Origin of the sequence: Curtobacterium sp. PhB190, from assembly GCF_004365385.1 — a bacterium.
GTDB lineage: Bacteria > Actinomycetota > Actinomycetes > Actinomycetales > Microbacteriaceae > Curtobacterium.
The window spans coordinates 1-55,104 of the sequence record NZ_SODN01000004.1 but is presented as its reverse complement, the minus strand read 5'-3'; the positions used below and the strand labels follow the sequence as shown (position 1 = coordinate 55,104).

General features: G+C 69.6%; 58 protein-coding genes and 1 riboswitch (1 of these 59 only partly in view). Of the genes, 24 read left to right on the top strand and 34 right to left on the bottom strand.

All coding sequences use genetic code 11. The features are described 5' to 3' along the window. On the bottom strand, positions 1 to 836 hold the 5' portion of the coding sequence (gene gcvT / locus EDF47_RS07650; RefSeq protein WP_131878316.1) for a glycine cleavage system aminomethyltransferase GcvT. The gene continues 283 nt to the left of window position 1, outside the view; the window shows 836 of its 1,119 coding nt (coding positions 1–836); the start codon lies at positions 834 to 836; its stop codon lies off the left edge, out of view. A 49-nt stretch (positions 837 to 885) separates the two neighbouring features. Then, positions 886 to 991, bottom strand: a riboswitch (glycine riboswitch). A gap of 196 nt (positions 992 to 1,187) precedes the next feature. On the opposite strand from gcvT, the gene EDF47_RS07645 reads away from it, so the two are divergent. From EDF47_RS07645 to EDF47_RS07630, 4 genes are read left to right on the top strand one after another with little or no spacing between them, the layout of a single operon-like run. Further along, a complete protein-coding gene (locus tag EDF47_RS07645; protein WP_111084962.1) occupies positions 1,188 to 1,562 on the top strand; it encodes a BlaI/MecI/CopY family transcriptional regulator in 375 nt (124 codons plus the stop codon). A gap of 13 nt (positions 1,563 to 1,575) precedes the next feature. After that, positions 1,576 to 2,313 (top strand): M48 family metalloprotease, encoded by a 738-nt coding sequence (locus EDF47_RS07640; RefSeq protein ID WP_111084961.1) that lies wholly within the window; start codon positions 1,576 to 1,578, stop codon positions 2,311 to 2,313. Between the two features lie 40 nt (positions 2,314 to 2,353). Next, positions 2,354 to 2,836 carry an FBP domain-containing protein gene (locus tag EDF47_RS07635; protein WP_123673093.1) on the top strand — a complete coding sequence of 161 codons (483 nt, stop codon included), beginning with the start codon at positions 2,354 to 2,356 and terminating at the stop codon, positions 2,834 to 2,836. Continuing rightward, complete coding sequence (locus EDF47_RS07630) at positions 2,833 to 3,087, top strand: hypothetical protein (RefSeq protein ID WP_111084959.1); 255 nt, start codon at positions 2,833 to 2,835, stop codon at positions 3,085 to 3,087. Before EDF47_RS07635 ends, EDF47_RS07630 begins: the two co-directional genes overlap by 4 nt. Before the next feature lie 40 nt (positions 3,088 to 3,127). Here the strand turns inward: EDF47_RS07630 and EDF47_RS07625 are convergent, their stop codons facing one another. Further along, entirely contained in the window at positions 3,128 to 4,012 is an 885-nt protein-coding gene (locus tag EDF47_RS07625) for a LysR substrate-binding domain-containing protein (RefSeq protein WP_131878312.1), read from the bottom strand. Between the two features lie 68 nt (positions 4,013 to 4,080). Between EDF47_RS07625 and EDF47_RS07620 the strand changes: the two genes are divergently transcribed. Beyond that, on the top strand, positions 4,081 to 4,569 hold the full coding sequence (locus EDF47_RS07620; protein ID WP_131878310.1) for a GNAT family N-acetyltransferase: 489 nt from the start codon (positions 4,081 to 4,083) through the stop codon (positions 4,567 to 4,569). An 83-nt stretch (positions 4,570 to 4,652) separates the two neighbouring features. Continuing rightward, positions 4,653 to 4,838 (top strand): hypothetical protein, encoded by a 186-nt coding sequence (locus EDF47_RS07615; protein WP_131878308.1) that lies wholly within the window; start codon positions 4,653 to 4,655, stop codon positions 4,836 to 4,838. Positions 4,839 to 4,843: 5 nt separating this feature from the next. Here the strand turns inward: EDF47_RS07615 and EDF47_RS07610 are convergent, their stop codons facing one another. Beyond that, a complete protein-coding gene (locus tag EDF47_RS07610) occupies positions 4,844 to 5,224 on the bottom strand; it encodes a hypothetical protein (RefSeq protein ID WP_131878306.1) in 381 nt (126 codons plus the stop codon). A gap of 405 nt (positions 5,225 to 5,629) precedes the next feature. On the opposite strand from EDF47_RS07610, the gene EDF47_RS07600 reads away from it, so the two are divergent. Further along, positions 5,630 to 6,403: a methyltransferase domain-containing protein gene (locus EDF47_RS07600; RefSeq protein ID WP_131878304.1), complete on the top strand. Its 774-nt coding sequence runs from the start codon at positions 5,630 to 5,632 to the stop codon at positions 6,401 to 6,403. Between the two features lie 38 nt (positions 6,404 to 6,441). On the opposite strand, the gene EDF47_RS07595 is transcribed toward EDF47_RS07600, so the two are convergent. From EDF47_RS07595 to EDF47_RS07585, 3 genes are all read right to left on the bottom strand, one after another. Next, positions 6,442 to 7,629 (bottom strand): aminotransferase class I/II-fold pyridoxal phosphate-dependent enzyme, encoded by a 1,188-nt coding sequence (locus EDF47_RS07595; RefSeq protein WP_243648879.1) that lies wholly within the window; start codon positions 7,627 to 7,629, stop codon positions 6,442 to 6,444. 129 nt (positions 7,630 to 7,758) lie between these two features. After that, the gene (locus tag EDF47_RS07590) at positions 7,759 to 9,009 is read right to left on the bottom strand and encodes a DUF4041 domain-containing protein (protein ID WP_243692371.1); all 1,251 of its coding nucleotides are present in this window, start codon (positions 9,007 to 9,009) and stop codon (positions 7,759 to 7,761) included. 116 nt (positions 9,010 to 9,125) lie between these two features. Continuing rightward, entirely contained in the window at positions 9,126 to 10,298 is a 1,173-nt protein-coding gene (locus EDF47_RS07585) for a hypothetical protein (RefSeq protein WP_243834024.1), read from the bottom strand. Between the two features lie 257 nt (positions 10,299 to 10,555). Between EDF47_RS07585 and EDF47_RS07580 the strand changes: the two genes are divergently transcribed. Continuing rightward, the gene (locus EDF47_RS07580) at positions 10,556 to 11,332 is read left to right on the top strand and encodes an isocitrate lyase/phosphoenolpyruvate mutase family protein (RefSeq protein ID WP_132099580.1); all 777 of its coding nucleotides are present in this window, start codon (positions 10,556 to 10,558) and stop codon (positions 11,330 to 11,332) included. Between the two features lie 78 nt (positions 11,333 to 11,410). Here EDF47_RS07580 and EDF47_RS07575 read toward each other — a convergent pair whose 3' ends face one another. Both EDF47_RS07575 and EDF47_RS07570 read right to left on the bottom strand, forming a co-directional pair. After that, positions 11,411 to 13,255 carry an amidase family protein gene (locus tag EDF47_RS07575; protein WP_133936896.1) on the bottom strand — a complete coding sequence of 615 codons (1,845 nt, stop codon included), beginning with the start codon at positions 13,253 to 13,255 and terminating at the stop codon, positions 11,411 to 11,413. Continuing rightward, positions 13,252 to 14,079, bottom strand: coding sequence for a hypothetical protein (locus EDF47_RS07570; RefSeq protein WP_131878296.1), 828 nt, complete (start codon positions 14,077 to 14,079; stop codon positions 13,252 to 13,254). The genes EDF47_RS07575 and EDF47_RS07570 overlap by 4 nt, the downstream gene beginning before the upstream one ends. A 137-nt stretch (positions 14,080 to 14,216) precedes the next feature. Between EDF47_RS07570 and EDF47_RS07565 the strand changes: the two genes are divergently transcribed. After that, positions 14,217 to 14,828, top strand: coding sequence for an HD domain-containing protein (locus EDF47_RS07565; RefSeq protein ID WP_123294132.1), 612 nt, complete (start codon positions 14,217 to 14,219; stop codon positions 14,826 to 14,828). 271 nt (positions 14,829 to 15,099) lie between these two features. After that, complete coding sequence (locus EDF47_RS07560) at positions 15,100 to 15,387, top strand: hypothetical protein (protein WP_111084949.1); 288 nt, start codon at positions 15,100 to 15,102, stop codon at positions 15,385 to 15,387. Between the two features lie 170 nt (positions 15,388 to 15,557). Here the strand turns inward: EDF47_RS07560 and EDF47_RS07555 are convergent, their stop codons facing one another. Continuing rightward, the gene (locus EDF47_RS07555) at positions 15,558 to 16,022 is read right to left on the bottom strand and encodes a phage tail protein (RefSeq protein WP_132099576.1); all 465 of its coding nucleotides are present in this window, start codon (positions 16,020 to 16,022) and stop codon (positions 15,558 to 15,560) included. A 103-nt stretch (positions 16,023 to 16,125) separates the two neighbouring features. Here EDF47_RS07555 and EDF47_RS07550 point away from each other — a divergent pair, with 103 nt between their 5' ends. Then, positions 16,126 to 16,590 carry an XRE family transcriptional regulator gene (locus EDF47_RS07550; RefSeq protein WP_123938985.1) on the top strand — a complete coding sequence of 155 codons (465 nt, stop codon included), beginning with the start codon at positions 16,126 to 16,128 and terminating at the stop codon, positions 16,588 to 16,590. After that, a complete protein-coding gene (locus tag EDF47_RS07545; protein WP_132099575.1) occupies positions 16,587 to 16,970 on the top strand; it encodes a HepT-like ribonuclease domain-containing protein in 384 nt (127 codons plus the stop codon). Before EDF47_RS07550 ends, EDF47_RS07545 begins: the two co-directional genes overlap by 4 nt. A gap of 229 nt (positions 16,971 to 17,199) precedes the next feature. Here EDF47_RS07545 and EDF47_RS07540 read toward each other — a convergent pair whose 3' ends face one another. The 4 genes from EDF47_RS07540 to EDF47_RS07525 form a co-directional block, all read right to left on the bottom strand. Next, positions 17,200 to 18,450: a hypothetical protein gene (locus EDF47_RS07540; protein ID WP_207906637.1), complete on the bottom strand. Its 1,251-nt coding sequence runs from the start codon at positions 18,448 to 18,450 to the stop codon at positions 17,200 to 17,202. Positions 18,451 to 18,453: 3 nt separating this feature from the next. After that, positions 18,454 to 19,860: a hypothetical protein gene (locus EDF47_RS07535; RefSeq protein WP_165918730.1), complete on the bottom strand. Its 1,407-nt coding sequence runs from the start codon at positions 19,858 to 19,860 to the stop codon at positions 18,454 to 18,456. 63 nt (positions 19,861 to 19,923) lie between these two features. After that, positions 19,924 to 20,997: a redox-regulated ATPase YchF gene (ychF, locus tag EDF47_RS07530; protein WP_132099573.1), complete on the bottom strand. Its 1,074-nt coding sequence runs from the start codon at positions 20,995 to 20,997 to the stop codon at positions 19,924 to 19,926. Between the two features lie 74 nt (positions 20,998 to 21,071). Beyond that, positions 21,072 to 21,629 carry a hypothetical protein gene (locus EDF47_RS07525; protein WP_132099572.1) on the bottom strand — a complete coding sequence of 186 codons (558 nt, stop codon included), beginning with the start codon at positions 21,627 to 21,629 and terminating at the stop codon, positions 21,072 to 21,074. Between the two features lie 91 nt (positions 21,630 to 21,720). Between EDF47_RS07525 and EDF47_RS07520 the strand changes: the two genes are divergently transcribed. From EDF47_RS07520 to EDF47_RS07505, 4 genes are all read left to right on the top strand, one after another. Beyond that, entirely contained in the window at positions 21,721 to 22,185 is a 465-nt protein-coding gene (locus EDF47_RS07520; RefSeq protein WP_132099571.1) for a hypothetical protein, read from the top strand. 64 nt (positions 22,186 to 22,249) lie between these two features. Beyond that, the gene (locus EDF47_RS07515; RefSeq protein WP_123294211.1) at positions 22,250 to 22,888 is read left to right on the top strand and encodes an exonuclease domain-containing protein; all 639 of its coding nucleotides are present in this window, start codon (positions 22,250 to 22,252) and stop codon (positions 22,886 to 22,888) included. Positions 22,889 to 22,957: 69 nt separating this feature from the next. After that, positions 22,958 to 23,416, top strand: a complete 459-nt coding sequence (locus tag EDF47_RS07510; protein ID WP_133936898.1) for an SRPBCC family protein — start codon at positions 22,958 to 22,960, stop codon at positions 23,414 to 23,416. 95 nt (positions 23,417 to 23,511) lie between these two features. Beyond that, positions 23,512 to 24,270 carry a GntR family transcriptional regulator gene (locus tag EDF47_RS07505; RefSeq protein WP_123294141.1) on the top strand — a complete coding sequence of 253 codons (759 nt, stop codon included), beginning with the start codon at positions 23,512 to 23,514 and terminating at the stop codon, positions 24,268 to 24,270. 165 nt (positions 24,271 to 24,435) lie between these two features. On the opposite strand, the gene EDF47_RS07500 is transcribed toward EDF47_RS07505, so the two are convergent. The 11 genes from EDF47_RS07500 to iolC form a co-directional block, all read right to left on the bottom strand. After that, entirely contained in the window at positions 24,436 to 24,843 is a 408-nt protein-coding gene (locus EDF47_RS07500; RefSeq protein ID WP_133936900.1) for a tautomerase family protein, read from the bottom strand. A 122-nt stretch (positions 24,844 to 24,965) separates the two neighbouring features. Then, positions 24,966 to 26,159, bottom strand: coding sequence for a Gfo/Idh/MocA family oxidoreductase (locus tag EDF47_RS07495; protein ID WP_123938992.1), 1,194 nt, complete (start codon positions 26,157 to 26,159; stop codon positions 24,966 to 24,968). Positions 26,160 to 26,305: 146 nt separating this feature from the next. Beyond that, on the bottom strand, positions 26,306 to 27,418 hold the full coding sequence (locus EDF47_RS07490; protein ID WP_123340670.1) for a transaldolase family protein: 1,113 nt from the start codon (positions 27,416 to 27,418) through the stop codon (positions 26,306 to 26,308). Next, positions 27,415 to 28,284, bottom strand: a complete 870-nt coding sequence (locus tag EDF47_RS07485) for a sugar phosphate isomerase/epimerase family protein (protein WP_133936902.1) — start codon at positions 28,282 to 28,284, stop codon at positions 27,415 to 27,417. Before EDF47_RS07485 ends, EDF47_RS07490 begins: the two co-directional genes overlap by 4 nt. A 3-nt stretch (positions 28,285 to 28,287) precedes the next feature. Next, on the bottom strand, positions 28,288 to 29,319 hold the full coding sequence (locus tag EDF47_RS07480) for a Gfo/Idh/MocA family oxidoreductase (protein ID WP_133936904.1): 1,032 nt from the start codon (positions 29,317 to 29,319) through the stop codon (positions 28,288 to 28,290). A gap of 50 nt (positions 29,320 to 29,369) precedes the next feature. Beyond that, positions 29,370 to 30,296, bottom strand: a complete 927-nt coding sequence (locus EDF47_RS07475; protein WP_133936906.1) for a sugar phosphate isomerase/epimerase — start codon at positions 30,294 to 30,296, stop codon at positions 29,370 to 29,372. A gap of 50 nt (positions 30,297 to 30,346) precedes the next feature. Next, positions 30,347 to 32,254: a 3D-(3,5/4)-trihydroxycyclohexane-1,2-dione acylhydrolase (decyclizing) gene (gene iolD, locus EDF47_RS07470; RefSeq protein ID WP_208320943.1), complete on the bottom strand. Its 1,908-nt coding sequence runs from the start codon at positions 32,252 to 32,254 to the stop codon at positions 30,347 to 30,349. 17 nt (positions 32,255 to 32,271) lie between these two features. Next, on the bottom strand, positions 32,272 to 33,204 hold the full coding sequence (iolB, locus tag EDF47_RS07465; RefSeq protein ID WP_133936910.1) for a 5-deoxy-glucuronate isomerase: 933 nt from the start codon (positions 33,202 to 33,204) through the stop codon (positions 32,272 to 32,274). A gap of 8 nt (positions 33,205 to 33,212) precedes the next feature. Next, on the bottom strand, positions 33,213 to 34,724 hold the full coding sequence (locus EDF47_RS07460) for a CoA-acylating methylmalonate-semialdehyde dehydrogenase (RefSeq protein ID WP_200849151.1): 1,512 nt from the start codon (positions 34,722 to 34,724) through the stop codon (positions 33,213 to 33,215). Further along, positions 34,721 to 35,677, bottom strand: coding sequence for a deoxyribose-phosphate aldolase (locus EDF47_RS07455; RefSeq protein ID WP_200849152.1), 957 nt, complete (start codon positions 35,675 to 35,677; stop codon positions 34,721 to 34,723). The genes EDF47_RS07460 and EDF47_RS07455 overlap by 4 nt, the downstream gene beginning before the upstream one ends. Further along, complete coding sequence (gene iolC, locus EDF47_RS07450) at positions 35,670 to 36,701, bottom strand: 5-dehydro-2-deoxygluconokinase (RefSeq protein WP_133936912.1); 1,032 nt, start codon at positions 36,699 to 36,701, stop codon at positions 35,670 to 35,672. Before iolC ends, EDF47_RS07455 begins: the two co-directional genes overlap by 8 nt. 189 nt (positions 36,702 to 36,890) lie before the next feature. Here iolC and rmuC point away from each other — a divergent pair, with 189 nt between their 5' ends. Continuing rightward, positions 36,891 to 38,153, top strand: coding sequence for a DNA recombination protein RmuC (rmuC, locus tag EDF47_RS07445; RefSeq protein ID WP_123938997.1), 1,263 nt, complete (start codon positions 36,891 to 36,893; stop codon positions 38,151 to 38,153). 15 nt (positions 38,154 to 38,168) lie between these two features. Here the strand turns inward: rmuC and EDF47_RS07440 are convergent, their stop codons facing one another. The 6 genes from EDF47_RS07440 to glpX all read right to left on the bottom strand — a co-directional run bounded on the left by EDF47_RS07440 (position 38,169) and on the right by glpX (position 43,245). Continuing rightward, the gene (locus tag EDF47_RS07440) at positions 38,169 to 38,717 is read right to left on the bottom strand and encodes an RNA 2'-phosphotransferase (protein ID WP_133936914.1); all 549 of its coding nucleotides are present in this window, start codon (positions 38,715 to 38,717) and stop codon (positions 38,169 to 38,171) included. A 3-nt stretch (positions 38,718 to 38,720) separates the two neighbouring features. Next, on the bottom strand, positions 38,721 to 39,086 hold the full coding sequence (locus EDF47_RS07435; protein WP_123938999.1) for an SMI1/KNR4 family protein: 366 nt from the start codon (positions 39,084 to 39,086) through the stop codon (positions 38,721 to 38,723). 161 nt (positions 39,087 to 39,247) lie between these two features. Next, positions 39,248 to 39,796: a suppressor of fused domain protein gene (locus EDF47_RS07430; RefSeq protein WP_123939000.1), complete on the bottom strand. Its 549-nt coding sequence runs from the start codon at positions 39,794 to 39,796 to the stop codon at positions 39,248 to 39,250. Then, entirely contained in the window at positions 39,793 to 40,563 is a 771-nt protein-coding gene (locus EDF47_RS07425; RefSeq protein ID WP_133936916.1) for an ankyrin repeat domain-containing protein, read from the bottom strand. Before EDF47_RS07425 ends, EDF47_RS07430 begins: the two co-directional genes overlap by 4 nt. A gap of 9 nt (positions 40,564 to 40,572) precedes the next feature. Then, entirely contained in the window at positions 40,573 to 42,051 is a 1,479-nt protein-coding gene (locus EDF47_RS07420) for a GH-E family nuclease (RefSeq protein WP_347876470.1), read from the bottom strand. Positions 42,052 to 42,255: 204 nt separating this feature from the next. After that, a complete protein-coding gene (glpX, locus tag EDF47_RS07415) occupies positions 42,256 to 43,245 on the bottom strand; it encodes a class II fructose-bisphosphatase (RefSeq protein ID WP_111084799.1) in 990 nt (329 codons plus the stop codon). Between the two features lie 159 nt (positions 43,246 to 43,404). On the opposite strand from glpX, the gene fbaA reads away from it, so the two are divergent. Beyond that, the gene (gene fbaA / locus EDF47_RS07410; protein ID WP_133936920.1) at positions 43,405 to 44,433 is read left to right on the top strand and encodes a class II fructose-bisphosphate aldolase; all 1,029 of its coding nucleotides are present in this window, start codon (positions 43,405 to 43,407) and stop codon (positions 44,431 to 44,433) included. Between the two features lie 93 nt (positions 44,434 to 44,526). Beyond that, complete coding sequence (locus EDF47_RS07405) at positions 44,527 to 45,786, top strand: M18 family aminopeptidase (protein ID WP_133936922.1); 1,260 nt, start codon at positions 44,527 to 44,529, stop codon at positions 45,784 to 45,786. Between the two features lie 224 nt (positions 45,787 to 46,010). Here the strand turns inward: EDF47_RS07405 and EDF47_RS07400 are convergent, their stop codons facing one another. Further along, positions 46,011 to 46,775: a DUF6264 family protein gene (locus tag EDF47_RS07400; RefSeq protein WP_133936924.1), complete on the bottom strand. Its 765-nt coding sequence runs from the start codon at positions 46,773 to 46,775 to the stop codon at positions 46,011 to 46,013. Beyond that, positions 46,772 to 47,830 (bottom strand): 4-hydroxy-3-methylbut-2-enyl diphosphate reductase, encoded by a 1,059-nt coding sequence (locus tag EDF47_RS07395; RefSeq protein ID WP_131845537.1) that lies wholly within the window; start codon positions 47,828 to 47,830, stop codon positions 46,772 to 46,774. Before EDF47_RS07395 ends, EDF47_RS07400 begins: the two co-directional genes overlap by 4 nt. A 131-nt stretch (positions 47,831 to 47,961) precedes the next feature. On the opposite strand from EDF47_RS07395, the gene xseA reads away from it, so the two are divergent. After that, a complete protein-coding gene (xseA, locus tag EDF47_RS07390; protein WP_131878239.1) occupies positions 47,962 to 49,239 on the top strand; it encodes an exodeoxyribonuclease VII large subunit in 1,278 nt (425 codons plus the stop codon). 25 nt (positions 49,240 to 49,264) lie between these two features. Here xseA and EDF47_RS07385 read toward each other — a convergent pair whose 3' ends face one another. Further along, the gene (locus tag EDF47_RS07385) at positions 49,265 to 50,020 is read right to left on the bottom strand and encodes an alpha/beta hydrolase (protein WP_133936926.1); all 756 of its coding nucleotides are present in this window, start codon (positions 50,018 to 50,020) and stop codon (positions 49,265 to 49,267) included. An 81-nt stretch (positions 50,021 to 50,101) separates the two neighbouring features. Here EDF47_RS07385 and EDF47_RS07380 point away from each other — a divergent pair, with 81 nt between their 5' ends. The 4 genes from EDF47_RS07380 to EDF47_RS07365 all read left to right on the top strand — a co-directional run bounded on the left by EDF47_RS07380 (position 50,102) and on the right by EDF47_RS07365 (position 53,235). Then, positions 50,102 to 50,347, top strand: coding sequence for an exodeoxyribonuclease VII small subunit (locus EDF47_RS07380; protein ID WP_111084805.1), 246 nt, complete (start codon positions 50,102 to 50,104; stop codon positions 50,345 to 50,347). Beyond that, complete coding sequence (locus tag EDF47_RS07375; RefSeq protein WP_123340653.1) at positions 50,344 to 50,979, top strand: DUF4245 domain-containing protein; 636 nt, start codon at positions 50,344 to 50,346, stop codon at positions 50,977 to 50,979. The genes EDF47_RS07380 and EDF47_RS07375 overlap by 4 nt, the downstream gene beginning before the upstream one ends. A 76-nt stretch (positions 50,980 to 51,055) precedes the next feature. Further along, positions 51,056 to 51,670, top strand: a complete 615-nt coding sequence (locus EDF47_RS07370; RefSeq protein WP_111084807.1) for a carbonic anhydrase — start codon at positions 51,056 to 51,058, stop codon at positions 51,668 to 51,670. A gap of 161 nt (positions 51,671 to 51,831) precedes the next feature. Further along, the gene (locus tag EDF47_RS07365) at positions 51,832 to 53,235 is read left to right on the top strand and encodes a class II fumarate hydratase (RefSeq protein WP_133936928.1); all 1,404 of its coding nucleotides are present in this window, start codon (positions 51,832 to 51,834) and stop codon (positions 53,233 to 53,235) included. Between the two features lie 107 nt (positions 53,236 to 53,342). Here the strand turns inward: EDF47_RS07365 and EDF47_RS07360 are convergent, their stop codons facing one another. Then, a complete protein-coding gene (locus tag EDF47_RS07360) occupies positions 53,343 to 54,704 on the bottom strand; it encodes a PhoH family protein (protein ID WP_208320942.1) in 1,362 nt (453 codons plus the stop codon). Between the last annotated feature and the right edge of the window lie 400 nt (positions 54,705 to 55,104).

The following is a 55,104-nucleotide window of genomic DNA, read 5'->3' as shown; positions in this document are numbered from 1 at the left end:
GCGCCGACGAAGTCACCGCTCTTCGCGACCACGCGGCCGAGGCCTGCCTGGGCGGGGCGCACGTCGGTGCCGAGCTCGTGCCCGTACAGGGGCATGCCGGCCTCGAGCCGCAGGGTGTCGCGTGCCGCGAGCCCTGCGGGGACGACACCGCGGTCGGCGCCGGCCTCGAGCAGCGCGTCCCAGATCGCCGGGGCGACCTCGGGTGCGCTGTAGAGCTCGAAGCCGTCCTCGCCGGTGTACCCGGTGCGGGCGACGAGCACCTCGGAGCCGTCGAACACGGCGTGCAGGGCGCGGTAGTAGCCGAGGTCGTCGAGGGGGCTCTCCGGCTGCAGGCGGTCGGCGACGACGAGGGCGTCGAGCGTGCCGGCGGCCGCGGGGCCCTGGATCGCGACGAGTGCGGTGCTGTCCGAGTCGTCCGACACCGCGACGTCGAAGCCGTCGGTGCGCGCGGACAGTGCGGCGACGGCGACCTCGCGGTTCGAGGCATTCGCGACGACGAGGAACACGTCGTCGTCGGTGCGGTACACGACGAGGTCGTCGAGGATCCCGCCGTCCTCGGCGAGCAGCAGCGAGTACTTCGCGCGGCCGAGCGGCATCGCGCCGAAGGAGCCGGCGAGCGCGTGGTCGAGGAACACGACGGCGTCCGGACCGGTGACGCCGATCTCGGCCATGTGCGACAGGTCGAAGACCCCGGCCGACTGACGCACGGCGTGGTGCTCGGCGAGGTCGGACGAGTAGCGCACGGGCATGCGGTACCCGGCGAAGTCGGTGAAGGTCGCACCGGCGGCTTCGTGCGCGGGTTCGAGCGGGGACGAACGCAGTGGCGTCGGACTCATGGCGGAGTTCTCCTGGCATCAGCAGGGCCCGGCGACGATCGCCGGGTGGAACTCCCCCTCTGTCATGGGCCTGAGAGTTTCACCGCGGCCCGTGAGGTCCGGCGGCTTTCACCGTGGGCGAGACGACTGAGCGTCTGCTTTTCAGAGTGGCCTGTCCGCTGCGGTGTGGGACCTGAGAGATTGACGGGGGGATTGCTCCTTCGGTGCCGTGCGTGCGCCCGAGGGCACGTGCAGGGCGTCTCCCGCGACGGATGAGCGGCCGGTGTGTTCAGTTGTCCGCGCCGAGCATACCGAGACCGCGTTACGAACGTGTGTCGCGTACCGGCCTTCGACATCTCGTAGAATGCGGGGATGGCCGGACAGCGATCACGCCCCAGGGGGCAGCTCGAGCAAGCGGTGCTCGACGCGCTCCGCTCCGTGACCGACGGCCTCACCGCACGACAGGTGCTCGATGCCTTCCCGGAGCCCCGGCCGGCGCTGACCACCGTGCTCACCGTCCTCGACCGGCTCGGCCGCAAGGGCCAGGTGGAGCGGCAGGAGCACGACGACGCCCCGCTGAGCTTCCGTGCCGTGCACAGTCGCGACGAACAGACCGCGTCCCTCATGTCGAGTGCGCTCGCCGCCTCGGCCGACCGCGAAGCAGCGTTGCTGCAGTTCACCGGCTCGCTCGCCTCCGACGACCTCGAGGCCCTGCGCCGCGCCCTCGACGCCCGCGCACGTTCCTGACCGGGGTCGCTCCGTGGTCGTCGCCGGCATCGCGCTCATCGTCCTCGCCCTGCTGGTGGTCGTGTTCGCACCGAGGGTGCTGACCCGATCCGCGTGGACCATCGACCGCCCGCGCACCGCCCTGGTCTGCTGGTCGCTCGCGGTGCTGCTCGGCGTCGTCGGGTTCGTCGCCGGCATCGCCCTCGTCGTGCTCGCCGACCGCCCGCTCACCGAGCTCCTCGGCGGTGACGGCTCCCCCACGCACGGCTTCAACGTCGGCGTTGCACTGCTCGCGGTCATCGCGTTCGTCGTCGCCGTCCGCGTCCGGCCCGGGCCCGAGCACGAGGCCGTCCGCCAGGCCATGCGCTCCGGCGTCGCGCCGCACCGCGAGATCGACGGCACCCCGGTGGCCGTCGTCGACGCGGACCACGCCCTGGCCTGCGCCGTGCCCGGGCGGAGCGGCGGTGTGCTGGTCAGCACCGGCTTGGCAGACCGGTTGCGGACGGACGAACTGGAGGCGGTGGTCGCCCACGAGCGCGCCCACCTGACCCAGCACCACGCGGCTGCGGTCGCGGTCGCCGAATCGATCGAACGTGCGGTCCCGTGGGTGCCCGGTGCGCGCGCTATGGCGCGCTCGACGCGCGTCCTCGTGGAGTTCGCCGCCGACGACGCCGCAGCCCGACGTGTCGGACGCGACGCCCTGCGCCGGGCCGTCCTGGTGGCGGACGAGAGCAGCGCGCTCGGGGCAATCCGGGCCTCCCGTCTGTCCTGAGCGAGCACGTGTCGGAGGCGAGGCATATGGTGATCGGACCGTGAAGCCACTGACCGAAGCCGACATCCGATCCTCGTTCGTCAACGCCACCCCCGACGAGCTCGAGCAGCTGCCGATCCCCGGCCTGCACGAGATGCTCTGGGACGAGCGCGAGTTCCTGGGCTGGCGCGACCCGCAGGCCGCCCGCCGCGGGTACATCGTGTCCTGGATCGACGACCGCCCCGTGGGCATCATCGTCCGGTCCGCGGGCGGGTCCCTGCGCGCCGGCATCGCCGCGATGTGCTCGTTCTGCCACTCCCCCCAGCCGGCGACGCAGGTGCGGCTGTTCTCGGCACCCCGTGCGGGCGAGGCCGGGCGCAACGGCAACACGATCGGCACCTACATCTGCGAGGACCTCGGGTGCTCCATGCTCATCCGCACCGCTCCTCCGCACCTCAACCCGCCGGCGACGATCGCGATGCGCGGTGCCTCGCTGCTGCAGCGCGTGCAGAACTTCACCGCGGACATCATGAAGTCGGCGTGAGCCGCTTCGGCACCGCCCGCTGGGCCGTGGTCGAGGAACTCGGCGACGGCCGCTGGCGCCTCACCCTCCGCGACGAGGCCGATGACGAACTCGGTGCGTTCGGCCTCGGGGTCGAAGGGCCGTGGGACCCGGACGTCGAACCCCACGTCGGGTTCGTGCTCGTGCAGCTCGGGCTGACCCTGCGGGGTGCACGGCCGTGGCACGTCGACGAGCTCGGCGACCACCGGGCGCCCGTGCTCGCGCTCGGCTGAGCGAAGCGCTTCCAGCCGGGCGTCGCTCAGTCGGCGTCGCTCAGTCGGCTTCGACGAAGTTCCGCAGGATCTCGCGGTCGTCGTCGGCGCGCATCGCCCACGACAGCTCGCTGCGGTGATCGCTGTCGGTGAGCGGCAGCAGCACGACGGTGTCCGGTGCGGCGAGTGCGGCACTCTCCGGAGCGACGGTCACGCCGAGTCCCGCGCCCACCAGGTGCAGGACGGTGGCCCAGGTCGTGGCCTCCTGCACGACCACGGGCCGTCTGCCACCGGCGGTGACCGGGGCGAGGTTCCGCTCGGTCGCGAGCGAACCGGCCACGGCGGGGAAGAACACGAACGGCTCGTCCACGAGTTCGGTGCCTCGGATCGCCGTCCGGTCGGCGAGCCGGTGTCCGCGTGGGACCGCCGCGACGAACGCCTCGGTCCGGAACGGCAGCAGCCGCACGGCGGGGTCCGGGTCCGGGTCGCGCACGACGGCCAGGTCCAGCTCGCCCCGCACGATCCGGGCGAGGAGCGTCGACGAGTAACCCTCGGTCAGGTCCACACGGACCAGCGGGTACCGCGCACGGAACGCCTGCACGCGCTCGATCGGCCCGAGGGGCAGCGCGGAGACGACGAACCCGACGTCGAGCCGGCCGGCCTCGCCCCGCCCGACCCGCACCGTCTCGTCGAGATCGCGGCGCACCTGCCCGAGCAACGACCGCGCGCGCCCCTGCAGCACCTGGCCGGCGGCGGTGAGGGCGACGCTGCGGCTCGTCCGGACGAACAGGTCGACGCTGAGTTCGCGCTCGGTGCGGCGGATCTGCTGGGACAGCGCGGGCTGCGCGATGCGGAGGCGCTCGGCAGCGCGTCCGAAGTGCAGTTCGTCGGCCACGGCGAGGAACGCGCGGAGCTGACGGAGGTCGACGTCCGGATCCCGATCCATGCACGCAGCCTATCGATCGAAGCGAACGAGTATTGGACGTGACCTCATCCGGGTCGGAGGATGGACACATGCCCGAAGCGACCTCCACCGTCACCATCGCCGACCTCGCCACCCCCGCTGACGCCGAGGCGTTCCGTGTCCTCAACGAGGCCTGGATCACGCAGTTCTTCGCGCTCGAGGACGAGGACCGCAAGTTCCTCGGCGACCCCGTCGGTCACGTCGTCGAGCCCGGCGGCGCCGTCTTCGTCGCGCGACTCGACGACCAGGTGATCGGGTGCATCGGCATCGCGCCGACGACCCCAGGGGTGTTCGAGCTCGTGAAGATGGCCGTCGCGCCCGGTCATCAGGGGCACGGCACCGGTCGGAAGCTCATCGCCGCTGCACTCGACCGCGCCCGGGAGCTCGGCGCGCAGCGGATCGACCTCGAGAGCAACGCACAGCTGGCCAGCGCCGTGCACCTGTACGAGGCGTTCGGCTTCCGGCACCTGCGCGAGGACGAGCTCGTCCCGAGCCCCTACGTCCGCGCCGACGTGCACATGACGCTCGAGCTGCGCTGACGTTCGAGCTGCGCTGACGTTCGATCGGCACTGACGTTCGAGCGGCACTGACGGCGGACCGGAGGCTTCGGTACGCTCGCGGCATGGCGACGTACGAAGTGCAGGCGGTCCGTGAGCGCGGCGTGTGGCAGGTGTTCATCGACGGCTTCATGGTCACCGAGGTCGACCGCTGGCCAGCCGTCGGCTTCGTCGCCCGCGAGATCCTGGCGATGGACCGCACCGACGACCTGCAGATCCGCGTCGTCGGGCGCGATCAGTACATCGACTGACCCTGTCAGCGAGCGGCGGCGACCAACTGCTGTGCTCGCTGGTGCGACACGTGGAGCAGCGGTCCGATCTCACGCACCGTGAGTCCGGACTCGTGCAGGATCAGCGCCGCCGCGGCCGTCTCCTTCGCTGCCTCGATGCGCGCTCGCTCGGATTCTTCGCGGAGCGCCACCGCGCGGTCCAGGTGCGCCTGTGCCGCTTCGGGCATCGCCACCTCGACGACGAGCTCGAAGGACTCCGGATCGCGGTCGTCGTTCATCAACGAGAGCCAGTCGCGGGCCATGAGCTCGATCTCACGCTCGCGCTTCGCCTGGGTCCGGATGACCCCGTCGATCCAGATCACCCAGTACTTCTTGCCGCGCTCAGCTCGCACCGTGTGTCGGCTCATCGTCGCCCATCTCCTTCTCGGTCGCAGTCACGGAGGATGCCGCGCGCCGTCATCTCCTCCACCTCTCGGTGCCTCGGGACGACGATCGTGTTCCGACCGAAGCGGAACAGGTCGTGACTCCCGCCGTGACGGTGGAACACGAACGCGACATCGTTCTCGTCAGCCTTCCGCGCGAGCCGGCGAAGCAACTCCGTGCGCTTCACCGTAGTTCGCCAACCAGGACTAGGCAAGTCTGCCTATCGCGGCTGGACAAGGACGGCTCGTATGTCTGCATCCACCGACCGTGGCGGCCCGCGGAGTGCGATCCGGGAGCGCCGTGGTGATCTGTGGACGGGCTGCAGCCGGGGCATGCTGTGGAGGAACAGCGGTTGGCACTCGCACCGGCGAGACGCCACCATGGACGGCATGCGCACCACGTTCGACGACCTGATCGCGATCGGCGAAGCCGCCGACGTCACCGGCTGGGACTTCTCGTGGCTCGACGGCCGCGCCATCGAGGAACGCCCGCCGTGGGGCTACGCGAAGATGCTCGGCGAGCGACTCGGTCACCTCGCCGGGGTCTCCGGCACCGCGAGTCTCGACGTACAGACCGGCGGTGGTGAGGTCCTCGCCGAGGCGCCGGCGTTCCCGGCCGCCGCGGTCGCGACGGAGTCCTGGGCGCCGAACGTCGCCACCGCCACGCGACTCCTGCACCCACGCGGCGTGGTCGTCGTCGCCGATCCGGACGAGCCGCCGTTGCCCTTCGCCAACGGCGCCTTCGACCTCGTGACGAGCCGGCACCCCGCTGCGATCCACTGGGACGAGATCGCCCGGGTCCTTGCTCCCGGTGGCACGTACTTCGCCCAGCACGTCGGCCCGGCGAGCGTCTTCGAGCTGATCGAGTTCTTCCTCGGCCCGAAGCCCGTCGAGCGGCGCGGCCGGCACCACGACGACGAAGCCGACGCGGCACGTGCCGCCGGACTCGAGGTCGTCGAGCTGCGGACCGCGCGGACCCGGATCGAGATCCACGACGTCGCCGCGGTCGTCTACCTGCTCCGGAAGGTGATCTGGTGGGTGCCCGACTTCACCGTCGAGCGGTACCGCGACCGCCTGCTGGACCTGCACGAGCTGATCCAGCGGGACGGACCGTTCGTGGCGCACTCGACGCGCCACCTCATCGAGGCGCGCCGACCTGCCTGAGCCGAACCGGGCCTCCTGGCCGCATCACCGTCACGCGCTCACGCGACGTGCCAGACCAGCCCCTCCTGCGCACTCGACGGGTACGCCGAGGCGATGCGGAACACGGCTTCGCGCAGCGTCTCCGGTGAGCACGCCAGGTTGAGGCGGACGAACCCACGCCCCTCGCTCCCGAACCCGAGCCCGGAGTTCAGCGCGACGTAGGCGTTCTCACGCAGCGGCACGGCCGGGTCGTCGCCGAGCCCGATCCCGCGGAAGTCGAGCCAGGCCAGGTACCCGGCTCGGGGCCGCGTGTAGACGACACCGGGCAGGTGCTCGGCGAGGAGCTTCGCGAGCAGCCGGTCGTTGGCCACGATCCGGGACACCACGTCGTCGAGCCAGGTGGTCCCGACGGTGAACGCGGCGAGGTTCGCGTGCAGCCCGAGGATGCTCGTGCGGCAGGCGACCTCTTCCCACAGGGTGTCGAGGAGTGCGGCGGTCCGGTCGTCACCGGCGACGATGATCGAGCACTTCACGCCCGCGAGGTTCCAGCCCTTGCTCGCCGAGGTCACGCAGACGCTGCGGGCTCCGACGGGCTCGGCGACGGCCGCGAACGGGGTGAACTGCACGCCGGGGTGGGTCAGGGGTGCGTGGATCTCGTCGCTGATGACGAGGACGTCGTACTTCGCCGCGAGTTCGGCGATCGCGAGCAGGTCGGCGCGGTCGTGCACGAGCCCGACGGGGTTGTGCGGGTTGCAGAGCAGGAAGACGCCGACCCCGCTCGCGAACGCCCGCTCGAGTCCCTCGAGGTCGAGTCGGTACTGCCCCCACTGCTCGAGCAGCGGGACCTCTTCCACCTGACATCGGGCCTCGTCGACGAGCTCGAAGAACGGCGGGTACACCGGCGGCGTGATCGCGACGCGACCGCCGTCGGGCAGCGCGAGCCGCAGCGACTCGACGATGCCGACGCTGACGTCGGTGGCCAGGTGGATGCGGGACGGGTCGATCTCCCAGCCCCAGCGGTCGAGCGCGAACTGCGCGAACGCGGGCGCGAGTGGCCCGGGTCCGTCGAGGTAGCCGAGGTCGGACTGCGACACGCGCTCGATCAGGGCCTGCCGGATCTCCGGCGCGACGTCGTGGTCCATCTCGGCGACGAACAGGGGCAGCACGTCGGGCGCGTACCGCGTCCACTTGATGCTCGTACGGACCCCGCGGAGCGTGCCGACCGGGTCCTGCTCGTCGCTCGCCATGCGTCCCAGCATGCACCGACCGGGAGGCCCGGCGCGACTCCCGACGTCATCCCACGTCGTCTTCGGGTGGGCTCGCGGCCGGGAGCCGCCCCGCCTCGGGCCCCAGCGCCTAATGCGAGCCGGCTGGGTTCAGGGGCGAGACGGCCAAGCGCCTACTGACTGCAAGTACTCCGTGGCATCGGCATCCTCCCGGAATTCCAAGAGCGCCCCGACCTTCTGCAAGAGGACCTCGCGCACCTCTGCTGGAGTAGCGAAGAAGAACTCCTTGCGGGAATTGGCCTGATTCAGTGCCCGGGCCGCGAAGTGCCGGTGGAGCTGTGTCTCCAGGGTGACGGCGTCCTCGGAGAAGTAGATCGTGTGCACGTCGAATCGGAACGGCACTGAGGCTCCGCTCAGTTCGCTCACACGATCCAGAGGCTCAAGTCGTCGAGTCAAACCGATCTTGACGACGTCCGGACCGAATGCGCCCCTGTTCGAGATCACGTAGACGTAACCCGCCCGGATGTTGGCAGCACGGAAGTCGTTCTGAGCGATGGCGTCATCGATGGCGAGCAGGCGATGTTCGAGGTCCGCGTCACTCTGCCCACTGCGGTGTAGCTGCGCGAGAGTCTGTTGAATGAGCGCGCGTTCTTTGTCGAGTCGCTCACGCTCGGCGTCGAGCTCCTGCTGAACGCGCCGCTCCTCACGGAGCTGCGCTCGCTCGTCGCGCTCCCGTTCACGCTCTTCCTGCTTCTTCATCAGCCAGTCAGCCGTGAGTTCGATTTCTTCTTCGCGAAGTAAGTGGAACGCGGGAGCGATCCGCATCTCCATCATCGAACCGAGCTTCGCAATGGCATCGCGTGACTTCTCGAGTCGACGCTTCGCTGTCTCCGCATTTCCCGCACGAAGTGATCGGATTGAGTTGTCAGCTTCGGCGTTGTACGCGCGGAGCATCAGCTTTGACAGATCATCGGTCATCTTCCGTCCCTTCGCGAGGGAGTTGTCGAAGGTGAACATGTTCGAGCGTTCGATCGCCCGACCGGAGCGGACGAGACCGGCGATCCGTGCCTCGATGTCCTTCAACCGTTCTTTGTAGGCGGCCGCATCTTCGAGGGGATGATGGTAACGGTAGATACCGACCTCTTGGAGGACCCGCTCATCATCAAGCGGCACAACTTGTTCGTCGGGGCCCGAGTTGAGGGCAGCACGGAGGTCCCGAATCGTGGCTTCGAGCGAATGGATCTTCTCGTCGCGGGAGTCCCCGTCGGCTTTCAGGCGTGCCGAGCGGCGCTCGCGGACAACAGCCGTGCTCGCAGGTTCTGCAGGACTCGGAAGCGAGGGTTGACCGGACGGTGCATGAGCATCTGGCGACGGAGCCGGATCACCTTCTCCGAGCCACAATTCCCACCCCTCAGGAGGGGTGGGCCAGTCGGCGGGAGGGGTCCAAGACGGGGGCGGCGTCCATCCCACCGGCACCGCAGGCCAGCCCGGAGGCGGGTTGAACCGACGTCCAACGTTCACGAGCGGCGCACCCCGCCGGGGTCAACGACGACGAGTCCAGCAGGATTCTTCGAGGTAGCTGCTCCGAGGAGTTCCAGTGTCGCCGACGGCACAACCCCCGTGAGGTCAAACGCCGTGAACTGGTCCCGTGAGGCGCTCACGGCGACGAGCGGAAAGAAGCGATCCAGGCCGGTCGCAGGGTCTTTCGTCGCCGGTCCGACCTGCAGTGCCACCGTCTGGATGATGCCGCGGCGATCTGCTTCGAACACCTCGTGCAGCGTCCGCAGTGCGACCTGCGCCAACGCGTCGCCGTACCGCTCGTTGATGTCTTTCTTCGTTGCGGGGCTGCCGACGATCTCGTCGTTGGCCTTCACCCAGCGATAACTCTTGACGGCCGGGACCGCGTCCGGCGCCGGAGTCACCGCCCGGATGAGCGCCTCGGACGTACTTCCATCGAACTCAGCCTGGTGCGTCACTTCGAAGGCGTCCGGGTACACGGAGTTGGCCAGCACGATGTCGACGTACTCTTCGACAGCCTCGGTAACGCCGTAGCCGAGTCCGGCGATCAGCGCGTCGATCTCACCGTTGTGCTCCGCAACCTCAGCCTCGCCAAGTCGGCATTCAGCGTTGTAGCGCTCTCGCTCAGCGCCGAGGAGTTCCACCCGACGCTGTTCGATCTCGTTGTGCTGCCGGTCCGCTTGAGCCTGCCGTTCAGGCAAGGAGGCACGGAGTGCCTCCCACTCAGCAGACGCGGCCTGGAAACCGGCCCACCACTCTTGCTTCAGCTGATCGTGCTTCTTCTTCTTTCCGAACATCCCCTTCGGGGCCGGCGGTTCCTGCCACACCGGCTGCGGCGGCAGAACAAGGGGAAGCGGACGGGGGCGCGGAATCTCGAGATCTGGGTGCGGGAACGGCGGGTGGTTTGCCGTGCGCTTGAGCTCTTCGAGATCGACGTGGTCGTCAACGTCGAGCGTTGCAGCGAGGAGGCTCGCAATGGCTTCGTTGATCGCTTGGACCTCTGCGTTCAGCTCATCGGCCTCTGCCTTGCGCGCCTCACCGTAGGCAGCCTGCGCCTCGCGTTCGAGGCGCTTTCTTTCCGCGTCAGTGGCGCGAGCGGCAGCAGCATTCGCACGCTCCGCCTGCGCACGAGCGCGCTCCACCGCAGCGACGGCCGCCGCTTGCTGGCGCACTACCGCCGCTTGCTGTCGCTGCGCTCGAGCAGCGTTTGCTTCCGCGACCCGCTGTTGGTGTTGGATCTCCGCGAAGAATCCGCGCTTCCGTGCCACTGGTGGACCTCCCAAGGTGCTGACAACGGAAGCCTATCCATGACTGAAACTTCATCTACGGCATGACGCGAGCTCCTCTCGGTCTCCGCGTTGTCCGGCTGATCGGTCCAGCTTCGCTGACCGCTCGGCGCTGCCCGCCCCGTCGGCCTACTGTCGGTCCCATGAGCACGAGCACCGCCGACAAGGCCACCACCCTCAAACAGCTGCACGAAGCCCCGGAGATCCTCCGCGTCGTGAACGTGTGGGACGCGATCACCGCGAAGGTCGTCACGGACCTGCCGGGCACGAAGGCGATCGCCACCGCCGGGCACTCGATCGCTGCGTCGTACGGGTACGAGGACGGCGGGATGCCCCTCGACCTCGCGCTGTCGGGCGCCGCGGTCGTGGCCGCCGCGACCGACCTGCCGGTCACCGCGGACCTCGACGACGGCTACGAGGACCCCGCCGACACCATCCGCCGCGCGATCGGCTCGGGCATCGTCGGCGCCAACGTCGAGGACCGTCTGCGCCCCTTCGACGAGGCCGTCGCCCGGGTCGCCGCGATCACGGCCGCTGCCCAGGCCGAGGGCGTCGACTTCCAGTTGAACGCCCGCACCGACGCGATCGCCCGCGGCGGCGACCGCTCGATCGACGAGAGCATCGCGGACGCCATCGCACGTGGCAAGGCGTTCCTCGACAACGGCGCCGCGCTCGTCTTCGTGCCCGGCGCGATCCAGCGCGACGTCGTGGAGCAGCTCGTCGCAGGCCTCGGCCGCGGCAAGCTGTCGGTCATCGGCCTGCCGGGTGCCCTGCCCGCCGCCGAGTACGAGGCGCTCGGCGTCGCCCGCATCTCCTACGGTCCGCTCACGCAGCGCGTCGCGCTGCGCGCGCTCCGCGACCTGGCGACCGACCTGTACGCCGACGGCGTCGTGCCGGAGGACACCCCGACCCTGAACTGACGGAGCGGACGGGAGGCCCGGTGTCAGCTGGCACCGGGCCTCCCGTCTGCATGTGGTCGCGATCGCGACCCGCTCAGCTCAGCCGAGCGCCGGGTACAGCGCGGGCGTGGTGCGCGCCTTCGTCTCCTGCTCGAAGGCGTAGCCGAGGCCGATCAGCGTGCTCTCGTCGAACGAGCGGCCGAGGAACTCGAGGTTCACGCCGGCGCCGGTGATCGTGCCGTCGGCCGCGGTCGCCTGCCCCATCGGGACGGTGATCGCCGGCATGCCGGTGTTCGGGCTCAGACGCATGTTCGTCGACTGCGTGCCGTAGGGCGTGCCCGACGGGTAGATGAGCGAGTCGAGGTCCTGGTCGTCGAGCATCTGCGTGACGAGCTGCTTGCCGGTGGCGAGCTGCGTCGTGTGCGACCCCGTCGGCCCGGCCCACGCCTGGTACTGCGCGTCGGTGATCAGGTCGCGGGACTCGTAGGTCGACTTGCGGCTCGGCACGTACTCGCCCGAGGCCAGGATGCCCTGCAGGGACCGGGCGGTCACGTCGGGGTCGAGGTGCTTCGCGACGTACTCGTCCAGGTCGTGCTTGAACTCGTTCGTGCTGCCGCTGCCCTCGGACAGGACCCGGTTGAAGGCCGTCGTCGCGGTGATCGGGACGACGGTCGCGCCAGCGGCCTCGAGCTTCGCGACGGACGCGTCGAACAGTCGCTTGGCCGTGGCGTTCGTGCCGACCATGCTCGTGACGTAGCCGATGCGGGCGCCGTCGAGCGAGTCCGCGTCGAGCGAGGACGTGTACGAGGTCGGCACCTTGCCGGACTGCGCGCTCGTGACGGGGTCGGCCGCGTCCACGCCGGTGACGGCGTCGAGCGCGACGGCCGCGTCGGTCACCGAGCGGGCGATGGGCCCGCCGGTGTCCTGCGACAGTGCGAGCGGGATGATGCCGTCGCGGCTGGCCAGGCCGACCGTCGGGCGGATGCCGACGAGCTGGTTGTACGTCGACGGGATGCGGATCGAGCCCCCAGTGTCGGTGCCGAACCCGATGCCGGCGAGGTTCGCCGCGATCGCCGCACCGGTCCCACCGCTGGAGCCACCGGCGGTCTGCGCCGTGTTGTACGGGCTGGCGACCAGCAGGGACGAGCCGGCGGGCTGGTTCGACGAGAACTCCGAGACGAAGCCGTAGGCGAACTCGTCGAGGCTGGCCTTGGCGAGGATCACCGCACCGGCACCGCGCAGTCCGGCGACCATGGTGGCGTCGGTGTCGGTCTGGTTGTCGTCCCAGCAGCCGCAGCCGCCCGTGGTCGGCATGTCCTTGGTGTCGTAGTTGTCCTTCACCGCGATCGGCACGCCCAGCAGCATGCTCGTCATGCCGTGCTCGGCACGCTCGGTGTCCGCCGTCTTCGCCGCGGCGAGGGCCTCGGCGTTCGTCGTGACGATCGAGTTGAGCGCGCGGCCGGTCGACGCGGAGTCGACCGTGGTGCGGTCGTACGCGGCGATGCGGTCGAGGTAGTCCTGCGTGATGGCGACCGAGGTGGTCACCCCGGCGTTCATCGCGGCCTGCATGTCGATGGTGGACGCCTCGACGAGCGTGAACGGGCCGTCATCGTAGATCATCCGCTGGGACAGCGCCGCGAGGTCCGCGACGGTGATCGTGCCGTCGGCGTCGGTGTCCGCGGCGCTGACCGTCGCCCAGTCACCGCTGGCGCTCGTGGCCCCGAGGTGCTCGGTGAGCACCGCGAGGTCGGCCTTCGTGACCTGGTCGTCGCCGGTCAGGTCGAGGTCCGTGTAGTACGGCGCGAGCATCGCAGCGGGGCTGGCGTCCACGGCTGCCGGTGCTGCTGCGGCCGTGATCGCGGGGGTCGCGGCGAGGACGGTGCCGACGAGGGCGATGAGCGAGGCGCCGGCGACGGCCGAGCGCTTCCGGCTGGTGGCGGTCATTCGGCTGCTCCGGTGCGCTCGCGGCGGGCGCGGCGCGCACGCAGGGTGATCAGGGTTCCGCCGGCGGCGAGGAGGGCCAGCGACGCGGCGATCCACGGGGCGACGTCGGCGCCGGTCCAGGCGAGTTCGCCGCCGGTCGGACGGTCACCACCCGCTGCGGCCACGGCGGTGGCGCCGCTGGTCGGGTCGGAGGGGTCGGTCGGGCCAGCGGTGGTCGTCGGGTCGGGGTCGCCCGTGCCAGCGCCCGGGTCGGCCGTGGCGGTGGCGCCCGGGGTGGGTGTGGCCGTCGGGGTGGGCGTCGGGGTGGCCGTCGCCGCTGCAGCGATCGAGATCGAGGTGCTCGCCGGGTCGGTGAGCGTCGTCGAGGTGCCGTCGGAGCCGACGAGCGTGATGCTCGTGACCGCCAAGTCGACGCTGCCCGGTGCGGTCGGCGTCAGGCCGATCGAGGCAGCGAGATCGCCGTCGAACGCCGGGGACGTCCCGAGGCGGGTGTGCACGATCGTCAGGGCGTCGCCGTCCTGCTCGACGCTGTCGAAGCCGCCGTCGGGACCGGTGACGCTGTCCTCCACGTACGACACGGAGTCCGCGTCGGCGTCGAGGGTGATCTCGTAGGCGTAGACGTCGGTCGTCGCCGGGATCGTCAGGTCGACGTCGAAGGCGGTGCCGACGGTCGCGGTGGTGGGGGCGTCGATGGTCGCGGTCGTCGCGGTCGGTGCTGCCTGGGCCGGCGAGGCGGTCAGGGCGGCGAGGCCGATCGCCCCGGCGGCGACGAGTGTCGAGGACACGATCGTCGCGCGGGGGCGCAGCCGGAGGCGGTGCTGCATGGGTGCAGGTCCTTCGGGAGGAGGTCGGGTGCTGAGCGGGTACTCAGTGATCCGAAAGCTAACGGTGCGCTGTTTCCGGCTCGGGCCCGGCACGTTTCCGCGTCGTTACGGCTCCGTCGCACCGCTACTGTCGTGCCATGTCGCTCGACGTCGAAGCTCTGCTCACCCCGCCCTCCCCCGTCGCCGCACGGGCGTTGGACGTCGTCCGCACCTGGTCCTCCCCCGCCCTGGTGAACCACTGCCTGCGCTCGTGGGCGTGGGCGGTCCTGCTCGCCCCGACCGTCGACCTCGAGCCCGACCCCGAGCTGCTGTTCGTCGCGACGATGCTGCACGACCTCGGCGTCACACCGTCGTTCGATGCCCACGACGTGCCGTTCGAAGACGCTGGTGGTGCCGTGGGCTCCGTCTTCGCCCTCGGCGCCGGGTGGGACGCAGCGCGCGCTCGACGCGTCGGCGAGGTCATCGAGCGGCACATGTGGACCTCCGTCGACCCCGCGGTCGACGTGGAGGGGCACCTGCTCGAGGTCGCCACCTCGCTCGACGTCTCCGGGGCCGGGTTCTCGCGGTGGTCCACCGACGACCTGCACGCCGTCGCCACCGCACTGCCCCGCCTCGGGTTCTCCGGCACGTTCGACGAACTCATCCACGCGCAGGCTTCGCGCAAGCCGTCCTCGGCCGCCGCTCGGCTCGACGGCTCCGGCAACGTGGCTGCGGGTGGCTCGCGATGGGACGCGTTCCTGGCCTCCTGAGTCGATCTGCCGGTCCGCTGGACTTCTCGGCATCGGGCCCGTATAGTGTTACTTTGGTGCACTGCAGCGAACCCATCTGACTCGCGCACACCAACGTCTCGACACCGACTCACCCGAGTCGCATTCCAACCGAGACCACCGCTTGATCCGAACGGATCAGCAGCACGTTGAAACTCGACGTGCGCGCCCCGCACTCGATGCGTCGCGCCGGACTGAGACGTCCGCCGACACCGAGTCGCCCTGGCGCCGAATGACCAGGAAGTACAGCACCATGACCAGCAACGAACGAATCACCGTGTTCGGGACCGCACTCGCGGCCCCGACGATCACCCCCGACCGCATCGCCGAGTTCCCCGTGCGTGACGACCGCTCGCAGCGCGAGTACCTCGTCCGCATCGCGGCCGACGACCTGCAGACCTTCGTCACCCGCGGCACCCGTCTGGATGCCGTCGGCGAGGCCGGCTGGACCGTCCCGGGCCGCTCCTGGGCCGGCGAGGCCAGCCGGACCCTGCTGCAGGCACAGTCCGTGCACGCAGGCGACATGGCCCTCGCGGCCTAGGCTCCACCAGGACGAACGCGAAGCGCCGCCGGGCTCCCCGGCGGCGCTTCGTCGTACGTGCCGCGTGCCGCGTGCCGCGTGCCGCGCTTCGGTGCGAGGTTCCGTGCATGGTGCGGGGCCGTGACCGTCGCACCATGCACGGAACCTCGCACCGTTCGCGCGGACCGACGTCAGTACTCGCCCTTCACGACGAAGAACGAGCCGCGGATCGTGCCGGCGAGCTTCGACTTCTGCCGCGCGAACTTGAACTTGTCGGCGAGCTCCTCGGGCACCTCCATGCCGTCGGAGAGCTTGAAGCCAACTGCACGCTTGCCACCCGGCTCGAGCGTGTAGAGCACGTTGATCGCGAGACCGGATTCGTAGAACACGTACGTCCATCGCACACCGTCGACGAGCGCTTCCGTGGCTTCGAGCGGTGGTGACGCGATGACCAGCCCGCGCTCCTCCTCGAGCACCCGCCGCACGTACTCGACGAGGTCCGGCACGTCAGCTGCGGCGTGCGTGGTGAACACGTGGTCGTACTTGTTCGCGAAGTACCGCGCCTCGTTGGCCCGGAGCCCGGCGAGTGCATCGGCAACCGGCGAGGACTCCAGACCCACCGTGGACACGTTCACGAAGTCGACGACGTACGACATGGGGGCCTCCTCAGGCGCTCGGACGAGCCGAATCTAGTCCACCGCACACCTTCCCGAGCGAGCTCGACACATATATAGTCGAGAGCTATAGATGGAGGTGCCCATGCGAGTCGAACGTGCAGCAGAACTCATCCGCGCTGCCCGCGAAGACCTGGGCCTCTCACAGACCAGCCTCGCCGCCGCCGCCGGGATGCAGCAGCCGACCATCTCCGCGTACGAGAGCGGACGCAAGCAGCCGCGGCTCGAGTCGCTCCAGCGGATCCTCACTGCTGCGCACACGCGCCCGAGCATCCCTCTTGCCGTCTACGCCGACGCGATCCTCGACGAGGCGAAGCGGTTCCACCTCGAGAACGTTCGCGTCTTCGGTTCAACGCTCCGCGGGCAGGACACCGAGCACAGCGACATCGACCTGCTCGTACACCTGACCCCAGCCGCATCACTGTTCGACCTCGGCGGCTTCGCCCACGAGGTCGAGACCATCACCGGCTTCGACGTCGACGTCCTCACCGACGACCTCGAGGACGACGAGCACTTCGCGCACGTGCTCGACGAAGCAGTGCCGCTGTGACCCCACCGCCCCGGTTCACCCCACGGCAACGCGTCGATCGCGATTCAGCCGACTCAGCAGACCGCTGGCCGTCGCTGCAGGCGAGCTTCCTCGACTTGCTCGCCGAATGTTCGCAGATCGTCGAACACGGCCGCGTCGAGTTCGACGCAACTCGGAGCCTGACGTATCGAGCGGCTGAGGCCGTCATCATCCACTTCGACGACCTGCTTGGACGTCTTCCCGCCGACAGGGAGGCCCGGCTTCCGTCCGACCTGTCGCTCGTCTCTGTCAGGAAGACGCGAAACATCCTCTCGCACGACTACCGGCAGGCGCGGAAGGAGATCATCTGGGAGGCGATCGAGCACCGCGTCCCAGCGGTGATCCTCGCGCTGGTGGACTGAGTGCGCCGAAGGCGGTTGCCGTCCCATCGGTCGCGCTCGCCCTCGGCGAGGCTCTCGCTGATCCTTGCGACGCCCAGCAGCAGACTCAGGCCGACAACGGCCGGATCTCCGGGATTGACGAGCATCGTCGGATCACGGGACGTCCGCTCCGGAAAAGTATCCCTGCAGTGCAAATGGCCGTCCATCTAAGCTGAGTCCATTCCAGGCTCGAGAGGACGGACCCGCTAGCTCACTTTTCGCCGAGGTCAGCAGCGTCTGACAGGTAATGGGGCGGCTGGGTAGGGAGCCCTCGACTCGTTGGACGTTCTCGCCACGCGCCGACGGAACTGGCAGCGGCTTCAAGTTCGGGACCGTATTCGGCCCACAGGTACGGCTGGATGCGCTTGATCCGATCAAAGCCGACTCGAACGTCTTCGTCGTCGATTCCCCACCCGCGGGTGTCTGCGGCGCGTGACGCGGAGCGGATCGCATCGGCGAGGTTCTGCGTCATGCGCATGGCGAGGTGATCGTCAGTGTCACTCAGCCAACCAACAGCCCTGATCAGCCAGGCGACGGTGGCTGTGACGGGTTCTGTCGACCCGCTGAGCGACCAGCGATCAAAGGACCGCAAATTATCTCGATGAATCATGGTAGCGAGTGCAACAGGCAGTGAACTACGTAGCTCCGCCACGGCACGGTCGCGGGGGACGGATCGAGGCCCAAGTCGCCCTAGGTCCGCGTCCTTCACCGCTAACAGCGTCCCCGTGAGGACGTTCAGTCGCAGGCCACCCGCGCTGCGAGAGTCGATGCCCTCCACTGCCCTGAGCAATCCACTCGCACTCTCAGGGAACACTCCGACCAACGCGCGGAAGAAGCTGTGCCCAGGACGCTGATGCTCAGAAGCCTGACCAGTCACGAGCGATGTGATCCTAGATGCATCAACTCGGGTTCCTTGTTCCCTCGCCGCCACGAGAAAGTCGAGGAGTCCCGGAAAGGATCGATACCCGCTGGCGTCCTCCGAGTAGCGACGTTCGAGCCCGTTGACGTACTGCTCCACGATCACGTCGTCGAGGCGGGCCTCCACCCGAACGCCGAACGACGTACCGGGAAGAGCGAGCCAAGGATTGGTTCGGAATACCGAGAGGAGGAGTTCGCGGTCTCCATCGTCGTACTCACCGACCTCTCGCCACAGGAGCGAGATGTGCGCTGCGTCCGACGAGCGGCCGACGATCTCGAGGAGCGAGTCTCGTCGCTGTCGCCGAAGGATGCCCTCTTGTCGTTCGAGAGTGGCAGCCTGGGACTTGTTCAGGAGAGCGTCGCGCTCCGCCTGCCGCGACCCGAGCCGCCACAAGAAAATCGGAATGAGTGCGGTGACAGCAATCGTGACGAGGCCCAGGAGCAGGGTCGGATCATCCCAGGACCACTTCGCAGCGAGATGCGCCCACCAGCTCGACAGCTCGGTACTCGCGCTCGGAGCGAAGACGCTGCGGCCGAACGACATCGGTCAGGCAATCGAAGGACTGAGCAGGGCGCGTCCGTCCTTGATGACTCGCAGGTCCACCTCGGAGTTGGACGACAACAGGTCCGAGATGATCCGCTCTGACGCTTGCCTGTTGAGGTTCGTGGCGACGTAGAGCACCTCGCCGTCCTCAAGATCGACCGCCTTGGCACGGGTCCACTTGGGCAGGTCGTCTCGAAGGCTGACGATGTCAGGCATGACCGCCGCCCCGGGACCCGCGACCCGGCTCACGGCTACGACCACGGCCCGGACCGCTGCTGCCCCAGGGAGGAGTTTCGAGAGCAGCTCGGGAGGGCAATCCGAGCCCTCGAGCGAGTACCGGGAGTAGCCCGTCTTCCCGCGCAGCCGATCGAAGCGCCATTCGAGCTGTTTCGCCCGAGAGCGGACGTTGCCAAGGTCTGCGGTGAGCCGGATGTACTTCTCTCCGTGCAGCGACAGGAGGTCGTCGTCGAGCCGACGCACCCTGGTGACCGGCACCTCGTAGTCCATCAGGGAGCGCACCTGATCACTGTCGATCGAGAGCAGATCATCCTCGAGAGCTTGGACGCTCGTGTACCCCACCGCGGATAGCAACTCGCAGGCGAAACGCATGCCGCTCTCGGAAGCCTCCTTGTCGCCCGGGAATTGGCGATGAAGAAGATCAGCAACCTCGGCGTCGGAGACACCATCCGGTCCAGGTGGCGCGTTCTCGGATTCTGCACGGCCCTCGTCGAGGTTCACCTCTTCGTCGAGCTCCGGTTGGGGAGCCGAGGACGTTGGATGCGCCAGAATCCTGTCGATGGCAACAAAGGTTTCGTCGAGGGCGCGCCGAGCATCGGAGGCCGCGCCGAACAGTTGATCGATGGTCTCTCGATCCTGTTCCGTCACGGCATCGTAGGAACGTCCCTTGTAGCGGCGAGCGTGCTCGAACTCCGCCCAGGCGTGGGCAGCCACCGTTCGCAGCTGCACTTCCAGACCGCCGAACGTGTTGAAGTACCGACTCAGATCGCCCCGCTCGATCAGCCAGCCAGACTCTGGCTGCTTCTCCCCCGTGATGACGATGTGCCAGCAGTCGTAGCCGCGACGACGCTCGCTCTTCTCGAGACCCGGGTTGCGGTCTTCGCCCGGCTTCACGACGAAGCGGTCTTTGATGATCTCCGCAATCCGATCTCGATCGGTGATCGAGAACGTGATGACCCGTACTGCGACGGTGTCCGTGATCTCGCCGACAGGATCCTCGTACGGCTTCGCAGCTTTCCGCTGGAACGAGGCGATCGACTTTGCCCGTGCCGACACATCGTGCGGTTTTATCGTCTGCTCAGCAAGCAGGCGAACGAGGTACGCCTGGAACTCCGAAGCCGCACGGGGAAGCCAATCCCAGTTCGTGTAATCGATCTCTACGCTCGCGGTCACGTATCTTCCCCCCAAGGAACGTTGATCGAAATTTAGCATACCGACCGCTAGTCAAGCTTGAGGTCAGTTGTTGAAGCGGAACTCCACCACGTCGCCGTCCTGCATGACGTAGTCCTTGCCCTCGATCCGGGCCTTGCCGGCAGCGCGGGCCTCGGCGATGGAGCCGGTCTCGACCAGGTCACCGAACGAGATGACCTCGGCCTTGATGAAGCCCTTCTCGAAGTCGGTGTGGATGACGCCGGCAGCCTGGGGTGCCTTCCACCCCTTGCCGATCGTCCACGCTCGGGCTTCCTTCGGACCGGCCGTCAGGTAGGTCTGCAGCCCGAGTGTGTCGAAGCCGATCCGTGCGAGCTGGTCGAGTCCGGATTCGGTCTGGCCGGTCGACTCGAGCAGTTCGGCAGCGTCGGCCGGGTCGAGGTCGATGAGCTCTGACTCGACCTGGGCGTCGAGGAACACGGCCTGGGCCGGGGCGACGAGCGCGGCCAGCTCGGCCTTGCGGGCGTCGTCGGTCAGGATCGCCTCGTCGACGTTGAACACGAAGATGAAGGGCTTGGCCGACAGCAGTCCGAGCTCGGCGATCGGTGCGAGGTCGATCTTGGTGGCCGAAAGCAGGGTGCCCTGCTCGAGCGCGGCACGGGCCTCGCGAGCGGTCTCGAGCACGATCGGCTCGGCCTGCTTCAGCTTCACGGTCTTCTCGTACCGCGGGAGCGCCCTGTCGATCGTCTCCATGTCGGCGAGGATCAGCTCGGTGTTGATGACCTCGAGGTCGTCCTTCGGGGAGACCTTGTTGGCGACGTGCACGACGTCGTCGTCGGTGAAGCCGCGGACGACCTGCGCGATGGCGTCGGCCTCGCGGATGTTGGCGAGGAACTTGTTGCCGAGCCCTTCACCCTCGCTTGCACCCTTGACGATGCCGGCGATGTCGACGAAGGACACCGGCGCGGGCACGGTCTTCTCCGAGTGGAAGAGTTCGGCGAGCTGGTCGAGCCGCGAGTCGGGCAGGTTCACCACCCCGACGTTCGGCTCGATCGTCGCGAACGGGTAGTTCGCGGCGAGGACCTGGTTCTTGGTCAGGGCGTTGAACAGGGTCGACTTGCCGACGTTCGGGAGACCGACGATTCCGATGGTGAGAGCCACGGAAGAAGAGCCTACCGGCGGCGGCCCGCCGGAGCCGACCCGGGCCTCCAGTCCGTCCTTGAGAACGGCGGAGGCTATCCGCCCGTCTGGTGTGCGGCCAGGGCCGCGACGCGGCGCTCGACGACGTCGAAGACGTCGGCCTGCAGCCGCTGCGAGCGCCGCCAGTCGCCGGCGACCTGCAGCGAGTGGTCGGCACGGTCGACGGTCTGGAGGCGCGCAGTAGTCCCCGAGACCCGCTCGGGCCGCCACATGGTGTCGTCTCCACCCCCGATCGCGTCGTGCGCGTCGGTGGCGGCGGCGAGCGCCGTGGCCACGTCGTCGTGTGTGAGGACCGGCGTGAGCCAGACCCCGGGCACGTCGTTCCGGATCGCCCACGGCAGGGCGAAGCACCCGAACGACTTCGCGATGACCAGGTCGGGTAGGCGATCGCCCAGCGCAGCCCCGATCGCGGCCTCGACGAACGCCACCGGGTCGGCTCCGGCGTCGTCGTCGATGGTCCAGGCTGGAGCCACGACCTCGCACCCGGCCGCCGACGCGATGGCCTGTGACCACCACAGCAGCGGCGCCTGTTGTCCGTAGCCCGCCCCGGCGAGCACCAGCACGAGCGGCCGACCGTCTCCGTCGTTCCCCATCCGGGCACGCTACCGCCCGGAACGCGCCGCGACGGCTTCTGGCAGCGTGGTCCCCGTCGTCCGGACCGGGCGACGGAACAGGAGGACGTCGATGTGGTTCGAACGCGACGAGCGCGGTGTGCACTCGGTGGGCATGGGAGCGCCGGGGCTGCGCCAGCGCTTCGCTCCGGAGACCCTCGCCGCCCTCGAGCAGGCCTCCCGCGCTGAGCTCGAGCAGCTGCACGACGCGATGGCCGAGCTCGAGGCGGACGTCCTGGTCGTCTACGACCCCGAGGACGACACGATCGACTACGCCGAGGAGGACCGCTTCCGCGGGATCCCGCTCCCCCGTGACTCCGGCTTCCCGGTCATCACCGGCGACCTGACCGCCGGACTCACCGAACACGTCGAGAGCCTGCCGCTGCGCTGGCGACTGGACGGCGTCGCGGTGGCGTTCGAGATGGTGGGCACCCTGCTCGCGCCGTACTGGAAGCGCGAACGAGCCCGTCGGACGGCGACGTGGCGCGCGACGGCACGACGCCGGCGCAGCGGTTCCCGCTCGGCACGACGCCGCTGAGCGTCCGGCCGCAACGCCGAGGCGGCTTCCGGCGATGTCGGCGCCCCGTGCGACGATCGGAACCGTGCCGTTGAACTTCACCGCGATCGACTTCGAGACCGCGAACAGCTCGCCCGCCAGTGCGTGCTCCGTCGGACTGGTCAAGGTCCGCGCGGGCCGGGTCGTCGACCGGGCGTCGTGGTTCATCCGCCCGCCGTTCGGACACGACGCGTTCCTCGAGTGGAACACCCGGATCCACGGGATCGTCGCCGAGGACGTCGTCCGCGCGAAGACGTGGGAGCAGCAGTACCCCGACCTCGTGGCCTTCGCCGAGGGTGACGTCCTGGTCGCGCACAACGCTCGGTTCGACATGGGCGTCATCGCCGGCGGCTGCTCGGCCACCGGCATCGACCTCGCCGAGCACCACTCGATGTGCTCGCTCGCGGTGGCCCGCAAGACCTACACGCTCGACTCCTACCGACTGCCCGTGGCTGCCATGGCCGCCGGGTTCGAGGGCTTCCAGCACCACGATGCCGCCGCCGATGCCGAGGCGTGCGCCGCGATCGTCATCCACGCCGCCGGCCACCACGGCACCGACACGGTCGAGGCCCTGGGGGCAGCGACCCGCGTGACGATCGCCCCGGTCCGGGCCCGTGCCGAGAAGCCCAAGGCCTCGACGCCGCAGCCACGGCTGTCGAACCGCCCGATGGTCTTCGCCGACTGAGCTGACCGAGCCGGCCGGCCGGGCCGAAGGGACCTGTCGCGGCCTCGACAGCAGCACTACGCTCAGCGCATGGCTGCGCTCACCACGATCGAACGCGAGACCGTCATCACGGCTCGCGCCGCGGACATCACCCCGTACCTGGCAGACCTGCACCGCTGGGTCGAGTGGTCGCCGTGGGAGGGGCAGGATCCCGCGCTGCAGCGGACGTACACCGGTGAACCGGGGACGGTCGGCTCGACGTACGCCTGGAAGGGCAACCGCAAGGCCGGCGCCGGGTCCATGGCGATCACCCGGGCCGATGCCACCGAGGTTGACGTCGACCTGCAGTTCACCGCACCGTTCAAGTCGTCGAGCGCGGTGGCGTTCCGGTTGCACGAAGCGACCGACGGCACGCTGGTCGTTTGGTCGATGACGAGCCCGCAGAACCTGATGTCGCGCGTGATGGGGGTGTTCGTCAACATGGACAAGTTCCTCGGCGGCGACTTCGAGAAGGGCCTCACCAAGCTGAAGGCTGCGGTCGAGCGCTGACGGGAGTGGCACACCGGGGAGCAGGGCACCCGGTGGTATTGTCACGACAATCCCTCGGCATCGATGCCGAACCCGCAATTCCCCGAAGGACCGCGATGACCAACGAAGGCCAGCTGCCGTCCGACCTGTTCATGGACCTGGACCGGTCGGGTCCCATGCCCCTCTACTTCCAGGTGGCCTCGCGCATCGAGGAGTCGATCCGCTCCGGTGTGATGCCTCCCGGCGCCCGTCTCGAGAACGAGATCGCGCTCGGTGAACGCCTCGGGCTGTCCCGCCCGACGATCCGCCGGGCGATCCAGGACCTCGTCGACAAGGGCCTGCTCGTCCGCCGCCGCGGCATCGGCACACAGGTCGTGCACGGCCCGGTGACCCGCAAGGTCGAGCTCACGAGCCTGTACGACGACCTGGCCCAGGGGTCACAGGCACCGGCGACGAAACTCCTCGAGCGCAACGACGTCCCTGCCTCGGACGAGGTCGCCGCAGCCCTCAGCATCGAGCCCGGCACGATCGTCGCGCACATCCGCCGCGTGCGGTTCGCCGAGGACGTCCCGATGGCGATCCTCGAGAACTACCTGCCGCCGGAGTTCCTCGAGATCACCGACCAGGACCTGCAGGACCACGGGCTCTACCAGCTGCTCCGCGGTCGCGGCGTGACGATGCGGGTGGCGAAGCAGCGGATCGGTGCCCGCGCGGTCACCGACGAAGAGGCCGGTCTGCTCGAGATCGAGGACGGCGACCCCGTGCTCACCATGAGCCGCACCGCGTACGACGCCTCGGGCCGCGCGGTCGAGTACGGCGTGCACTGCTACCGCCCCGACCGCTACTCGTTCGAGGTCACCCTCGTCGACAAGTAGGCAGTTCGCGCTGACCGCGTGACGTCCAGGTTCCACGAACTGCCGTACGCGTGACGCCGAGGTTCCACGGATGGCCGCTGGACGCCTCGAGATGCCGAGATTTCGGAACCTCGGGACCGGCAGACGGAGCGAGCGGGCGCGCAGGACAGACAGACGGACCCGCGCTCAGGCTGGCGCGGGCACGCCGAGCTCGCCGGTCACGTACTGCGCGCGGCCGAAGCCGAACGACCAGTCCTGCGGCCCGTTCTCGACATAGCCGATGAAGACGTCCTCGGACGCGACACCGATCGCCGCCAGGGCGTCGTGGATGGCCGCGTACAGCGTCGTCTTCGCGTCGTCGGTGCGCCCGCGCTGCGTGAAGACCTGGACCATGACGACGCCCTCGGTGCGCTCGAACCCCAGGCCGGCGTCCTCGGCGATGATCTGCTGCGCCGGGTGCTCGGTGATCACCTGGAACCGGTCGCGCACGGGGATCGCGTACACGTCGACGATCGCCTGGTGGATCGCGTCGGCGATGGCGCGCACCGCCTGCGGCGTGCGGCCGGTGGCGAGGTCGATACGGACGAGCGGCATGGTGCCTCCTGCAGTTCGGGACTTTGTCCTGACAAAGTAACATGGATCCAGACGCAGCAACAGACGGACTGGAGGCGCATTGCCAGCTGGCACCGCGCCTCCCGTCCGTCGTCCGCGACCGTCTAGAGCACGGGGGTCGCCGCCGCGTAGGTGAGCGGTCCGTCGACGCGCGCGACGTCGTGCCACGCGCCGTCGGCGAGGGACGCTTCCGCCGCCTCGACGATGGACGCGGCAGCCAGCCCGTCGGCGACCGACGGGGCGAGCTGCTCCCCGCGGCGGACGCTCGCGATGAACTGGGCGGCCTCGATCGTCTTCAGGTCGTCGTAGCCCATGGCCGTGCCGGCGCCGGGCTGGAAGCGCGCGAACTCGCCGTCACCCGAGGCGACGTAGTGCGTGGCGTAGCCGTCGACCTCCTGGCCGTCGAGGTACACCTCGAGCTCGTTGAGACGCTGGAAGTCCCACCGCACCGAACCCCTGGTGCCGTAGATCTCGAGCGTGTACTCGGCGTGCGGCCCCCGCATGACGCGGCTCGAGTCCATGGTGCCGACGGCGCCGTCCTCGAAGCGGAAGAGCAGGGCTGCGTAGTCCTCGTTCTCGACGCGGCCGAGGTCGCCGGTGGCGGCGGCGCTCCGGTCGACGATGCCCGCGGCTGGCTTCGGGCGCTCCTGGATGAAGGTCTCGGCGAGCGCGCTCACACTGGCGATCCGACCGACGACGTACTGCGCCAGGTCGAGGCCGTGCGACAGCAGGTCGCCGAGCACGCCCGAACCGGCACGCTCACGCTCGAAGCGCCAGGTCAGCGGCGCCGCCGGGTCGGACGAGTAGTCGGCGAGCAGCGAGCCGCGCACGTTCGTGATGCGACCGAGGCGGCCGCTGCGGACGAGTTCGCGGGCCCGCTCGATCGCTGGGGCGTGCCGGTAGTTGAACCCGACGCTCGTGATGACGCCCGCGCGCTGGACGGCCTCGTGGATCTGCCGGGAGTCGCTGGCGTAGCGGCCCATCGGCTTCTCGATCCAGAACGGCTTGCCGGCCTCGGCAGCGGCCACCGCCATCTCGCGGTGCAGGAAGTTCGGCGAGCAGATCGACACGACGTCGACGGCCGGGTCGGCGAGGACCTCGTGGTAGTCGGCGACCGCCCGCTCGTAGCCCAGGCGGGTGACGGCCTGGTCACGTGCGGCCTCGATCGGGTCCGCGGCGACGACGAGCCGGGGCTGCACGCCGAGCTCCGGGAAGTGGTCCGGCAGGGCGCGGTAGGCGCGGGAGTGCAGCCGCCCCATCCAGCCGACCGAGATGAGGCCGACACCGATGCTGTCCATGGGAACTCCTTCGTTCGTGGGCGCCGATTGGAGCGCGCCAACCATCGTACGGGATCGCTCGTGGTTTGTCAGTACAAAGACCGTGAGCAGAAGACGTCGGGTCACCTGGGGCGACCCGACGTCTTCTGCTCACGAAGTGGCTCGGCTCAGTTCGGCGGGAAGATGATGTCCCGCACCAGGGCGTCGAGCTGCGCGTCGGCGTCGAGGAACTGGCGCAGCGTCGTCACCGTGGCGCCGAACCGGTCGAACTCGTCGATCGTCATGCCGTCGACGTCGTACCCGCGCGCGAACTCGGGCGTCGCAGCGCGCAGAGCCGCGATGACGTCGGCCGGCACCTCGTCGTGGATGGCGTCCGGACGGAACGGGAACGCGTTCGCGTTGATGTCCTTCGTCCACTGGAACGGCGGCGAGACGACGAGGTCCCCGCCCTGGAACTCCGACCACTGCAAGGCGTTCCGGAAGGCGGCGACGAGCACGCGCGACCGAAAGCCACGCTCTTGGAACACCCGGTAGGCGTTCTTCACCGCGGCGACGCCGGCCCACTCGAGGATGCCGGGGTCGACCATGACGTGGTCCCGCTTGACGACGGTCTTCAGCCAGTCGTCGAACCGGCCGGCCATCAGCGTGACGACGTGGCCGAACTCCTGGTCGGGCAGCCCGTCGGCGGCACGACGGTCGAGCGCACGCTCGATGGCCTCACCGACGGCGACGACCTGCGGCACCGTGAACGACACCGTCGCGTTGATCGAGACCCCGCGGTACGCGGCCTCCTCGATCGCGGCGATGCCGACCTTGGTGGCGGGGATCTTCACGATGATGTTCGGGGCGAGCTGCGAGAACCGCACGGCCTGCTCGACCAGGGCGTCGGCGTCGCGGTGGAAGCGCGGGTCGGTCTGCATCGACAGGCGACCGTTGCGGCCGCCGGACGCCTCGAACGCGGGCAGCAGCTGCTCGGCCGCCGCGATGGAGAGCTCCTCGACGGCCTTCCAACCGATCCAGGACTCCCCCGCGGTCGGGTGCTCCGCGGCGATCTCGCGGATGCGTGGCACCCAGGTCTCCGGGTCCTGCTTGATGCAGGTGTACGCGATCACCGGGTTGCAGGTCGCCCCGACGGCGCCGTACTCGTGGATCGCGGTGGACAGTTCGCGCGGGTCGGCGGAGTCGTTCCACAGGGCGGTCACGGTCTGCGACGCGGCCTGCAGTGTGACGGGTCGGACGTCGGCGTCGGTGGTCGCCGGTGACGAGAGGGTGTCGGTCATCGTGTGAGTCCCTTCTTGATCGTGTCGAGCTGGAAGCGCGAGACCTCGTCGGCGTCCTCGTCCTCGGCGAAGACGCTCGACACCGCGACGGTGTCCTCGCGCGCCGTGAAGCCGACCCGGTCGAGGGCGGCCCAGAAGGCGTCGAAGTCGACGTCCGCCTGGCCGACCGGCAGGTGCTGGTGCACGCGGACCGGGTTGCCGGGCGGGTTGGTGATGTAGCGCAGGCCGTGCGACCGGTGCTGGTCGTACGCGTCGGCGACGTGCACGAGCTGCAGCGAGTCGCCCGCGGCGTCGATGATCTCGTCCATGTTGCCGCCGTAGTGGAACGTGTGGCAGGCGACGTAGACGAAGCCGATGCTCTTCGAGTTCAGCCCGCGGATCACCCGGAGCGCCTCGAGCCCGTCCTCGACGAAGTCGTCGGGGTGCGGGTCGATGAGGACCCGGATGCCGGAGTCCTCGATGATCGGCAGGAGCTCCTCCATCGCCCAGTGGAACTGGTCCTCGGACTCCTCAGCGCGTTCGGGGCGGCCGGAGAACTCCGTGTTGATCGTGTCCACGCCCAGGCGCTTCGTGATCTCGATGACCCGCTTCCACTTCTTGACGGCGGCCTCACGGGCCTCCTTGTCCGGGCCGGCCCAGCGCAGGACGGGCAGGACCGACGCGACCTGGACCCCGGCCGTCGTGCACGCCGCGGCGAACGCGTCGACGAGGTCGTCGTCGGCCGTGGGGTGCCGGTAGAAGGGGATGAAGTCCTTGTGCGGGGTGAGCTGCAGGTACTCGTAGCCGAGGTCGGCGACCTTCTGCGGGAACTCCAGCAGCGACAGGTCGTGGTGGTACGGCGTGGGGTCGAGTGCGATCTTCGGCATCGATCAGGCCGTCTCGTAGAACGCGGGCTTCGCGGTGGCGTACGTGATCGGCTCGAGCGCACCGGACTGCTGCGCACGCACGGCGACCTCGGCGACGACCGAGGCGGTGTACCCGTCCCAGGCGCTCGGGCCGTCGATGCCACCGGTGCGCGCGGCGTCGACCCAGCGCTGCACCTCTTCGTCGTACGCGGCACCGAAGCGCTCGACGAACGACGGGGTGACGCCCTGGCCGGAGACGCCCTGCGACACGAGGTTGAGCGAGGTCTCGCGACCGATGTACGCGACACCGGACTCGAACACCGCGTCGGTCGTGACCTGGTAGCCGAACTGGGCGTTCACGTTGATCTCGACGATCGCCATGGTGCCGGACTCGGTGGTGAACAGCACGAACTGCGGCTCGGGCAGGTCGGCCGGCGCGAGCGAGTTCTTCCGGGGCTTCTTGACCTCGACGCTCGTGATCGCCTCGCCCGTGATGAACGGGATGATGTCGATCTCGTGGATCACCGAGTCGTGGATGAGCATCGACTCGCTGAAGTTCGGCGGCGTGGTCGGGTTGCGGTGCGCGTGGTGCAGCGCGAGCAGGGCGCCGTTGGCCCCGGACTCGCGCAGCGCGCGCAGCTCCTGGTAGCCCTTGTCGAAGCGGCGCATGAAGCCGACCTGGATCTTCGGACGGTCGGACGTCGCCTGCTCGAGCTCGACGATCCGCAACGAGTCCTCGGCCGAGGTCGTGAGTGGCTTCTCGCACAGGACGGCGAGACCGCGCTCGATCGCCGGCACCAGGACCGGCTCGTGCAGGAAGCCGGGCGTCGCGACGATGACGGCGTCGATCGGGGTGGCGTCGAGCGCTTCCTCGAACGATGCCGCGGTGATCGCGCCGGGCGCCTTCGCCGCGGCGGCGGTCGCACGGCCGGAGTCGGGGTCGACGATGGCGACGACGTCCGCGCCGGCGATGGTCGAGGTGATGCGACGGATGTGGTCGCTGCCCATGGCGCCCGCGCCGACGACGGCGACGCGGAGGTTGTCAGTGGTGCTCATGGCGGTGCTCCTGGGGTAGATGACGCTGCGTGGACGGCTGCCGGGGCCGGTCAGGACACGCGGGCGGCGGACGTGGAACCGAAGATGTGCTGGAAGGTGCGCTCGGCGATCGGGCCGGGGGCGTCGACCGAGCAGCCGTACATGTCCTGCTCGACGATGCCGAAGATGTCCGGGTTGATCTTCGCGACGGCCTCGATGATCGGGCCGAGCTCCGGGGTGCCGTGCGGCGGCTCGGTCATGATGCCCTGGGACACGGCGGTGGCGAACGGCACGTCGTTCTTCAGCACGTCGAACAGCAGGTCGGTGTCGACCTGCTTGAGGTGCAGGTACCCGATGCGCTCCGGGTGCGCGGCGATGAGCTTGAGGTTGTCGCCGCCGTAGTACGCGAAGTGCCCGGTGTCGAGGCAGAGGTTCGTGTACGCCGGATCAGTCTCCGACAGGAACCGCACGGTCTCCTTGTAGGTGCCGACGTGGCTGTCCGCGTGGGTGTGGAACTGCTGGTGGACGCCGTACTCCTCGAGCAGCGCCTTGCCGAGCTGGTCGTGGCCCTTGCCGAGGCGGTCCCACTGCTCGTCGGTCAGGGTGCGCGACTCGAGGATCTCCTCCGTTGCGTCCGAGCGCCACAGGTCCGGGATCGTCACGAGGTGCTGGGCGCCGAGCTTCGCCGCCAGACCAGCGACCGCCACGGCCTGGTCCCAGGCACGCTGGAACTGGTCCTCACCCTTGTGGAACCCGGTGAACACCGTTCCGGCGGACAGCTTCAGCCCGCGCGACTCGAGCTCGTCCGACAGCTGCGACGGGTCGGTCGGCAGGTAGCCGTACGGTCCGAGCTCGATCCACTCGTACCCGGCTGCGGCCGCTTCGTCGAGGAAGCGCTTCCACGGCACCTGGTTGGGGTCGTCGGGGAACCAGACGCCCCACGAGTCGGGGGCGGTGCCGATCCGGATGGCGTCGGTGGCGGTGGCGGTGTCGGTCATGACGTCGTCGTCTGCTTTCTGGGTGTGGTGCGTGTGGTGGACGGTGGTGCTCAGCCGAGCAGCGGGCGCTGTGCGGCGACCTGCTGCTCGTACTCGGCGCGGGCGGTCTGCGTGCTCGACAGCGTCGAGGTCTGCGCCACCGGCACGTCCCACCAGCCGTCGCCCTCGGGGGCGTAGACCAGCGGGTCCGAGTTGATGTGCACGAGGGTGGTGTGGTCGTTCGCCTTCGCCTGGCGCACCGCGGCCTTGAGGTCCTCGATGCTGTCCGGGCCGGGCTGGACCTCGATCACGTCGACGCCGTACGACCGCGCGTTCGCCGCGAGGTCGACCGGCAGCGGGTCGCCGTTGTCGAACGACTGCGTCTCGTCCAGGTAGCGGTACTTCGTGCCGTAGCGCTCGGACCCGACGGTCTCGGACAGGTGCCCGATCGACGCGTACCCGTGGTTCTGGATGAGCACGACGATGATCTTGATGCCCTCGGCCACGGCGGTGACGAGCTCGGTGTGCAGCATGAGGTAGCTGCCGTCGCCGACCATGACGATCGCGTCGCGGTCCGGGGCGCCACGACGGACGCCGATGCCGCCGGCGATCTCGTAGCCCATGCACGAGAACGCGTACTCGACGTGGTAGCCGAGGGCGTCCTGCACACGCCAGAGCTTGTGCAGGTCGCCGGGCAGCGAGCCGGCCGCCTGGATGACGACGTCGCGCGGGTCGGACACCGACTGCACGGCGCCGATGATCTCCGGCTGACCGGGCAGGTCGGCGCCGGACGGCGCGAACGCGCCGTCGACGGCCGCGTCCCACGCCGCCTTCAGCGACGCGATCTCCGCAGCGTAGGCGGCGTCGACGACGAACGCGGGCTCTGCGGGTGACGCCCCGGACGACGCGAGCGCCGCGGTCAACGCGACCAGGGCCTCCCGGGCATCCGCGATCAGCGGCAGCTGCGAACCGTGCTTGTACGCGTCGAACGCGGCCACGTTGACGTTCACGAACGTGACGTCCGGGTTCTGGAACGCGGTCCGCGACGCGGTCGTGAAGTCGCTGTAGCGCGTGCCGATCCCGATCACGACGTCCGCCTGCGCGGCGACCGCGTTCGCGGCGGCCGTGCCGGTCGCGCCGATGCCACCGAGGTACTGCGGGTGGTCCCAGACGAGCGAGCCGCCGCCGGCCTGCGAGGTACCGACCGGGATGCCGGTGGCCTCGACGAAGGCGGCGAGCTCGTGCTCCGCGCCGGAGTACAGCACGCCACCGCCCGCGACGATCACCGGACGCTGCGCGCCCCGGATCGCGGCGACCGCACGCGCCAGCGGCCCGTGCTCGGGCAGCGGCCGACGGATGTGCCACTCGCGCGGCTGCAGGAACGCGACGGGGACGTCGAACTCCTCGGCCTGCACGTCCTCGGGCAGGGCGATCGTCACGGCACCGGTCTCGGCCGGGTCGGTGAGCACGCGCATCGCGGCGAGCGCGATCGAGAACAGCTGTTCGGGGCGCTCGACGCGGTCGAAGTAGCGCGACAGCGGCCGGAACGCGTCCGTCACCTGGATCGAGGTGTCGTGCGGCAGCTCGATCTGCTGGAGCACCGGGTCGGTGGTCCGTGTCGCGAACGTGTCCGACGGCAGCAGCAGTGCGGGCAGCCGGTTCGTCGTCGCGAGCGCAGCGGCGGTGAGCATGTTCGCGGCGCCCGGGCCGACCGACGCCGTCGCGGCGAAGGTCGCACGGCGGCGGTGCATGCGGGCGAAGCCGACGGCCTCGTGCACCATCGCCTGCTCGTTGCGGGCCTGGTGGTACGGCAGCAGGCCGGGCTGTTCGACGTGGAGCTGCTTGGTGGCCTGTCCGACGCCGGCGACGTTGCCGTGCCCGAAGATGCCGAAGATCCCCGGGATGGTGCGTTCGCGGACGTCGCCGTCGACGGTCCACTGGTTGGCCAGGAACTCGACGAGTGCCTGGCCGACGGTCATCCGGCGCGTGGTGGTGGTCACGCGTGCTTCCTTTCGTAGGGCAGGCGCGGGTCGAGCTGCTCGCTCGCCCAGGCCTGGCGGACCCAGCCGTGCGCCGGGTCGTCGGTGATGTTCCAGACGCGCTCCGGGTCGGGCCCGGCCATCACGTTGAGGTAGTACATGTCGTAGCCGGGGGCGGCGACGGCGGGACCGTGCCAGCCGTGCGGCACCAGCGCGACGTCGCCGGTGCGCACTTCGCGGAACTCGTCGATCGGACGGTCGTCCGAGGCGTACGTGCGGTGCAGCGCGAACGGGTCGGCGGTGGTCGGAGCCGAGACACCGCGGGCCACCGCGGACTCGTAGTAGTAGATCTCCTCGAGGTTCGACTCCTCGCCCGGCACGTTCGTGTCGTGCTTGTGCGGCGGGTACGACGACCAGTTGCCGGCCGGCGTGATCACCTCGCACACGATGAACTTGTCCGCGTCGAGGGCCGCCGGGGTGCCGAAGTTGTGCACCTGGCGGCTCGACTGCCCGGCACCGCGGAGCTCCACCGGCACGTCCTGCCGGGCCACGTACGTGGTCGGCTTGACGGTGTCGGTGGGCGCCTCGGCGACCGCGAACCGGCCTGCGCCGGTGATCGTCGCCGCGGTGCCCGATCCGAGGTACAGGACGTCGGTGGGGCCCTCGAAGACGTTCGCGCGCCCCTGCAGGGCCTGCTCGCCGTCACCGGCGGCGCCCGCGTAGGTCACGTGGAACGACCCGGCGAGCGGCACGACGATGCGCTCCACGGCGTCGGCCGGGAGGCGCAACTCGCGCGTACCGGTCGGGTCACCGTCCGTCAGGGTGCCGGTCCGGAGCCCGGTGTGCGCCCATCCTGCGATGCGGCCGTCGACGACGTCGGTCCAGCCGGCCTCCGGCCGGCTCCCCTTCGGGATGAACCACTGGTCGTGCTCGTGCTGTTCGTTCGCCATGCTGCGGCTCAGTTGTTCGACGGGAAGCCGAGGTTGATGCCGCCGTGCGACGGGTCGAGCCAGCGGCTCGTGATCGCCTTCTGGCGGGTGAAGAAGCTCACGCCGTCGGCACCGTACGCCTTGTGGTCACCGAACAGCGAGTTCTTCCAGCCGCCGAACGAGAAGTACGCGACCGGCACGGGGATCGGGACGTTGATGCCGATCATGCCGACCTGCACGTCGCGCTGGAAGCGACGGGCAGCGCCGCCGTCGTTGGTGAAGATGGCGGTCCCGTTGCCGTACGCACCCGAGTTGATGAGCTCGAGGCCCTCTTCGTACGTGGCGACGCGGACGACGCTCAGCACCGGGCCGAAGATCTCCTCGGTGTAGACGCGGCTCGTGGTGGGGACCTGGTCGATCAGCGTCGGGCCCAGCCAGAAGCCGTTCTCGTCGCCGTCGGGTCGGACGGTGCGGCCGTCCACCACAACCACCGCACCGTCCTGCTCTGCGACCTCGATGTACGAGGCGACCTTGTCACGGTGCTGCTTCGTGACGAGCGGGCCCATGTCGCATCCGCGACGACCGTCGCCGATGCGCAGGGTGGCCGCGCGGTCCTTGATCTTCTGGATGAGCTCGTCGGCCACCGGCTCGACGGCGACGACGACCGAGATCGCCATGCAGCGCTCACCGGCGGAGCCGAAGCCCGCGTTGATGGCGTTGTCCGCGACCAGGTCGAGGTCGGCGTCCGGCAGCACCAGCATGTGGTTCTTCGCGCCGCCCAGGGCCTGCACGCGCTTGCCGTGCTTCGTGCCGGTCTCGTAGACGTACTGCGCGATCGGCGTCGAACCGACGAACGAGATCGACTCGACGTCGGGGCTCGTGAGCAGGCCGTCGACGCTCAGCTTGTCGCCGTTGAGGACGTTGAAGACACCGTCGGGGAGACCGGCCTCGGAGAACTTCTCAGCGAGCCAGATGGCGGCGCTCGGGTCCTTCTCGGACGGCTTCAGCACGACGGTGTTGCCCGCGGCGATCGCGATCGGCAGGAACCACAGCGGCACCATCGCCGGGAAGTTGAAGGGGCTGATGATGCCCACGACGCCGAGCGGCTGCCGGATCGAGTACACGTCGATGCCGGTCGAGACCTGGTCGGAGAACTCGCCCTTGAGCAGGCTCGGGATGTTCGTCGCGAGCTCCACGACCTCCTGCCCACGGGCGATCTCACCCAGCGCGTCGTCGATGACCTTGCCGTGCTCGCTCGTGATGATCTCGGCGAGCTCGCCCTTGTCGCGGTTCAGGATCTCGCGGAACGAGAACAGGATCTGCTGGCGCTTGGTGAGCGACAGGTTGCTCCACGCCGGGAACGCCGCCTTGGCGCTCGCGATGGCGGTCTGGATCTCGTCCTCGTTCGCCAGGGCGACCTGCTTCGTCGCGACGCCCAGGGCCGGGTCGTACACGGGGGCGCTGTTGCCCGACGCGGACTCGACGTGCTTGCCGCCGATCCAGTGGCCGACGGTGGTGGTGGCGGTCTCCGTGGTGGTCATGCGTTGCTTCCTTCGAGTGTGGTGGCTTGTTCGTGCGTGGTGCCGGCGTTCGCGGTGCCGGCGCTCCCGGTGTGGACGAGGCCGGCGGCCACGTCGACCGCGGTGGCGACGTCGCCGTCCGGCGGGTAGAGCAGGGTCCGGCCGACGACCAGGCCGCGCACGCCGGGCAGGGCCAGGGCATCGGCCCACTTGGCGTACGTCTCGAGCGGCTTGCTCGACGGGTCGCCACCGAGCAGGAGCGTCGGCAGCGTCGTCGCCGCCATCACCCGCTCCATGTCGTCGACGACCGGGATCTTGAGCCAGCTGTAGGCGCTGGACTCCCCCAGGCCCGCGGCGATCGCCATCGAGGTGATGACGGCGTCGGCGGTCAGGTCGTTCACGACCCGGCCGTCCTGCCACGCGGACATGAACGGCTCGAGCATGATCGGCAGCTGGAGTGCGGCGGCCTCGCTGACGGCGCGGGCCGTGGCCTCGAGCGTCGGGGCCGTGCCCGCGTCCTCGAGCGCGATGCGCACCAGGAGCTTGGCGAAGTCGAGCCCGGAGTCCTTGATGGCCTGCGCCGAGTACGCGGTGTAGCGATCGTCCATCTCGAACGTCGCGCCGCGCAGCCCGCCGCGGTTCATCGACCCGACGACGACCTTGCCGTCGAGGGCGCCGAGCAGTGCCAGGTCCTCGAGGATGTCGGGCGTCCCGAGCACCCCGTCGACCCCGGGGCGACCGAGCGCCGTGACGAGCCGCTCGAGCAGGTCGTAGCGGTCGGCCATGGCGGACTCGTCGTTCCGGACCGCCAGGGCACCGCGTGCCGGGTGGTCGGCGGCGACGATGAAGAGCTTGCCGTCGTCGGCGAGCAGGGAGCGCTTGTGCCGAGCGTCGAGCACGGACCGCACCAGTTCGGGCTGTCCGGCGCGGATGTCCCGGAGGCGCTGGAAGTCAGCGGGGCTGATCTCAGGCATGGGTCTTCTCCTCGGTGTTGGTCGCACCCGTGCTGGTGTGGTTCGTGCCGTCGGCGGGGTTGCTGGCGATGAACGACTCGATCTCGTCGCTCGTGGGCATCGCCGTCGAGCACTCGAACCGGGTCGCGACGATGGCGCCGGCGGCGTTGCAGAAGGCGAGGATCCGTTCGAGACCCCAGCCCTGCAGCAGGCCGTGGGTCAGCGCGCCACCGAAGCCGTCGCCCGAACCGAGCCCGTTGACGACCTCGATGTGGTGCGGGCGGAACTCGACGAACTCGTCGCGGGTCTTCGCCAGCACGCCCTTGGGACCCTGCTTGACGATGGCGATCTCGACGCCGCGCTCGAGCAGGGCGTCGGCGGCACGGACCGGATCGGTCTCACCGACGGCGACCTCGCACTCCTCGCGGTTGCCGACGGCGACCGTGGCGTGTTCGAGGGCGACGGCGACCTCGCGCGTCGCGGCCTCGGGGCTCGACCAGAACATCGAGCGGTAGTCCAGGTCCAAGACGGTGTGGTTCTTCGTGCTGTTCTGCGCGGCTGTGCGCGCTTCGTACGCGACGTGGTGTGCCTGCCGACTCGGCTCTTCGCTCAGGCCGGTCACCGTGGTCCAGAAGATCTTCGCCCGCTCGATCTCGTGCAGCGGCAGCGACTTCGCCGTGATCATCAGGTCCGGCGCCTTCGGGGCACGGTAGAAGTACAGCGGGAAGTCGTCCGGCGGGAAGATCTCGCAGAACGCGACGGGGGTGTTCAGCCCCTCGACCGTCTCGACGAAGGCGTTCGCGACGCCGAACTCCGGCAGGGTGCGGGCGATGTACCGGCCGAAGGGGTCGTTGCCGGTGCGGGTGATGACCGCGGCGTCGGCACCGTGGCGCGCTGCGGCGATGGCGACGTTGGTCGCGCTGCCGCCGACGGACTTCGAGAACGTCATGACGTCTTCGAGTGGGCCGGTCTGCTGCGGGTAGATGTCGACGCTGACGCGTCCCATCGTGATCACGTCGTAGGCGTGGGGAGCGGGGTTCGTCATGCGACGTGGTGGACCTTCCGTGCGGCTTCATCGGCGGACGTTCACGACTGTACACCGTGTTTGCCCTAATGTCATGACATGGTTTTCGGGGCTGGTCCCGCCGGGCGCGTGGCCGCGTCGGTGTGCCGGGACGCCCGGCGTCGGTGTGCCGGGAGGCCCGGTGTCGGTGGGTCCTGCCAAGGTCACGACATGCAGATCCTCGCCCTGGTCATCGGTCTCGTGATCGGCATCGCCGTCGGTGCGGTCGTCGCCTGGTCGCTCGCGCGGTCGCGCGCCGGCGTCGACGCCGCCGCGTCGCGCGCGAGCGCCGAGGCGCTCCGCACACGGCTCGACGAGGTCAGGCGCGACGCCGAGGAACGCCTCGACGCGCAGGACGCCCAGTACCGCCGACAGGTCGACTCTCTCGAACGGCGCTCGGCCGAGCTCGAGCACCTCGTGCAGCGCATGCACGGCGCGGACTCGGCCCGGAACCAGAACGAGTCGAAGGTGCTGTCCGCCCTCAGCCCCGTCGCGCAGACCCTCGACGTCATGCGCACGAAGATCGCCGAGCTCGAGCAGTCCCGCAGCGAGCAGTACGGCGCCCTGTCCGCCCAGCTCCGCTCGGCCGCCGAGTCCGAGGAACGCCTGCGCGCCACGGCCGACACCCTGGCCAGTGCCCTGTCGTCGAACAGCACCCGCGGGGTGTGGGGCGAGACGCAGCTGCGCAACGTGGTCGAGGCCGCCGGGTTGCTCGAACGGGTCGACTTCGACGTGCAGTCCTCGGTCACCACCTCGGCCGGCACCGCCCGCCCCGACATGGTCGTGCACCTGCCCGGCGGCAAGACCATCGCCGTCGACGCCAAGGTGCCGTTCAGTGCGTACCTGCAGGCCGCCGAGATCCCGGTGACGGCTACCGGCGCCGAGGGTGCTCGCCGCGACCAGCTCATCGGGCAGCACGTCAAGGCGCTCCGCGCGCACGTCGACGCCCTGGCCGCGCGCGAGTACTGGACCGGGTACGACGCCTCCCCCGAGCTCACCGTCGCCTTCATCCCGTCCGAGTCCCTCATCTCGAGCGCCCTCGCCGCCGACCCAGGCCTGCTCGACCACGCCTTCCGCAAGCGCATCGCCCTCGCCTCACCCGTGACCCTGTGGTCCGTGCTGAAGACCGTCGCGTTCTCGTGGCAGCAGGACGTCGTCTCGCAAGAGGCGCACGAGCTCTTCCGGGTCTCGCGCGAACTCTACGGCCGACTGTCCACGATGGCGGGACACGTCGACAAGCTCGGGCGTTCGATCCGGGGCTCCGTCGTCGACTACAACCGGTTCGTGGGGTCGCTCGAGCGGCAGGTGCTGCCGAGTGCACGGCGGTTGTCGCTGCTCGACGAGTCGAAGGTCATCGCGGACCCGGCGTCGATCGAGGACGAGCCGCGGTTGCTCACGGCGCCGGAGCTGGTGGGGGCGGTCGACGAGGACTGACCGTCACCCCGTGGATCAGGCCTCGTCAGCTGCGGTGATGTAGCGCGGCGGGATGACCAACGCCAGCGTGACGCGGTCGTGGCCTTCCGAGAACTCGACGCCTTCCCGGTGCGCGCGACCCGCATCGACCCGCAGCAGGACGGGAGCGGGAGACTTGCGTCGACCCGCTTGCATCGCCAGCTCTCGATCAGTCGTCAGATGCGCGTACTGGCGCCCCATGGGCGAGAGACCATCGCGCAGGATCGACTCAGCCGCCGCGGGAGAAGTCGCGTGCCAGAGCACCGGTCGCGGCACGATCATTGGCTTCACGATGCGCTCGTCGGTCGAGTGGCCGTACTGTGCGCGGATCAGGTCACCCTCCACCGCGAAGCGCTGCTTGTCAGACTCGGCGACGATGCGGCGCAAGTCCTCCACCGTTGTGACCACGCCCGACCGCGCCAAGGCTCCGGCGAGATCTGCGAGCGGGACGCTCCCGTCGGCGCCGAGCTCCAGCCCGTACGCACCCGGTTCGTGCCGCAACGCGTGCGACATCGCCTTGCTGATCGACGTGTCCTTTCGGGGCATGCCTCAGTCCTCTTCCTGCTCCGCGAGCCACACTGCTCGGTGCTCCTCCATTTCCTCCCACCAGACGTCGAACGACGTCCACTGACCCCGGTATTCCGTCCGGGGCGAAGCGAACGTGTGGATGATCAGGACAGGAGGGTTGCCCGAACGGTCGCCACCGTCGAAACAGAACACGTCGTCCGTGTCCTGGTGCTTCGCGAAGGGCACGAGGGAACGGGTCGGATACTGCTCCGCAACGATGTCAGCCCAGTTCTTTGTCTGGCTCTCGTACTCAGACGTCCACATGAAGGGATCGATGGCGGGAAGCGGGTCTTGTGCAAGGGCACGTTGGAAGCGCTCGGGGTACTGGAATCCCTCGGGTGCGATCAAGCGCGCCTCGACTTGCCGTTCCTCGACGGTTGTTAGTCGACGTTCCCTCACTGTGGTGCTCCGGTGAGCTTCGGGAGGTCGTGAGACCCAGCTGGATTCGCTTTCGACCAATTCGTGCCTTGCGACTTATCCGAACCTCAGCCGCTTCGGCTTCGCGAGGTTCATCGCCGCTTGAGGTTCAAGAGATCTTGATCATCGAGTTTCCCGAGCGCCGAATCGCGCTCAGCCTCTGGTGTGCGCGTGAGCGTCTCGAGTTCTTCGTCCGTCAGCGGGAGCATCGAGACGAACGTGGTCTGCACTTCACGGCCATCACGACGGGTCGCTGACTCGGCCGGGAGCCACGGGTTCACATCGGCGATCAAGCCCGAGATGCGCGTTCCGATGAGAAGCGGTTCGCTGTTCCCGACCAGATCCCCGTAGGTGAACCCGCGCCCGCGTTCAAGGGCGACTTCCAATGCTGTCTGCAGCAGAATGAGCGCGCCCTCCCAGTGGTCAGCTTGCACTGTCACGAGGAGTTCTTGGGGAAACATGCTTGCGATCGGACGCTCAGCCAGTCCCGCGGACATCACCACGACGAACGGTTCCTTGGGGCCGGAGATCGCCAGAAGGTCGATTCCATCGACCTCGCCTACCTGCTGCGCAGTACCGACGTCGGCTCCGAGGAATGAGGCAATCCATCCTACGTCTTGCACAACACGTGGCAGGGTCATGCACGCTCCCTCTTGGCCGCTGCGTCAAGGGTCTTGATCAGGGGCTTCGGCGCCAGGAATGCTCGCGCGAACCCTTGAGCGGTGAAGCCGTCTGCACCAACTTTGCGGGCTTTGGCTCCGGCTCTCAACATCGCATTTGCACCCGACACCGCGTCGCCCACAGCGAGCGGGTGCGGGTTTGGTCGATTTGGTCGCACAGGAAGAGCACGTCGGACGAGGAGACGAAGCGGGGTCTCCCCATCTACCGTCGAGTTGAGCACGGCCGGATCGCCTCGAACTGCCGCTTGAATATCGGCGAGTGACCCGCGCGCAGCGGCCTCAAACACGACTGATCCATCCCCCTCGTCGTCATCGACCGCCCGGTCTCCGTGCAGCGCGGTGATGATCCCGGCGGGCGCGTCCGCAAAGATTCGAGCGTAGCTCAGCGGGGTCGCGCCAAGGTCGTTGACGGAGCAGGGATCGGCTCCGGCAGCGAGCAAGAGGGTCACCGGATCGATTCCGCCGTCACCCGAGTTGGCTACTGCGAGCTGGAGAGCCGTCGACCCCCATCGATCCCGCGCGTCTACCTCCACCCCGAGGTCCAAGAGCGCTCGCATCGCTTGCACCGCACCTTTCTGAGCGGCGAAGTGGAGCGGCGTGATGGCATCCGGGTTCACTCGTGACGCTGCCGACGCTTCGAAACCTTCAGCTGCTGTCCTCGCGATCGCCCTCGGATCGTCGGCCGTGATCGCGTCCCAGAAAGCAGAACTGTCGGTTGCAGTGCTCATCGGTTGATTCTATCCAGCGCTTCCGCGTCCGGCCTCGTGCGCATGTGACATGTTCTCGTCAGGATCCTCGAGCCGGAACTTCTTCGGATCGTTCTCGTGTTCGATGACGCGCCGTCGACTCCATCCGTTCTCCGTGGCATGAATGCGGGTCTCGCTCCACTCGTGGCCAGGGCGGTGCCCGTAATGCACCGCTCCGGCCTCCGGCACAGTCATGCCGGTGTCAGACGGACGACCCGTCTTCGGATCATGCAGCACAGGGTGCCCCTCCGGCGTCCGTTTGATCGGGATGACGGTACCGGTACCGGTACCGGAAAGGATGTCACCGTCGGGGGTCCGCTCTGCGTCCCGGATGATCGCCAACTTGGTGTCTTTCCGCAGCTGAACTCTGCTCCGGACGGCTGGGTTGGCGCGCACACGCGCGGCTAGTTCTGGGGAGACGTCCCGCAGCGTTCTCCTGATCTTCGTGCCTGTCTCGACAGCCTTCGTCGAGGCGGCGACCACCTTCGGAGCGCTTGCGAGCTTGCCAGCTACCCGCGCGATCGCCGCGGTTCGTCCCAGACCGCTGGCCAACGGGACGCAGTCGAGCAGGGAGAACGCGAGGTCCCACCCGTCGGCTTCACCCTTGCTCATCTTGTACAACGTGTCCGCCAACACCACGAGCGCGATCGCCGCGATGATCAACGTCCACGGCCCCGGGATGATCATCGCGATGATCCCACCCACCGCCACGACGACCTTCGCCACCGACACGATGGTCTCCCACGCCTCGGACCCGAAGATCTTGTCCCACGTGGACTGCTTCCCCAGCCCCGCGTCGGCCGCTTCACCGATCTTCGTCGCGGTCCGCTGCTCCGCGTCCTGCCAGTCACCCTTCGCATCGGCGACGAGCCGCTTCGCTGCGTCGATCCGCGACTGCGCCGCCGCGATGTCGCCCTGCGCGGACGACACGGACCCCTGCGCGACGGAGGCGTTGTCGGACGCCGCCCGCAACTGCGCCGGCGACGGCACGTCCACCCCGTCCGGCACCTCGGACCCAGCCGGGTACTTGTCGGCGACGGTGCTCAAGCGAGACGACGCCGACTGGTAGTGCGACAGGTTCGACTGCGCATCGGAGAGCCGGTCCTGCGCCGCGGCGAGGCCCCCGGAGGCGTCCTTCGCGTCCGCGAGCGCACCATCAGCCCGGTACTGGGTGTCATCGACCGTGTCCGCCCACCCCGACAACGCCGTCGCGGCGAGTTCGTACGAGTCGACGAGCTTGGTCAGGTCCGACGGGGTGTCCTCGATCGCGTCGACGAACACGTCCGCCGCTTCACCCTCCCAGTCGGTCAGCCACCCGGACCCCTTGACCGACTTCAACCGGGTCGAGGCGTCATCCGCTGCGTCGGAGATGCGCTGGTACTCCCGCGACATCATCCGCAACGTCGACGGATCACCCTTGACCGGATCATCACCCTGATCGACAACATCCCACCCCGACGGCCGCCCCATCATTCCTCCCCAGGTCCGATCTCCGCACACTTCTTCACAGATGTGCGGTTGTGACCGCATCAGGGGTCACAGATGCCGATGATTCGAATCATCGTGTGCTCTCGTCCCGTGCACGGGAAAACCCGTCCGCGCCACGCGACGACGTGGTGCGGACGGGTCTCGACGGTTCAGCGATGACTCGCGCCGATCAGGATCTCGCAGGGATCAGAACCACTTCTCCGCGCGGTGGTCCGCCTGGATCCGGCGGATGGTGTTCGAGCGGGACCGCAGCACGAGCGAGTCGGTGTGGATGACGCCGCGCGAGCGACGGACACCGTCGACCAGCACGCCGTCGGTGACGCCGGTGGCGACGAAGAACGTGTTGTCACCCGTGACCAGGTCGTCCTGGTCGAGGACCTTGTCCAGGTCGTGGCCGGCGGCGATGGCGCGCTCGCGCTCCTCGTCGTCCTTCGGCTGCAGCTTGCCGAGGATCACGCCGCCGAGCGCCTTGATCGCGCACGCCGTGATGATGCCCTCGGGAGTGCCACCGACACCGACGCACATGTCGATCGTCGAGCCGGGCAGCGCGGCGGCGATGCCACCGGCGACGTCACCGTCGAGCAGCAGACGCGTGCCGGCGCCGGTCGCACGGATCGCGCGGATCAGCTCGTCGTGGCGGGGACGGTCGAGCACGGCCACGACCATGTCCTCGAGGTCCTTGCCCTTGGCCTTCGCCAGCGCGCGGATGTTCTCGCCGATCGGCTTCTCGAGGTCCAGGACCCCGCGACCCTCGGGGCCGGCGGCGATCTTGTCCATGTAGAACACGGCGGAGGGGTCGTACATCGAACCGCGGTCCGAGACGGCCATGACGGAGATGGCGTTCTGACGGCCGGCGGCGGTGAGCGAGGTGCCGTCGATCGGGTCGACCGCGATGTCGCAGGCCGGGCCGTGGCCGTTGCCGACGTGCTCGCCGTTGTAGAGCATCGGGGCGTTGTCCTTCTCGCCCTCACCGATGACGACGACGCCGTCGAAGTTCACGGTGCCGAGGAACTTGCGCATCGCGTCGACCGCGGCGCCGTCGGCGAGGTTCTTCTCACCACGTCCGACCCACGGCTGCGCACGGATCGCGGCGGCCTCCGTCGCACGCACGAGCTCGAGGGCCAGGTTGCGGTCGGGCTGGAGGAACAGGGAGCCGGTTTCCGTAGAGGGAGTCACGACCCGAGCCTACCGACCGGCGGCCGACCGGCGGTCCGGACACCGGGCCCGTGCACGCATGTGCACGTCGGACGCGAGCCGACCGCGTAACCCGCACCGTCCCTCCAGTCCGGCTGACTACGATCGGCGGGGACATCACCGAAGTCGAAGGAGATCCACGTGCCCATCGCAACGCCGGAACAGTACGCCGAGATGATCGAACGCGCGAAGGCGGGCAAGTTCGCGTACCCCGCGGTCAACGTGTCCTCGTCGCAGACCATCAACGCGGTCCTCCAGGGCCTGCAGGAGTCCGGTTCGGACGGCATCCTCCAGGTCACGACGGGCGGTGCCGACTACTTCGCCGGCCAGACGATCAAGAACCGTGCCGCCGGTGCCCTCGCGATGGCGAAGTTCGCCCACGAGGTCGCGAAGAACTACGACATCACGGTCGCGCTGCACACCGACCACTGCCCGAAGGACGCCCTCGACGGCTTCGTCCTGCCGCTCATCGCGGCGAGCGAGGAAGAGGTCCGTGCCGGCCGCAACCCGATCTTCCAGTCGCACATGTGGGACGGCTCGGCCGTGCCGCTCGACGAGAACATCGAGATCGCGAAGACCATGCTGTCGAAGACGCGGAACATCAACGCGATCCTCGAGGTCGAGATCGGCGTCGTCGGCGGCGAAGAGGATGGCGTCGAGCACGAGGGCACGAACGACGCCCTCTACACGACCCCGAACGACGTCGAGAAGGTCGTCGATGCACTCGGTCTGGGCGACAAGGGCCGCTGGATCGCCGCGCTGACCTTCGGCAACGTGCACGGCGTCTACAAGCCCGGCAACGTGAAGCTCCGCCCCGAGCTCCTCGGTGAGATCCAGGCCTCGGTCGCAGCCAAGCACGGCACTGGCGAGAACCCCCTCGACCTCGTCTTCCACGGCGGCTCCGGCTCGACCGACGACGAGATCCACGAGGCCGTCCGCAACGGCGTCATCAAGATGAACATCGACACGGACACGCAGTACGCGTTCACGCGCTCGATCGCCGACTCGATGTTCCGGAACTACGAGGGTGTCCTGAAGATCGACGGCGAGGTCGGCAACAAGAAGCAGTACGACCCCCGCGCCTGGGGCAAGGTCGCCGAGTCCGCCATGGCGGCTCGCGTGGGCGAGGCCGCGAAGGTGCTCGGCTCCGCCGGTCACACCAAGGGCTGACACCGGGAGCAACTGCCAGGAGGAACGGGGCGCGTCCGACGGACGTGCCCCGTTCTGCGTCCGGTCGACTCCACCGCATGCCACGATGGGCAGGTGACCGTCGACGCCATCGCCTCCGAGTTCGCCCAGTTCGTCACCGAGTCGCCCACCGCGTTCCACGCGGCAGCGGCCGCCCGCGACCGCCTCGTCGCAGCCGGGTTCACCGAGCTGTCCGAGCTCGACGCCTGGCCGACCGAACCCGGCGCGTACGTCGTGGTCCGCGACGGTGCGGTCATCGCGTGGCGCCTGCCGGAGGGTGCAACGGCGACGGCACCGTTCCGGATCCTCGGCGCACACACCGACTCCCCCGGGTTCCGGATCAAGCCGAACCCCGGAGTCCGCACCGGCGGGTGGGAGCAGCTGAACGTCGAGGTCTACGGCGGCGCGCTCCTGTCGACGTGGTTCGACCGCGACCTGCGCATCGCCGGCCGGGTCGTCGACGCCGACGGCAGCGTGCGGCTCGTCAGCACCGACGCGGTCGCCCGCATCCCGAACCTCGCGATCCACCTCGACCGCGGGGTGAACGACGGCAAGGAGATCGACCGCCAACGCCACACGCTGCCGATCGTCGGGGTGGACGGCGACGCCGGAGGGACCTCGGTCGTGGAGTGGCTGCGCGCTCGCCTCGGAGACGATGCAGTCTCGTGGGACCTCTTCCTCGCCGACACCCAGGCCCCCGCCCGCATCGGCATCGAGCGCGAGTTCCTGGCGTCGGGCCGGATGGACAACCTGACGAGCGTGCACGCCGGACTCCGCGGCATCGTGGACGCTCCGGCCGACGGTGACCACATCCCCGTGTTCGCGGCGTTCGACCACGAGGAGATCGGTTCCTCGACCCCGTCCGGTGCCGGTGGCCCGTTCCTCGAGGACGTCCTCGGCCGCGTGCAGGAGGGTCTCGGCGCCACCCGCTCCGAGGCCGCTCGAGCGTTCCGCGCCTCGTGGCTGCTGTCGAGCGACGCCGGGCACCTGGTGCACCCGAACCAGCCGGAGAAGCACGACCCGACGAACCGTCCGCGCCCCGGCGCCGGTCCGCTGCTGAAGATCAGCGCGAACCAGCGCTACATGACCGAGGCCAAGGGCGAGGCCGTCTGGGCCGCCGCGTGCGACACCGCCGAGGTGCCGTGGCAGCCGTTCGTCAACGTCAACACGATCCCCGGTGGCTCGACCATCGGCCCGATCGCGGCGACCCGGCTCGGGATCCCGACGATCGACATCGGCGTCGGGCTGCTGTCGATGCACTCGATCCGCGAGCTCGTGCACGTCGAGGACCTGGCGTCACTGCACGGCGCCGTCGCGGCGTTCCTGGCAGGCTGAGCCCCGCCCGGCTGATCCCGCCCGGCTGAGCCCTGGCCGGCGTTCGCGGGCCGGGGTGGTCGCGACTCCCCGCGCGCGCAAGACCGAGTGGTCACGAACTGTCGGGGGCCCCGGCGCCGGACGACACTTCGTGACCGCTCGACGGCGGGCATGCGGCGTGTTGCGACCACTCGACGCGCGGATGCCAGCGCCGCGAGCAGCCTGGCGGTCAGGCGGTCCGAGGGTCAGGCGCCGGCCTGGCGCATCATGAACTCGACGAACTGCGGGTCCTGGAACACCACGACGACGAACGCGATGGTGCTCACGAACGTGGCCACGACTGCGCCGACGATCGGCACCCAGAACGTGCGCTTGCGTGCCCGGAGCCGGCGGATCGACCACCACGCCACGAGCGCGAAGACCACGACGTTCGTGATCGCCCCGATGATCGCGGCACCGCTCAGTGCACTCGGGTCGTTCAGCGCCGTGTACTGCGTCTCGAGGGTCCGACGCACCGTCGACGCGACGTTGGTCACCGCGAGGGACTGCACCACGGAGATGAGTCCGAAGGCGAGCAGCCCGACCGTCAGGACGAAGTCGGCGGGCGTGCGGCCGAACCGGCTCGTCGACGCGGACCGCTGCGGCCCGCCCGTGGTCGGGTCGCCGGCTGCGCCGGGTCGGCCTGGAGGCACGGTGCCGGTCGGCGCACCGGCACCGGACCGGTACGCGGTCGCGCCGTCCTGCCCGGCCTGGCTCGCCGCCTGCTGGCGGCGGTCGCGCTCCTGCTGCTCGCGCTCCTGACGTTCCTGTTCGACCAGGACCGGGTTGACCCATCCCTCGGGCGCGTACTCGCCGTACGCGGGGGCGGGTCGGCCGTGGACCCGGCCGCTGACGGCACCGGCGGCCGTCGTCGGGGACGTGCCCCGGGCCTCCTGGCCGGGTGCCGCCGTGTCGTCGACGTGACCCGGCTCGCGCTGCGGCACCGAGCCCCAGCCGTCCGCGCCGCTCATGCCCGACGCCCGCCGAGCGCGCGCGTCGGGTTGCCCGACGCGTCGGTGCGGAGCTCCTTGGGGAGCGAGAACATCAGGTCTTCGTGTGCGGTCACCACTTCTTCCACGGCGCCGTACCCGGCGTCGGCGAGTTGTTCGAGGACCTCGGCGACGAGCTCTTCGGGGACAGACGCGCCGCTCGTGACGCCGACGGTGGCGACGCCGTCGAGCCACTCCTGGCGGATTTCCTCCGCGTAGTCGACGCGGTGCGCGGCCTTCGCCCCGTGCTCCAGGGCGACCTCGACCAGACGGACGCTGTTCGACGAGTTCGCGGAGCCGACGACGATCACCAGGTCGGTGCCCGGGGCGACCTTCTTGATCGCGACCTGGCGGTTCTGGGTGGCGTAGCAGATGTCGTCGGACGGCGGATCCTGGATGGTCGGGTACTTCTCGCGCAGCAGGCGGACGGTCTCCATCGTCTCGTCGACGCTCAGCGTGGTCTGCGACAACCAGACGAGGTTGTCGGGATCGGGGACGTCGAGCGCGGCGACGTCGTCCGGGCCGTTGACCAGGATCGTGCGCTCGGGGGCGTGGCCCATCGTGCCCTCGACCTCTTCGTGGCCGGTGTGCCCGATCAGGATGATGGTCCGCTCGGCCTTGGCGAACCGGGTGGCCTCGCGGTGGACCTTGGTGACCAGGGGGCAGGTGGCGTCGATGGCATGCAGGTCGCGGTCGGCGGCACCGGCCACGACGGCGGGTGAGACGCCGTGGGCGCTGAAGACGACGTGCGAACCGCGCGGGACCTCGGCGACGTCGTCGACGAACACCGCACCGCGCTGCTCGAGGGTCGACACGACGTGGACGTTGTGGACGATCTGCTTGCGGACGTAGACGGGCTCGCCGTACTGCTCGAGCGCCTTCTCGACCGCCACCACCGCCCGGTCGACCCCGGCGCAGTAGCCACGGGGTGCCGCGAGCAGCACCTTCTTCGGACCGGCGACCGGCTCGTCACGCAGTCGCCCACGCGCCGCGTGCACACGCGGTGGGGCGAGCGGGACCGTGTGGCCGTTGGTGATCGTCACGTCCCCGATGATAGGTGAGCGGGACGCACGCGACCTGGGCGCGGGGGCCGGCTGTGGAGAACCCGCCGCTCGCCCGCTGTCACCGGTGTCGGGCACGATGGACGTCCCGCACGAGAAGGAGCGACATGGCGATCGAACAAGGCCCGCCGACGGCCGACAACCCGTGGCCGGTCGCGCTCCTCGGCGCGAAGCTCCGCGACTGGATCGACCGGCTCGGCACCGCGTGGATCGAGGGCGAGATCACGCAGTGGAACGTCGCCGGCGGCAACGTGTACGGCAAGCTCAAGGACGTCGAGGTCGATGCGACGGTGTCGTTCTCGATCTGGTCGAGCGTGCGGTCCCGGGTGCCGGCGGACATCAAGCAGGGCGACCGGGTCGTCGCAGCGGTCAAGCCGAACTACTGGGTCAAGGGCGGCTCGCTGACCATGCAGGTCGTCGAGATGAAGCACGTCGGCCTCGGTGACCTGCTCGAACGGCTCGAACGACTGCGCCGGACCCTGGGCGAAGAGGGGCTGTTCGACCCCGCACGCAAGAAGCGTCTGCCGTTCCTGCCGCACCGGATCGGCCTGATCACCGGCAAGGACTCCGACGCCGAGAAGGACGTCAAGCGCAACGCGCAGCTCCGGTGGCCACAGGTCGAGTTCCGCACCGTCCACACCGCGGTGCAGGGCGAGCGGACCGTGGGCGAGGTCACGGCGGCGATCCTCGAGCTCGACGCCGACCCGACGGTGGACGTCATCATCATCGCCCGCGGTGGCGGCGACTTCCAGAACCTGCTCGGCTTCAGCGACGAAGGACTCGTCCGCGCAGCAGCAGCAGCGAGCACCCCGATCGTGTCGGCCATCGGGCACGAGGCCGACCGTCCCATCCTCGACGAGGTCGCGGACCTCCGCGCCTCGACCCCGACCGACGCCGCCAAGCGCGTCGTGCCCGACGTCGCGGAGGAGCTCGCGAACGTCCGGCAGGCCCGCGCCCGCATCGGCCTGCGGTTGTCGCAGACGCTCGCGGTCGAGGCCGACCGGATCGCAGCACTCCGGTCACGCCCGGCGCTCGCGTCGACGGCGTGGCTCGTCGACACCCGCGCGGAGGAAGTGGCCCGCGACCTCTCCCGGTCGCGGGAGCTGCTCGATCGTCGGCTCGAGCGCGGCCACTCCGAGGTCGGGCACCTGACCGCCAGGCTCCGAGCACTGTCGCCGCGCGACACCCTGCGCCGCGGCTACGCGATCGTGCAGCGGGCCGACGGCGGCGTGGTGCGGTCGTCCGACGACCTCACCGGGCAGACGCCGGTGCACGTCACGCTCGGCGCGGGGACGGCGACCGGAACGCTCGAGCCGGACGGGCCGGGTCCGGACGGGTCGGGTTCGGCCGGGCCGGGTCCGGACGGGTCGGGTCCGGCTGCCTGACGCGTCGGGGTCGCCGACGGCCTGGTCACCAGCCGCGGTCGCGCAGCCAGGTCGTCGCCAACGTGCTCCACGCCTCGGCCGGCCCGAGGCCCTCGGCGAGCCCGATGCCGTGCACCCCGCGCTCGAACACGTGCAGGTCGAACGGCACCCCGTGCCGCGCCAGCGCGTGTGCGTAGGACAGCGAGTGCGTCACCGGCACGTGCTCGTCCTCGGCCGTGTGCCACAGGAAGGTCGGCGGGGTCCGGTCGTCGACGAGCAGGTCCGCGTCCACCGCGGACCGCTCGCGGACGCTCGCGCCCGGTCCGAGCAGGTTGTCGGAGCTGCCGACGTGCGGGTGGTCCGTCATCGACGTCACCGGGTAGCAGAGCACCGTCAGGTCGGGTCGGTCGTCGACGTCCGACACGGCGCGCTCGGCCGGCGTCGGTGCGTTCGACACGAGGGCCGCGAGGTGCCCGCCTGCCGACGAACCGATCACGACGATCCGCGGATCGGACGGGAGGCCCGCCCAGCGTCCGGCACGCAGGTCACGGACGAGCGCTCGGGTCGCCACCACGGCGTCCGGGTGGCGGTGCGGGGCGAGCGGGTACGCGAACACGACCGCGTCGATGCCGATCCCGTTCAGCCAGCGGGCGTACCCCTCACCCTCGTGCGGAGCGTGCATGCCGTACCCGCCGCCGGGCAGGACGACCGCGAGCGAGGGGCGGCCCGGCAGCCCGTCGCGCCCAGCGCTCGGTCCGTCCGGTGCCGGGTACCAGTCCACGCCCTCGGGGAGATCTGTCATGGCGCGACCCTACCGGCCGGTGTTCTCCCCAGGCGCAGCGGGCACGTCGGTCAGTCGGTGGACCCTCGGTAGGATCGAGTCGTGCCATCCCAGCAGGAACCCGAGCAGACCGACGTCCAGTCGCTGAGCTACGAAGCAGCCCGCGACGAACTCGTGCGCGTCGTGAGCGAGCTCGAACAGGGCTCCGCGACCCTCGAGCGCTCGCTGTCGCTCTGGGAGCGCGGCGAGGCCCTGGCCGCCCGCTGCGAAGAGTGGCTCGTCGGCGCTCGTGCCCGGCTCGACGCGGCCCGCGCGGCCAGCAGCGCCGAGGACGGCTCCGCCCGATGACCGACGCGAACGGTCGCCCGATCGTCGCCGAGCTCGGCCGACCCGAGACGGCAGAGGAGACCTGGGCCCGCAAGGACGCCGCACGGACCGCTCGCCGCCAGCACCAGACGGCCTTCAACCTCGTGATCGCGCTCATCGCGTCGCTCGGCATCGTGCTGTTCCTCGTCGCCGTGGTCGTGCGGCCGAACACCACGGTCGACCGCACCGTCGACTACCAGCAGATCGCGGCCGATGCCCACGTCGGCGACATCACCCTCGCCGCCCCCGACCTGCCGAGCGGCTTCACGTCGAACCGGGCCGACTTCTCCGACAAGACCTCGGACGACGTCGACGTCTGGACCGTCGGGTTCGTGACGCCGGACAAGCAGTACCTCAGCCTGCAGCAGGGCGTGGACGCGAACGGCTCGTGGGTCTCGAACCAGCTCGACCAGCGACCGTCGACCGGCACCCGCGTCATCGACGGCACCAAGTGGACCGTGTACGACCGACGGGCCGAGGGCTCGGATGCCGGCAACCACGCGTACTCGCTCGTGTCCACGTTCGGCACCAACACGATCGTGCTCTCCGGCACCGCCGACGACTCGTCGTACCGCACCGTGGCCACGGCCGTGACGAAGCAGTTCTCCCAGTAGCGACCGCCGGACGAATCCTGCCGGACACCCCGGCGCCCGACCACTCGACCTCATCCGACCCGATCCGAGGAGCCCCATGCCCGACCGCGCCGCCTCCACCCCGTCCGACGCCCTGCGCCTGCTCGTCGACGGCAACGCCCGCTTCGCCGCCGACAAGCGCCGCATGGGCCGCACGGACCCCGACCGCCGCACCGAGCTCCAGGGGTCGCAGGCGCCGTTCGCGACCGTCCTCGGCTGCTCCGACTCGCGCGTGCCGTTCGAGCACGTGTTCGACGCGGGCATCGGTGACCTCTTCGCCATCCGCAACGCCGGGCAGATCGTCGACGACGTCGTGCTCGGGTCGATCGAGTTCGCGGTCGTCGCGCTCGGCACCCCGCTCGTCGTCGTCCTGCGCCACACCCGGTGCGGTGCCGTCGCCGCCGCCCGCTCGGGTGAGCCGGTCCCCGCGCCGCACCTGCAGGCCCTGGTCGACGCCATCGCCCCGAGCGTCGAGAAGGTCCGCGCCACCGACGCCGAGCTCCCGCAGGAAGCGATCGGCGCCGCCCACCTCGAGGCCACGCTCCGCCAGGTGCTCGAGCGCTCCGGTGCCGTCTCCGACGCGATCGCCGAGGGCCGGCTGGCCGTCGTCGGCGCGACCTACGACCTCGGCACGGGCGAGGTCACGATCGACACGGTGGTCGGCAACGCCTGACGGCCCCTCGGCGCCGCACCCGCACGTCCCACATCCGTCGCACCGGTACAGTCGAACGAGACGCCCGGCGCCGGTTCCGTGACCCACGGAGACCTCGTGCGCCGGCGCAGTCCCCCGACGCGACCGCGTCCGGCGAGCACCCCAGGAAGGACCACGACGACGTGACCGACACCACCGAGACCGAGTTCCGCATCGAGCACGACACCATGGGCGAGGTGCGGGTGCCGAAGTCGGCGTTGTACCGCGCCCAGACCCAGCGCGCTGTCGAGAACTTCCCCATCTCGGGCACCGGGCTCGAGTCGGCCCAGATCGTGGCGCTCGCCCGCATCAAGCGCGCTGCGGCCATCGTGAACGGCGAGCTCGGCATCGTCGAGCCCGCCGTCGCCGACGCCATCGCGGGCGCGGCGGACCTGATCATCGGTGGGCAGCACCACGACCAGTTCCCCGTCGACGTGTACCAGACCGGCAGCGGCACCTCGTCGAACATGAACATGAACGAGGTCCTGGCCACGCTGGCGTCGGACATCGGCGGCACCGCGGTGCACCCGAACGACCACGTCAACGCCTCGCAGTCCTCGAACGACGTGTTCCCGACCTCGGTGCACGTCGCCGTGACCGAAGCCCTGCTGCGCTCGCTCGTCCCGGCGCTCGAGCACCTCGCCGAGTCGCTCGAGGCCAAGGCGACGCTGTGGGCCGACGCCGTGAAGTCCGGCCGCACGCACCTGATGGACGCCACCCCGGTCACCCTCGGCCAGGAGTTCGGCGGCTACGCACGCCAGATCCGCCTGGGCATCGAGCGGGTCACCGCGACGCTCCCCCGCGTCGCCGAGGTCCCGCTCGGCGGCACCGCCGTCGGCACCGGCATCAACACCCCGAAGGGCTTCCCGCAGCGGGTCATCGCCCAGCTCGCGAGCGACACCGGATTGCCGATCACCGAGGCCGTCGACCACTTCGAGGCCCAGGGCGCGCGCGACGCGCTGGTCGAGGCCTCCGGGGCGCTCAAGGTGCTCGCGGTCAGCCTGACGAAGATCAACAACGACCTGCGCTGGATGGGGTCGGGCCCGAACACCGGGCTCGGCGAACTGCACATCCCCGACCTGCAGCCGGGCTCGTCGATCATGCCCGGCAAGGTCAACCCGGTGATCCCCGAGGCCACCCTGATGGTGGGCGCGCGGGTCATCGGCAACGACGCCACCATCGCCTGGGCGGGTGCGTCCGGTGCGTTCGAGCTCAACGTCGCGATCCCCGTGATGGGGACGGCGCTGCTCGAGTCGATCCGCCTGCTGGCGAACAGCTCGCGGGTGCTGGCCGACAAGACCATCGACGGGCTGCAGGCGAACCTCGAGCGGGCCCGGGCGTTCGCCGAGTCGTCGCCGTCGATCGTCACCCCGCTCAACCGGGTCATCGGCTACGAGGCCGCGGCCAAGGTCGCGAAGTACGCCGTCGCCGAGGGCATCACCGTCCGCCAGGCCGTCATGGCACTCGGCCACGTCGAGCGTGGCGAGGTCACCGAGGAGCAGCTCGACGCGGCACTGGACGTCCTGTCCATGACCCACCCGAACTGAGCTCCTGCCGCGCAACCCCTCCGCGCTGACCCCTCCGCCAAAGCGACAGATCTCCGCGAACTGTTCGCGGAGATCTGTCGCTTTCGTGTGTGGGGAACAGCCGGGCGCTACACCAGGTCGGGCGAGTCCAGCAGGTCCGTCACGAGGGCGGCGATCGCGGAGCGCTCCGACCGCGTCAGCGTGACGTGGGCGAACAGCGGGTGGCCCTTCAGCCGCTCGATGACGCTCGCGATGCCGTCGTGCCGTCCGACCCGGAGGTTGTCGCGCTGCGCGACGTCGTGGGTGAGCACCACGCGGGAGTTCTGCCCGATGCGGGAGAGCATGGTGAGCAGCACGTTCCGTTCGAGCGACTGTGCCTCGTCGACGATCACGAACGCGTCGTGCAGGGACCGACCTCGGATGTGCGTGAGCGGCAGGACCTCGATCAAGCCGCGCTCGATCACCTCGTCGAGGACGTTGTCGGACACCACCGACCCGAGGGTGTCGTAGACCGCCTGCGCCCACGGGTTCATCTTCTCGCCGGCGTCACCGGGCAGGAACCCGAGGTCCTGGCCACCCACGGCGTACAGCGGCCGGAACACCATGATCTTCTTGTGCTGCTGCCGCTCGAGCACCGCTTCGAGCCCGGCGCACAGGGCCAACGCGGACTTGCCCGTGCCGGCGCTGCCGCCCAGGGACACGATGCCGATCTCGGAGTCGAGCAGGGCGTCGATCGCGAGCCGCTGCTCGGCGGAGCGGCCGCGCAACCCGAAGACCTCGCGGTCGCCACGGACCAGGGCGACGGAACCGGCGGTGTGCACGCGACCGAGGGCCGAACCGCGCTCGGAGTGGATGACGACACCGGTGTTGACCGGCACGCCGTCGAGCTGGACGGAGCGGATCTCCTCCTTCTCGTACAGATCGGCCATCTGTTCGCCCGAGACCTGCAGGTCGGCGATGCCGGTGTAGCCGGAGTCGACCGCGAGCTCGGCTCGGTACTCCTCGGCCGCCATGCCGATCGACGACGCCTTGACGCGCAGGGGCAGGTCCTTCGACACGACGACCACGTCGAGCCCGTCGTTCTGCAGGTTCGAGGCGACGGCGAGGATGCGGGAGTCGTTGTCGCCGAGCTGCAGCCCGGACGGCAGGACGGACTGGTTGGAGTGGTTCAGCTCGACGCGGAAGGAACCGCCGTCACCGAGCGCGATCGGGAAGTCGAGCCGTTCGTGTTCGATGCGCATCTCGTCCAGCAGCCGCAGGGCCTGCCGCGCGAAGTACCCGATCTCCGGGTCGTTGCGCTTCGACTCGAGTTCGCTGACGACCACGACGGGCAGGATCACCGCGTGCTCGGCGAAGCGGAACAAGGCCCGCGGATCGCTGAGGAGCACCGATGTGTCGAGCACGTACGTGCGCTGGGCGACCGACGTGGACGAGTCCGCGGTGGGCTGGTGCTGGGTTCCGCGAGAGACGTTCTGAGAGGTCACGACCACTCCATCCCCGGGCCGCGAGCAGCCCGGTCCATGTCCTCGAACGCGGCCGTGGAGCGGGTCCCGAAGCACCGACTGTGGCCGCTTCGATCGGGCGCGGTGCCCGATGGGGACAACGTACGTCCGCCCTCCGACACCCCGCCAGCGACACGCGGTTTCCGGCGTTACGGTCACGTGAACAACGTGACTCCGGCAGTCGACGTGGCCGACCGCCGGACGGGAGGCCCGTGGCGGCGCCGCCCCGCGCCTCCCGTCCGCCCTTCCGCACGTCCAGATCCGCGAAAGCGACAGATCTCCGCGAACCGTTCCCGGGTGGATTCAAGTGGTCGGTGCAACACCGCCTGTCAGTGACGCCGAGAGTAGCTCGTCGAGAGCTTCTCTCGGCGTCATGGCGTCGAGGCGT

What these genes read in the sequence shown, in the direction of transcription:
- EDF47_RS07610 (WP_131878306.1), bottom strand. Translation starts at nt 5,224, where the DNA reads ATGAGCCGACACACGGTGCGAGCTGAGCGCGGCAAGAAGTACTGGGTG.
- EDF47_RS07500 (WP_133936900.1), bottom strand. Translation starts at nt 24,843, where the DNA reads ATGCCGCTCGTCCGTATCGACCTCGCCACCGGCCGCACGCCGCAGGCG.
- EDF47_RS07540 (WP_207906637.1), bottom strand. Translation starts at nt 18,450, where the DNA reads ATGTCGTTCGGCCGCAGCGTCTTCGCTCCGAGCGCGAGTACCGAGCTG.
- EDF47_RS07550 (WP_123938985.1), top strand. Translation starts at nt 16,126, where the DNA reads ATGCGAGTCGAACGTGCAGCAGAACTCATCCGCGCTGCCCGCGAAGAC.
- iolD (WP_208320943.1), bottom strand. Translation starts at nt 32,254, where the DNA reads ATGACCGTCGGCCAGGCACTCGTCGAGTTCCTGGCCAACCAGTGGACC.
- EDF47_RS07570 (WP_131878296.1), bottom strand. Translation starts at nt 14,079, where the DNA reads ATGCAGCACCGCCTCCGGCTGCGCCCCCGCGCGACGATCGTGTCCTCG.
- EDF47_RS07455 (WP_200849152.1), bottom strand. Translation starts at nt 35,677, where the DNA reads ATGCCTGAGATCAGCCCCGCTGACTTCCAGCGCCTCCGGGACATCCGC.
- iolB (WP_133936910.1), bottom strand. Translation starts at nt 33,204, where the DNA reads ATGGCGAACGAACAGCACGAGCACGACCAGTGGTTCATCCCGAAGGGG.
- EDF47_RS07555 (WP_132099576.1), bottom strand. Translation starts at nt 16,022, where the DNA reads ATGTCGTACGTCGTCGACTTCGTGAACGTGTCCACGGTGGGTCTGGAG.
- EDF47_RS07615 (WP_131878308.1), top strand. Translation starts at nt 4,653, where the DNA reads ATGGCGACGTACGAAGTGCAGGCGGTCCGTGAGCGCGGCGTGTGGCAG.
- EDF47_RS07600 (WP_131878304.1), top strand. Translation starts at nt 5,630, where the DNA reads ATGCGCACCACGTTCGACGACCTGATCGCGATCGGCGAAGCCGCCGAC.
- EDF47_RS07420 (WP_347876470.1), bottom strand. Translation starts at nt 42,051, where the DNA reads ATGGGGCGGCCGTCGGGGTGGGATGTTGTCGATCAGGGTGATGATCCG.
- rmuC (WP_123938997.1), top strand. Translation starts at nt 36,891, where the DNA reads ATGCAGATCCTCGCCCTGGTCATCGGTCTCGTGATCGGCATCGCCGTC.
- xseA (WP_131878239.1), top strand. Translation starts at nt 47,962, where the DNA reads ATGGCGATCGAACAAGGCCCGCCGACGGCCGACAACCCGTGGCCGGTC.
- EDF47_RS07595 (WP_243648879.1), bottom strand. Translation starts at nt 7,629, where the DNA reads ATGGCGAGCGACGAGCAGGACCCGGTCGGCACGCTCCGCGGGGTCCGT.
- EDF47_RS07490 (WP_123340670.1), bottom strand. Translation starts at nt 27,418, where the DNA reads ATGACCGACACCCTCTCGTCACCGGCGACCACCGACGCCGACGTCCGA.
- EDF47_RS07375 (WP_123340653.1), top strand. Translation starts at nt 50,344, where the DNA reads ATGACCGACGCGAACGGTCGCCCGATCGTCGCCGAGCTCGGCCGACCC.
- EDF47_RS07440 (WP_133936914.1), bottom strand. Translation starts at nt 38,717, where the DNA reads ATGCCCCGAAAGGACACGTCGATCAGCAAGGCGATGTCGCACGCGTTG.
- EDF47_RS07645 (WP_111084962.1), top strand. Translation starts at nt 1,188, where the DNA reads ATGGCCGGACAGCGATCACGCCCCAGGGGGCAGCTCGAGCAAGCGGTG.
- EDF47_RS07425 (WP_133936916.1), bottom strand. Translation starts at nt 40,563, where the DNA reads ATGAGCACTGCAACCGACAGTTCTGCTTTCTGGGACGCGATCACGGCC.
- EDF47_RS07575 (WP_133936896.1), bottom strand. Translation starts at nt 13,255, where the DNA reads ATGACCGCCACCAGCCGGAAGCGCTCGGCCGTCGCCGGCGCCTCGCTC.
- EDF47_RS07385 (WP_133936926.1), bottom strand. Translation starts at nt 50,020, where the DNA reads ATGACAGATCTCCCCGAGGGCGTGGACTGGTACCCGGCACCGGACGGA.
- EDF47_RS07525 (WP_132099572.1), bottom strand. Translation starts at nt 21,629, where the DNA reads ATGGGGAACGACGGAGACGGTCGGCCGCTCGTGCTGGTGCTCGCCGGG.
- EDF47_RS07480 (WP_133936904.1), bottom strand. Translation starts at nt 29,319, where the DNA reads ATGAGCACCACTGACAACCTCCGCGTCGCCGTCGTCGGCGCGGGCGCC.
- EDF47_RS07460 (WP_200849151.1), bottom strand. Translation starts at nt 34,724, where the DNA reads ATGACCACCACGGAGACCGCCACCACCACCGTCGGCCACTGGATCGGC.
- EDF47_RS07565 (WP_123294132.1), top strand. Translation starts at nt 14,217, where the DNA reads ATGTCGCTCGACGTCGAAGCTCTGCTCACCCCGCCCTCCCCCGTCGCC.
- EDF47_RS07580 (WP_132099580.1), top strand. Translation starts at nt 10,556, where the DNA reads ATGAGCACGAGCACCGCCGACAAGGCCACCACCCTCAAACAGCTGCAC.
- EDF47_RS07520 (WP_132099571.1), top strand. Translation starts at nt 21,721, where the DNA reads ATGTGGTTCGAACGCGACGAGCGCGGTGTGCACTCGGTGGGCATGGGA.
- EDF47_RS07370 (WP_111084807.1), top strand. Translation starts at nt 51,056, where the DNA reads ATGCCCGACCGCGCCGCCTCCACCCCGTCCGACGCCCTGCGCCTGCTC.
- EDF47_RS07620 (WP_131878310.1), top strand. Translation starts at nt 4,081, where the DNA reads ATGCCCGAAGCGACCTCCACCGTCACCATCGCCGACCTCGCCACCCCC.
- EDF47_RS07505 (WP_123294141.1), top strand. Translation starts at nt 23,512, where the DNA reads ATGACCAACGAAGGCCAGCTGCCGTCCGACCTGTTCATGGACCTGGAC.
- EDF47_RS07495 (WP_123938992.1), bottom strand. Translation starts at nt 26,159, where the DNA reads ATGGACAGCATCGGTGTCGGCCTCATCTCGGTCGGCTGGATGGGGCGG.
- EDF47_RS07485 (WP_133936902.1), bottom strand. Translation starts at nt 28,284, where the DNA reads ATGCCGAAGATCGCACTCGACCCCACGCCGTACCACCACGACCTGTCG.
- EDF47_RS07625 (WP_131878312.1), bottom strand. Translation starts at nt 4,012, where the DNA reads ATGGATCGGGATCCGGACGTCGACCTCCGTCAGCTCCGCGCGTTCCTC.
- EDF47_RS07400 (WP_133936924.1), bottom strand. Translation starts at nt 46,775, where the DNA reads ATGAGCGGCGCGGACGGCTGGGGCTCGGTGCCGCAGCGCGAGCCGGGT.
- EDF47_RS07560 (WP_111084949.1), top strand. Translation starts at nt 15,100, where the DNA reads ATGACCAGCAACGAACGAATCACCGTGTTCGGGACCGCACTCGCGGCC.
- EDF47_RS07475 (WP_133936906.1), bottom strand. Translation starts at nt 30,296, where the DNA reads ATGACCGACACCGCCACCGCCACCGACGCCATCCGGATCGGCACCGCC.
- EDF47_RS07510 (WP_133936898.1), top strand. Translation starts at nt 22,958, where the DNA reads ATGGCTGCGCTCACCACGATCGAACGCGAGACCGTCATCACGGCTCGC.
- iolC (WP_133936912.1), bottom strand. Translation starts at nt 36,701, where the DNA reads ATGACGAACCCCGCTCCCCACGCCTACGACGTGATCACGATGGGACGC.
- EDF47_RS07430 (WP_123939000.1), bottom strand. Translation starts at nt 39,796, where the DNA reads ATGACCCTGCCACGTGTTGTGCAAGACGTAGGATGGATTGCCTCATTC.